This is a genomic window from Kitasatospora sp. NPDC001683, from assembly GCF_053596495.1.
The window spans coordinates 1-57,262 of record NZ_JBSFGK010000048.1; the positions used below are offsets into that span (position 1 = coordinate 1).

Genomic DNA, 57,262 nt, shown 5'->3' on the forward strand with positions numbered 1-57,262 from the left:
GGTGTTGCGGGGGTCCACGTGGACCACCGCCACCCCGGCGCGCTCGGCCTTGTACTGGACGAACGCACCCAGCTGCGCGAAAGCCCACGAGTGGAGTCGGTACCGCTGGTCGTGCTTGGCCTTGACCCTCTCGCGGATGCCCGTCAGGTCTTCCAGGGCGATCCCGCGCGAGGTGCGTTCAGCGGTCTGTACGAGAGTCTTGGAGATGCAGTGGTTGGTGTCGGTCGCGAAACGTCGCTCACGCCGCTTGATGGCCTTCAACCGGCGCTTGGCGTTCTTGGTCTTCTTCGCCTGCAACTTCGCCGTCAGGGCGCGCATCCGCTTGCGGTACCGCTCCAGCCTGCGCCCGGACATGACCTGCCCGTCGCTGGTGGTGGCGATGTTGACGATCCCGAGATCCACCCCGAGCCAATCGGTTGGCTCTGTCACGGGCGGCGCGGGGATGTCGCAGGTCGCGAACAGGTACCACGAGCCGTCACGGAACACCAGGTCGGATTCGCCCTGCCGGTGGTCGGCGATCATCTTCGCCGCACCCTCCGAGCATACGAACCCAATGCCCTTCAACCGACCGGCGGTCGTCCAGATCGACACAGTGCGGCCATCGGTGTTCCAGCTCAAGCACCGGTCATCGAACGCCTGCGCCGCGTCCTCACGGAAGCTGATCGGCTTCGACTCGGCCTTGTTGCGGCGCCTCGAGCCCTTCGGGCCGAGATTCCCGGCACGGATGTTGGCCTTCAACGTCGCATAGGCGTCGCAGACCTTCTTGATCGTCAGAATGACCGGCTGCGCCGACAGATCCGACGACTCCCGAAGATCCCGGTACACCCGGTGATGCAGACCGTTACGCCGATGCTCACCGGACTCGAACGCCACCACGGAGGCGCGGTTCGCAGCCCGGTTACACGCACGCAGAGTCGCCGCAAGCGCGTCGGCCTGACAGGCCGACGGCTCCAGCTTCACCTGCACAACGGTCTTCACGCAAGAGACACTAATTCCTGCATGACAGCTGATCAAATCACCTACCGGAAACACCGATTCGGCCTTGGCGGCGAATCGGCTGTCCCTGTCCCGCTACGCGGGCGATCCAATTCCTCCCCGGCCTGAAGGCCGGGGTTTCCTTGGAGGCGTCAGATGACAGACGGCCTGACCGTGGACGAGGCCCTGCGGGCCTTGGCCGCCCTCGAGGCGGCGTGGAAGGACGACGACGAGGCCCTGTCCGCCCTTGCGGCGGGCGGGGCCGAGGAGCAGTCGCTGCCGGCGCTGGTCGCCGCGTACGGCGAGCACGCGATGGACACCCTGATGGCGCTGGCCTTCGGCCTGCGGTCCACCATGAGCGACGAGGAGATCGCCGAACTGTCGGACGCCGTCAGCGCCAACATCGGCGCCCGGATGAGCGCCCTGCTCACCCAGACCCTCAAGGCCTGGGGCACGGTCGCCACCCCCGACGACCTCCCCACCACCAAGATCATCGCCCACACGGTCATCGACGCCATGCGGGCCGTCACCGAGGACCCGAGCAAGACCGAAGTCCTCCCCCTGCTCGCCACCTTCCGCAACTACGCCCTCAACGGCGTCTGAGCCACTCGAATCCGGCACGGCGAATCCCCGCCGTCCGCGCTCTGACCTTTCGGCGCGGGCTTCGAGGCCCCTCGAAGCCCGCGCCTTCAGAGCGCGGCATCCCACGGCACCGCGTCCCGGGGCTCAGCCGCCCGCTTGCGCTGCTCCAGTTGCGCCAGCCCCGCGTGGACCGATCCCAACAGCGCGGTGCGGGTCGGCGGCTGCACGGCCCGGGCCAGCTCCACAACACGGTTGGTCATCACCCTGGTCGACTCCGCCGCGACCTGGGCGTCGACGGCCGCCTTGGCTGCGCGGTCCGCGGCGCTCTGGGCCAGCCGCGCCGCGGCCCCCGCCTGGATCCGCAACGTCGCGGCGGTGACCAGGCATCCCAGCACGAATCCGATGACGACCTGCATGTTCTCCCCACCCTCGACGTGACACTCAATCCACCTGCACCCTAACGGGCTCGGTCATCGACGCTGTCAGCGGGCACCGAACGCCCCTGGCCTGCTTGAGGCGTCCCGTTGCCCGCCGCCGGGGTGAAACGACGAGACTCCGCCGTGGAACTCGTTTCGCTCCACGGAAGGTGCTGTCCGCTCACATAGAGTGACCCGCCGGGTCGCACCCCCTTCCGGCATCCCCGGCGGGTGTAACGCGGTCGTCTGTCTGTCCGAGAGGACCGGTCCCGGACTGATCCTGGATGTCACCCGCCCGTGCGGCCGGGGACGCGCAGAAGGAACGATGGTCATGAATACGAGCTGCTCTCCGCCGCTCCGGCGGTCGCGTACGGTGTGCCTGGCCGCTGTCGCCGTTGCCGGAGCGCTCGGACTGCTCAGCGCGTGCGGCGGATCGTCACACCCGGAACCCGCCGGCGCGCTGAGTCCCGGACCCGGCCAGACGAGCCTGGCGGGATTTCCCGGTGCCTCCGGAACGAGCGGTACGGTCGCTGTCAGCGCACCGCCGAGCACGTCCTCGACCTCACCTACCAGCGGCCAGCCGTCCGCTCCAGCGGCCGCCGACGCGGTGACGATCAAGAACTTCGCGTTCTCCCCGCCCACTCTGACGGTCAAGGCGGGTACGAAGGTGACCTGGACCAACACCGACCCCGACGCCCACACCGTCACCAGCAAGCAAGGATCGGGCGGGCCACTGCAGTCGGCAGCCCTGGCCACCAACGAAACCTACAGCTACACGTTCACCCAACCCGGCACCTACCCCTACTACTGCACCATCCACCCGTTCATGACCGCCACCGTGGAGGTGACGCCATGACCGAGGACACTCCCGACGGCGGCGGCGAGTACGGCATGACCCGCCGCCAGCTCATGCGGCACTCCGCCTGGTTCGGTGGTGCCGTCGTCCTGACGGTCACCGCGGGAGAGGTGATCAGTCACATCCCCGGATCGGCGAACGCGGCCCCGGCAAGCAGTGCGGACCTGCGGTTCGTGCAGGTCTCCGACAGCCACATCGGCTTCCAGGGCCCGGCCAACATGGACGTCACCGGGACGTTCGCCGCAGCGATCAACCAGGTCAACTCCCTCGGGTTCCGACCCGACTTCGTCATGCACAGCGGCGACCTGACGCACCTCTCCACCCCCGCCCAGTTCGATCAGGTCAAGCAGATGCTGTCGCAACTGGACACCGACCGGGTCTTCGCCGTACCGGGCGAGCACGACTCGATCGGAGACAACGGACCACGCGCCTACCGACAGGCCTTCGGACAGAACACCCTGGGCGACGGCTGGTACAGCTTCGACACCCACGGTGTGCACTTCATCGCACTGGTCAACACGCTGCACCTGGAGCAACTCGGCCACCTGGGCAACGACCAGATCGACTTCGTGCGCAAGGACATCGCCGGCCTGTCCTCGGACACCCCCATCGTCATCTTCAGTCACATCCCGTTGTTCGCGATGTATCCGACGTGGGGCTGGGGCACCGACGACGCGGTGCAGCTGCTGTCGATGTTCCGCCGCTTCTCCTCGGTCACGTGCCTCAACGGGCACGTCCACCAGCTGTTCAGCAAGACCGAGGGCAACATCACCTTCCACTCGGCCCGCCCCACCTGCTACCCGTTCCCCAAACCCGGCGAGGGCCCCGCCCCACTTCCGGTGGTACTGCCCGCCGGCCGCCTCAAGGACGCGATCGGCGTCCGCACCGTCAACTACTGGCAGGGCAGCCACGAACTGGCCATCAAGGACAAGACGCTCGCATGAACACCCGGAGCCTGCCCGCCCTCGCACTGCGCCTGGTGCTCGCCGCCACGCTCGCGGCGAGCGGATACATCCACGCCCAGCTCTACATCGACGGATACCGCCTCGTCCACGTCATCGGCCCGCTGTTCCTGCTACAGGCCAGCACCGCCTTCGCAGCGGCCGCACTCCTCCTGCTGGCGGCACCCCCGCTCCTGCGGATCGCCGCCGCCGCGATCGCCGTCTGCACGCTCGCCGGGTTCGCCGCATCCCGAACCACCGGGCTGTTCGGCTTCTCCGAGAACGGCCTGCGCCCCACCCCACAAGCCCTGCTCAGCCTCATCGCCGAGGCGCTCACCCTGCTGATCCTCGTGGCCTGGCAGCCCGCGCTGGCGGCGGCGGCCGAGCCCGTGGAGGGCCTCGTTCCCTCCACCGGCCATCGACGGCTCCATGACGTCATGTGGCTTCTCCTGCCCGTAGCGGTGGTGGCCGGCCTCTTCTGGTACGGCCGGGTACACACCCCCGACTACGAGACCAGCCTCTTCGGGAATCGCGGCACTGACGCACAGCTGCTGAAAGCCCAACTGGGATCAGCACTCCTGGGCCTGGCGCTGATTCAACTGCTCCTCGGCCTGTGGATCTACGGCCGCCTGCCCGCACTGCGAGCCGCACCGCACCCGGTTCACACCACGCACCGTCTCATCGGCCTGACCGCCTTCCTCCTCTCCCTGCCCATCGCCCGGCACTGCATCACCGCCTACGGCGTCCAGTTCACCGACAGCCGTGTGGCGCTGCACTCGCTCACCGGCTGCTTCCTCTACGGCGCCTTCGTCGCCAAGGTCATCGTGGTCCGGCACCGCCGCTGGCCCGGCTGGGCGCTCCCCGTCGCCGGCGGCACCCTCGTCACCGCGATCGCCCTGATCTGGTACGCCGCCCCCTTCTGGTACCTGAACGGCTTCCAGGCACCCGGTCTGTGAGCGGACCGTGGGGTCTGCCCTGCCCGCGTCGCCTGTCGTGGGCGGACGGGGTCAGCGCACGGACGCTCCACCGTCCACGGTGAGCAGGGCGCCGTTGACGTAGGAGGCCGCGTCGGACACCAGGTAGGCCACGGCCTCGGCGACCTCGCTGGGCAGGCCGACCCGGCCGGCGGGGGTCATGGCGACGAGCTCGCTGCGATCCTCATCGGGGAGCGCGGCCTGCACGCCTTCGGTCTCGGTCACGCCTGGGAGGACGGCGTTGACCCGTACGCCGGCCGGGCCGTACTCGGCCGCCCAGATCCGGGTGAGCTGGTTGACCGCGGACTTGCTCGAACCGTAGGCGGTGGCCCCGACCACGGCCTTGTCGGCCGCGAGGGAGCTCACGTTGACGATCGCGCCGCCACCCTTGTCGACCATGGCGGGAACCAGCTCGGCGGTCAGGAAGAAGGGCGCCTTGACGTTGACGTCGAAGACCTGGTCGAAGACCTCCTCGGTGGTGTCGACGGTGCCGGCGAACGGATAGATGCCCGCGTTGTTGACCAGGATGTCGATGCCGCCGGTCAGCTGCCTCGCCTCGCGGGCCAGTCGGCGGGCGGCGGCCACACTGCCCAGGTCTGCCTGGACGAAGTCGGCCTTCCCGCCTGCCGCACGGATCTCCCGTACGGCCTGCTCCCCACGGGCGGCATCGCGGCCGGAGACGACCACGTGCGCGCCCCGCTCAGCCAGAACCTGCGCGATCGCCCGGCCGATGCCACTGGTCGCGCCGGTGACCAGGGCGGTCGAGCCATTCAACGACGGAGTCATGAGAACTCCTCGAAGCCGGTTGGAATCACCTTTGCAGACCTACAACCACAGGCTTGGGGAGCCCATTCCGGTCCGCGGTGGGAGGCCGTTGTCCCGTCGGCCGTGATGGACGTGTTTCCCCTGGTCACGCGGACGACGGGAAGGTGCCGGGGTCCGCGCAGCACGGGGCTGTACCGGTAGGGGGAGGGTCCTCGAGGAGGGTCGCGGTGCCGAGGCGGGGGAGAAACGCACCCAGGGCGATCTGGGCCTCGATCCGGGCGAGGGGCGCGCCGTAGCAGATGTGGACGCCGCTGCGAAACCGAGGTGCTGGTTGTCCGCGCGGGTGGGGTCGAATCGGTCGGGGTCGCGGAACCGCTTCGGGTCACGGTTGCCCGAGGCGAGCGCGAGTACCACGGGGACGCCCTTGGGAATGGTGGTGCCGGCGACCTCCAGGTCGGCCAGCGGGGTGCGCTGCGGCAGCAGGTGCACCGGGGGTGAGGAGTGCGAGGCCCTGCCGCTCAGCGTCGCTGAGCGGCAGGGCCGAAGCAGGCGACGAGGAAGCACAGCACCCCGGCAGCCACCGCGACCACGGGACCCGCCTCCATGGATGGCGCGAAGGCCCCGGCATCCTCCAGCACCTTGTGGAACTGCACCAGCGAACCCACCGCGGCGCCACCCGCCCCGGCCGCCAGGAGCAGCGCCAGACCGGCCAGGCGGACAGCCGATCCGAGCAGGCGCAGCAACGACAGGCCGACCAGCGCGATGCCGATCCACTCCAGAGCCCGCATCCAGGCGACGGAGTCACCGAGGAATTCCGTGGCCCATCGGTGGCCGTTCAGGAGGTCGAAGCCGGACGCCTCCAGACTGCCGCTCTCTCCGCTGTACGAGGCCCACGGCAGAGCCAGCGAGCCGACGGCCACGGCCGCGAGCAGCAGCACGGCCACGGCGTTGGCCCGGGAAGGGCCCGAAGGCGGCTGCGGAGGCACGGTCATGGCACCGAGGATCCGCCAACTCCCTTGCGTAGTCAAGGTTCTGGGTACGGGCTTCGAGACCTCTCGAAGCCCGCACCGCCCGTCTTGTAACCTCCGCCGGTGACCGACAAGCTGCCGCCTCACCATCAGACGCTCCTGACCGAAACGGATTGGGCCTGCCTCCAGACCGCCTTCGGCACGGGCGAATCCCTGCCGGCCGCCCTGGCTCGTCTCCTCGACCCCGACCCGGCCGTCAGGGCACACGCGGTCACGCACGCGCTCGGGCAGGTCATCCACCAGAACACCATCTACGAGGCCACCACGCCGGTGGCGCTCTACATCGCCGGCGTCCTCGGCGACCCGGCCCTCGCGATGGACGACATCGGCCATGACGCCGACGAGCCGACCTTGGTGACGCTGCTCAAATGGCTCGGCGACACGGCCTACGACGCCGACGACGAGTGCCTCGCCCTCGCCGAGCTCCCCGACAGTACGGGCGGCCCCTTCGTGTGCGTGGACATGCGCGCATTCCGGGAACAGCGGCCGGCGATCTTCGCCGCCGTCCGCCCCCACCTCACCCACGACGACGCGCGCGTGCGCGACACGGCCCTCGTCACCGCCATCCCCCTCGCCGAACACCCCGATCTCACGGCGCACCGAGACGAGCTGACCGGCCACGCCCACCGCCTGTTGGCCACCAACACGGACCGCTACCAGCGCGATCGGGTCCTGGACGCACTGAAGGCCTGGGGTCACGACACCAGTGGTCTGGAGAACGCATCGGACATGGAAGCCCGCGAACGCTACGCCCGGCTCAGGGCCGCACGCGAAGCGTGGGCTGGTCTCGCCCGGGAAGGAAAGTTCTCCGAATGGCCGGCGTTCTGACTTTCGGCGCGGGCTTCGAGGTCACCTCGAAGCCCGCGCTCTCATGTGTGAACCCTCATCCATCCGGCGACGAGCGCGAATCCACCTGTGGAGGTGGTGAGGAAGACGAGGACGAACACCAGCGCACCTGCCGCCGGGGAGATGTCGTCAGGGATCGTGAGAATGACGACGCCTGCGAGGAGGAGGCTTCCAACGGCGATGACGCCGGAGGCGATTACGGTCGCATGCCCCTGCGGAGGACGACGACCAGGCGCTCGATGACGTCCGGTCGCGCCGCGCCGAGGTCGATCAGGATGACGCCGGTGGCCTTGGCCGAGCGCCAGTCGATGCCGAGGGAGGGGAGCTTGACGTCGGCGGCGTGCAGGACGGCCTGGAGGTCGTCGAGGATGTCGGCCGCGGTGCGACGGTCCTCGGCCGTGATCTTGTCGATCATGCTGCTCATGGGGCATCTCACTGTTCGGTGTTCGTGATCCAGCGCGCTTCGGTGTCCCACTCGATGCCACCGCCGGGCGGCCGGAGGAAGGCGCGTCCGTGCTGCCAGCCCATGAATGCGGCCCAGCGGCCGGAGCGGACGTCGAAGACCCGCTCGCCGATGGTGGAGGGCCGGTAGGGGTTGGAGGGCGGCGCCACCCGCCGAGCGGGCGGCGTCGCCGGGGCGATGGCGTGGGTGGCCATGCGCGCTTCGGGGACGGAATCGCCGCACTGCGGGCACCGGCAGGGCGGGAAGTTCCGCCGCAGGATGAGGCTCTCGCCAGATTGAGTGTTTGTCATATCCACCGAAAAAACTCCTCTCTGTTGCCAACTCCTCACCAAGAGTGTCCAATTGCAGCAAGCGGCGGAAGAGCTTGACTTTGACAGCCAGCATTGTGGAATGGCGTGATCACCGTGCCCCAGCAGGAAATTGACCCAGCCCTCACCCCGAACGAGGCCATCGGCGCCCAACTGCGCCGGTTCCGCAAGGCGCGGGGCCTCACACAGGTCGAACTCGGGAAGCTGATCAACTACAGCGACTCGCTCATCTCCCTGATCGAGAACGGCGAACGTCCCGCTCCACTGAAGCTGCTACGGCGGGCCGACAAGGTGCTCGACACCTGCGGGGCGCTTGAACTCCTGTACTGGAGCACGAAGGGCAGCACTCTCATCGGCGGATTCCTCGCCTACATCGAGCACGAGACCAAGGCCACCGCTCTCAAGATCTTCCAGCTGAACGTCATCCCCGGACTGCTCCAGACGCGGGGCTACGCCTCCGCGCTCATCGGCGCCGCAGCCCAGCGAGGCGAGATCCCTCAGGAGAAGGTCAGCGAGCGCCTGAATGTCCGGATGGCACGGCAAGCCTTGCTGTACCGGGAACCGGCTCCCTCGATCCACGTCGTGATGGAGGAGAGCTGCCTGCGGCCCGTCGGCGGCCCCTTCGTCATGGCCGAACAGCTTCGCCGCCTGGAGAGCGTGGCCAGCCTTCCGCATGTCAAGCTGCAGATCGCACCGTCCAGCCTCGGTGAGCACCTCCCAACGACCTGGCCGTTCATGCTCCTTACCTCCACGGACGAGAGATGGATGGCCTACCTCGAAACCATCCAACGGGGCTACGTCGAGCGCGATGACGAGAAGGAGATCCGTTCCCTCGCAAGGACTTACGATTGGCTCCAGACCCAAGCCCTCTCATGTGCGGACTCACTGACTTTCATCCGCACCCGTCTCAAGGAGTTCCACGCCATGACCCCCATCACGGCCGTCAAGCCCAACTCCTGGATGAAGTCCTCGTACAGCAACGGCGGTGGGGACTGCGTCGAGGTCGCTCCCGGCCTCCCGGGCGTTCTCCCCGTCCGCGACAGCAAGGACCCCGACGGCCCTCAGCTCGCCTTCGGCATGGACGCCTGGCAGTCATTCATCGCCGGCATCAAGTCCGGCGAGCTCGGCGACATCTGAACTCCTGGGCCCCGAACGGCCTTCAACGGCCTTCTTCACCGCAAGCAGTGACCCGACCGTGCACAGTGCACCGTTCGTCATCGACTGACATTGCTGACCGCTACGCACGCTCGGGGCGCGCCGGTCATCGCGCCATGGACCGGGAGACCTCCCAGGTAATCGCACTCAACTGCCGGTCGGTCAGCTCCTCGTCCACCGCGACACCCGCGCGCTCGGCGAGGGCCAGGGTCGTCGCGACGAAGCCCGCGGAGAGCGCGCGGATGACGCCGTGGGTGGTCCGCTGGTACCAGACCAGCAGTGCGCGGGCAAAGGCGCCGAAGGCCACCGGGTCGATCCGGGCTTCGTCATTGACCATCGGCCCGATGCCCGAGGGCAGTTCCAGCTCCGCCTCGAAGTCGGCCAACTGACGCAGGAAAAGCCGGGAGGCGCCGGTGGCCGGGTTCCACAGCGTCTCGCCGCCGAGCTCGTAGTACTGGCTCACGCGGGCCGCCCGATCGACTTGAGCTCCGCACCCGTCCGCGCGGCGGCCTCCGGGTTGTCGAGCAGCAGGTCGTGCCCGACTTCGCTGAGCGCGTGGCGGACCTGTTTGCCGTCCCGCCGGGTGGTGATCAGCCCGGCGGCGCGCAGGGCGGCGGCATGGGCGGAGGCGGAGGGCGGGCTGATGCCGAGCAGCCGGGCGAGTTCGGTGGTGGAGCAGGGAGCGGCCTCGATGGCACGCAGGGCGCGGGCCCGGGCGGGGCCGAGGACGGCGGCGAGGCCGTCGGCGGAGGCGGGCGCCGGCTTCGCCGACGCGCCGCCCCGCGTCGCGAGCGGGTGGACCAGCAGGCTCGGGCGGCCTTCGGCCAGCAGCAGGCCGATGCCGTTCTGGACGAAGTAGTTGGGGCGCAGTTCCAGTCCGCGGCCGCCGAGGGCGAAGTCGCCCGACGGGTCGCCGAGGGTGCACTCCAGTACCCCCTCGTCGCGCCAGTGCGCGTTCGGGTGCAGCGAGTCGAGCATCGCGCCGACGCCGGCGCGGGCGGCGGTTCGGGCGCGGTCGGCGATGTCGGCTTCCAGTCGGCGGCTGATCTCGGGCCAGTGGGGGGCGAGGCAGCTGTGGAACAGGGCCCAGGCGCCGTCGGTGATCCGGCGCAGGCCGCGCGCGCCGTCGTCGCGCAACCGGGCGAGTGCGACGGGAAGTTGGGTCGCGGTGCCGTACATCGCGAGGTCGTGTTCGAAGGTCTGCTGCGGGACGGCGAGGACGGCGTCGAGTTCGTCGGTGAGCCGGCGGCGGACGCCGTCGAGGTCCGCGCCCATGAAGTTGGGGAGCCCGGCGGGGCTGGCGTTGACCAGGTCGAGGAAGGGGGCGGCGCGCTGCGGGACGTGGCGCCTGATCTCGCGCCACCAGCGGTCGCGGCGCAGCCCGAGGCACGTGTGGACGCCGTGCTGCGCGGCGCCGGTGAGCAGGTGGTCGAGCGGGGAGACGGCGAAGCGGGTGTTGGCGAGGTCCGCGACCCCGAACCTGAGTGCGAGCACGAACTCTCCCCAGTGCTTCCCCACGCCCCGACCTGGCGCTTTCTTGACCTTTAGGCCCAGAGGCTAATGCATCGCCACCCGCCCACCACGCTCGGCATCCTTCCGGGGGTCGACGTCCGGGCCCCCGCCACGAGGGGAGCGGGGGCCCGGACGGGGTGTGCCCGCCCCTTCTCTTCGGACGCCGTTCGATATACGGTACACAACGCTTGTTACGTACCCGGCAGGTCGGCGCGACGCCGCGCCGTTTCCCCCTCTGGAGAGTCCGCTGTGACCGAGCCCACCGAGCCCGCCCAGCCCACCGAGTCCACCCCGCCCATCAAGTACCGCAAGAACGGCCTCACGCGCGGGGTGACCGAGGAGCTCGCCGAGAGCATGAAGCACGGCTGGGCCGACACCGAGCGCCACGACCTGGAGCCGATCCCGCAGGCCGCGCACACCGAGCGCCGCCGGGCCGCGCTGTCCGCCGCCTTCCCCGGCGAGCTGCTGGTGGTCCCGTCCGGCAACCCCAAGGTGCGGGCCAATGACACCGACTACCCGTTCCGCCCCTCCTCCGACTACGTCTACCTGACCGGTGACCAGTCCCAGGACGCCGTCCTGGTGCTGGAGCCCACCGGGCAGAGCGGCCACCACGCCGTGCTCTACCTGCGCAACCGCTCCGACATCGAGAGCGGCGAGTTCTGGCTGGACGGCCACGGCGAGCTGTGGGACGGTCGCCGCAACAGCCTGACCGAGAGCGAGCAACTGCTCGGCCTGCCCTGCCGGGACGTCCGCACGGTGCGCGCCGACCTGGCCGCCGCCACCGCCCCGGTCCGGGTGCTGCGCGGACACGACGCCGGGGTGGAGGCGACCCTGCGGGAGCGGACGACCGCCGAGCGGGACGCGGACTTCGAGGTCTTCCTGTCCGGAATGCGCCTGGTGAAGGACGAGTTCGAGATCGCCGAGCTGCGCTTCGCCTGCCAGGCGACCGCCCGCGGCTTCGAGGACGTGGTGCGCGTCCTCCACTCGGACGCCGAGACGCCGGAGCGGCTGATCGAGGGCACCTTCTTCGTCCGCGCCCGGCTGGAGGGCAACGACGTCGGCTACAGCAGCATCGCCGCCGCCGGACCGCACGCCACCACCCTGCACTGGGTGCGCAACAACGGCCAGGCCCGCCCGGGCGACCTGCTGCTGCTCGACGCGGGCGTGGAGACCAACGAGCTCTACACCGCCGACGTGACCCGCACCCTGCCGGTCTCCGGCCGCTTCACCGACATCCAGCGCAAGGTCTACGACGCGGTGTACGCCGCCCAGGAGGCCGGCATCGCGGCGGTCAAGCCCGGCGCGCGGTTCCGCGACTTCCACCACGCCGCCCAGCGCGCGCTCGCCGAACACCTCACCGCCTGGGGCCTGTTCGGCGACCTCACCGCCGACAAGGTGTACGAGCTGGGCCTGCACCGGCGCTTCACCCTGGCCGGGACGGGCCACATGCTCGGCATCGACGTCCACGACTGCGCCCACTCGCGCACCGAGGAGCACGTCGACGGTCAGCTGCGGCCGGGCATGGTGCTCACCGTCGAGCCGGGGCTCTACTTCCAGCAGAACGACCTGACGGTGCCGGAGGAGTACCGGGGCATCGGGGTGCGGATCGAGGACGACATCCTGGTCACCGAGGACGGCAACGAGAACCTCTCCGCCGACCTCCCGCGCCGCTCCGACGAGGTCGAGGCCTGGCTGGCCCGCCTGCGCGGCTGACGACCCGGGTGTGCGGCCCCCGCCCCGGGGGCCGCACACACCCCACGCCTACTTCAACTTGCCCAGGGCGGTGGCCATCCGCTGCACGGCATCCACCACCTCCTTGGCGGGGCGGGCGGTGAAGCAGAGCCGGAAGAACCCGGGGGCCGGGTTGTGCATGACGCCGCCGGGCAGCAGGGTGACCTCGGTGGGCTTGGCGGCGAGGTAGTCGAACAGCCACTTCTCGTTCGGGTCGAGCCCGTCCGGGCCGATCACCGGCAGTTCGGCGTGGTCGTGGTCGACGCGCTTGCCGAGGTACTTGGTGAGGTCCAGCCAGAAGAACATCGCGGCGTTCTCGCCCTCCCGGTGGACGTACTTGATCCCGGCCGCGTCCAGCGCCTGCCTCACGTCGCGGAAGCTGTCGCTGAGCAGCTCGGGGTACTTCTTCATCGCGAACGTCGTGTAGGGCTCGCCGTTGTGCTGGGCGCCGAGCAACTCCCCGATGACGTAGGTCTTCAGCGAGTCGAACGGGGTGAACCAGGGCAGCGGGTGGGTCTTCTCGGCCGGGTCGCTGTTACCCAGCATGGCCCGGTGCACGGCGGGGTTCTTGGAGACCACGAAGCCGGTGCGGAAGCCGGACAGCCCGAAGTCCTTGGCGAAACCCCACACCACGTGGATCCGGTCGGCGAACCCGGAGTACGCCCCCAGGGCCACCGCACTGGTGAACGGGGTCTTGGAGCCGTCGAGTTGGGAGTGACAGTAGATCTCGTCCGAGATGATGTGCATGTCGGTGTACGCCATCGCCCAGGCGTAGATCTCCTCGAGCAGCTTCTTGTCGTAGTTGACGCCCAGCGGGTTGTGCGGGTTGGTCAGCACGAGCATCCGCGGGCGGTGGCCGGCCTTCTGCCGGGCCTCGTACGCGTGGACGATCAGGTCCAGGGTGAGCCGGTAGCGGTCCTTGCCGGTGGTGGGCAGGTTCACCGGGACGCACTTCAGCTTGGGCCGCTCCTCGAAGGACCAGTTGAAGCCCTGCCAGTACGGCGCCGGGATCAGCACCTCGTCCTTGGGCTTGAGCGCCGGGGTGCCCGCGCCCTTGCGCATCAGCCCGAAGGCGATGCACTCCAGCGCGGAGGAGACCCCGGCGCAGCCGAAGACGTCGTCCTTCGAGACGGTGCGGCCGAACGCCCGGCCGAGCAGGTCGGCGACCTGCTGGCGCAGCTGAGGCGTGCCGGCCGAGGCCATGTACTGGATGTTCCGCTCGGGGATCAGCTTGATCTTCTTGAAGACCTCGGTGTCCATCGACTGCTGGTAGAGCAGGACGTTCTCCGCGACGGACAGGTTGGTCGCGGTGTCCGGGGCCAGGTGCTGGTGGTAGAAGGCGAGGGCCTGCTCGAAGTCGTGCACGCCGGCCAGCACGTCGGCGGCGGCCTCGGTGGAGTCGAGCCTGAGGTCGTTCTCGGTCATGGTCATGGTGGTCCCCTGTCGGGTGGGGTGGACGGGATTCGACGGCGTGACGGAACGTGATCGTTCGCCCGCGCATCGGCCCCAGCGCACCACGCCCCACGGACGGCCGCCAGCGTGGGCGGCCATCCGAATGGGAGTTCGGCCGACGCCGCCGGGAGTCCCCGGGCCCCGGACGGTCAGCCGAGACGCCACACCGTGGTGGTCTTGACCGAGGTGTCCTCCAGGTCCGCCACCACCGGCACCTGGTAGGCGGCGACCGCGGTGAACCGCTCGCGGGGCAGGTAGGCCCGGCCCGGGTCGCCGACGATCACGGTGGCGCCGCGGGCGGCGGCCCGTTCCAGGAAGGGCAGGAAGCGGGCGGCCATGGCCCGCTCGTAGAAGACGTCCCCGGCGAGCACCACCTCGGCGGGTGCACCGTCCCCGTCCACCAGGTCGACCAGCGCGCCCGCCACCCGTACGCCGTTGGCCTCGGCATTCAGTTCGATGGCGGAGACCGCGTAGGCGTCGATCTCGGCGGCCCGCACCTCCCTGGCGCCGCGCAGCGCGGCCGCCACCCCGACCAGTCCGGACCCGGCGGCGATGTCCAGCACCGCCCGTCCGTCGACCAGCTCGGGGTGGTCCAGCACGTAGCGCGCGACCGCCACCCCGCCGGCCCAGGCGAACGCCCAGAACGGCGGTGGCAGTCCCGGCAGGCCGCGTTCGCGCTCGGTGGTCTCCCACAGCGCGATGGCGTCCTGCGCCATGTGCAGACGGATCTCGGGCACGAAGGGGACGGGCGTCAGCTCCGTCTCCCGCCGGATGAAGGCGGGGTCGGTGCCGGCCCCGAGAGTTCGCAGCTCACTCGGCATGCCCCGCAGCATAGGGCCAGTCAGGCCCCGGTCGCGCCCGGCGGCAAGGGACTCACGCCCGCCCGGCCGCCCGCCGGGTGCGCCGGGCCAGCGAGTCGACCACGACGGCGGCCAGCAGCACCGCACCGGTGATCATGAACTGGAGGGCGTTGCTCAGGCCCTGGATGTTCATCCCGGACTGGATCGAGCCGATCACCAGCGCGCCGAGCAGCGCCGACCAGGTCTTGCCGCGCCCGCCGAACAGGCTGGTGCCGCCGATGACGGCCGCCGCGATGGCGTTCATCAGCAGGTTGCCGCCGCCGGAGGTCTGGCTGGCGGACTGGATCTGCGCGGCCAGGAACAGGCCGCCGATCGCCGCCATGGTGGAGCAGATGGTGAAGACGCTGATCCGGATCCAGGCCACGTTGATGCCGGCCCGGCGGGCGCCCTCGATGTTGCCGCCGAGTGCGAACACCTGCCGACCGTAGGAGGTGCGGCGCAGCACGAAGTCCAGCACCACGATGAAGATCAGGAAGACCAGCAGGGCCAGCGGCAGCCCCTTGTACTGGTTGAGGGTGTACGCGACGAGGAAGGCGGTGATCGCCAGTAGGACGGTGCGCAGCACGATGTCGGCGACCGGCCGGAACGGCACTCCCGCGGTCCGGCGCCGGCGGGCGTCGACCAGCGAGGCGAGCAGGAACAGCGCGACGCCGACCACCGCCGTGCCGTAGGCGGCGATCTGCTGGCCGTAAATGGTGCTGTAGAGCCTGGAGACGATGTCCTTGCCCGAGAGGTTGACGGTGCCGGTGGCGCCGAGGATCTGGAGCATCAGACCGTTCCAGCCGAGGTTGCCGGCCAGGGTGACGACGAACGCCGGGGCGCCGACCTTGGCGAAGAAGACGCCGTGGATCGCGCCGACGATGGCGCCGCCGGCGATCGCGGTGATCAGGGCGACCCACTGGTTGACGCCGTCGGAGACGTCGAGCACGGCGAAGACCGCCGCGCACAGGCCGCTGACCGAGCCGACCGAGAGGTCGATCTCGCCGAGCAGCAGCACGAAGACGACACCGATCGCGATCATGCCGGTGCCGACGATCTGCTGGGACAGGTCGGAGAGGTTCTGGGCGGACAGGAAGGTGCTGTTGAGACTGCCGAACACCGCCCAGATCACGATCAGGGCCAGCACCACGGGCAGCGAGCCCAGTTCGCCGCTGCTCCTCCGGCGGCGGAACTCGCCCAGGTAGCCCTTGACGCCCTCCTGTCGGACGATCAGCCGGGGGTCGACCGCGGGGGTGGCGTCCGGGGCCACCGGTACGGGCGCGTTGACGCCGCCGGTGGGCATGCTGTCCTCGGGCAGCCGGTGGCGGCGCCCGGGTTCTCCGCCGGGGGTGCTCCCGGGCCGGTACTCGCTCACTGGGACCCCTCCTGGCCACGGGCCCGGCGGCGGGTCACGGCGTTGTCCGTGACGCCGGTGATGGCCGCGATGATCTCTTCCCGGTTGGTGCGGCGCTTGTCGAAGACGCCGTTGTTGCGGCCCAGGCGCAGCACCGCGACGGTGTCCGCGACGGCCATCACGTCGGCCATGTTGTGGCTGATCAGGATCACGCCGTGGTCCTGCTCGCGCAGCCGCTCGACCAGGTCGAGCACCTGGGCGGTCTGCTCGACGCCGAGGGCCGCGGTCGGTTCGTCCAGCATCACGACCTTGGGCGAGCCGATCAGCGCGCGGGCGATCGCGACGACCTGGCGCTGGCCGCCGGAGAGCGAGGCGATCGGGATGCGCACGCTGGGGATGCGGATGGAGAGGGTGTCCAGCAGTGCTCGGGCGCGCTTCTCCATCGCGACCTCGTCGAGGATGCCGAAGCGCCGGAGCTCGCGGCCGAGGAAGAGGTTGCCGACCACGTCGAGGTTGTCGCACAGCGCGAGGTCCTGGTAGACCGTGGCGATGCCCAACTGCTGGGCGTCCTGCGGCCGGTGGATGATCACCGGCCTGCCCCGCCACTCGATGGCGCCCTCGTCGGGCTGGTGCACCCCGGCGATCGCCTTGACCAGGGTGGACTTGCCGGCGCCGTTGTCGCCGACCAGGGCCACCACCTCGCCGGTGTGCACCTCCAGTTCGATGTCGGTGAGCGCCTGGACGGCGCCGAACCGTTTGGAGACCCCGCGCAGGGCGAGTACGGTCTCACCTGTCACAGTGACCAACTCCCCTGCTCCGAGCCGGTGGTGGACTACTGGAGGCCGGCGCTCCGGCAAGCGGCGGCGTAGTCGGGCGTGCAGATCTGGCCGACGGTGTAGAGGCCGTCCTGGACCACGGTGGTCTTGATGTCGTCCTTGGTGACGACGACCGGGGTGATCAGGTCGGCCGGCACCTTGTGGCCGCTGCCGCTGGTCACCGCGGTCGGCACGAGCTTGGGATCCAGCGCCTTGCCCGAGGCGAGGGCGACCGCGATCTCGCCGGCCGCGTCGGCCTCCGGCTTGAACGGCTTGTAGATCGTCATGGTCTGGGTGCCGGCCACGATCCGCTGGATGCCGTCGAGTTGGGCGTCCTGGCCGGTGAGCGGGACGCTGAGGCCGCCCGCCTTGAGCGCGGTCGCGACACCGGCGGCCATCCCGTCGTTGGCCGAGTAGGCGCCGACCACGTTGCTCCCGCCGATCGCGGTGATCGCGGCGGCGGCCTCCTGGTTGGCGGTGTTCGGGTCCCACTGCGGGGTGTCGAACTCCTTGCCGATCTTCAGCTTGCCGTCGATCGCGCTGTGCGCGCCGGCCTTGAAGTCGGCCGCGTTGGGGTCGGTGGGCGAGCCGTTGATCATGAAGATCTCGCCCGCGTTCGCCTTGCCGCCCACCGCCGCGACCAGCGCCTGGCCCTGCAGCTGGCCGACCTCGTGGTTGTCGAAGGACACGTACGCGTCGGCCGGGCCCTGGGCGAGCCGGTCGTAGGCGAGCACCTTGACGCCCGCGTCGTGGGCCTTCCGGACGGAGGACCGGATCGACTTGGAGTCCACCGCGTCCAGGACCAGCACGTGGTCGCCCTTGGTGAGCGCGGTGTCGACCTGGGTCTGCTGGAGGGTCGCGTCCTGGTTGGCGTTGTAGTAGTCGATCTGTGCCTGCGGCGCCAGTTCCTTGATCTTCTTCTCGATCAGCGGGCGGTCGAACTGCTCGTAGCGGGTCGTTTTGGTCTCGGGGAGCAGCAGGCCGATCCGGACGGCTCCCGCCGCGACGCCTCCGGCGCTGCCGCTCGCGGCGGCGGAGCCCCCGCCGCCGGAGGAGGCCTGCTTGGCGCTGCCGCAGGAGGCGGCGCCCAGGCCGAGGGAGACCACTGCGGCCACCGCGAGGATGCGACGAAGCCCGATGCTCATGGGGGATGCCTCTCCGGTCGAGTCCACGCCCTCGTCCTCCGAGTCTGGGAAGCAACGGGCGCCACCACGATCCCGGCTGCGCCGAACGGGTCCCCGGCACCCCTCAGTCGTCCGCCGCCAGGGGGATCGCCGCGGTGAGCCGGGCCCCGGTCGGGGTCGGGGTGATGCTGAGGGTGCCGTGGTGGTGGCGGGCGATGTCGCGGGCGATCGGCAGGCCCAGGCCGGTGCCGCCGTGGTCGCGGGAGCGGGCGTCGTCCAGGCGGGTGAAGCGTTCGAAGACCCGCTCGTGGTCGGCGGGCGGGATGCCGGGGCCGTCGTCCTCGACGTCCAGCAGGGCGAGGCCGCGCGCCGGATCGGTGCCCAGGCGGACGTGCACGGTGGTCGCCGCGTGCCGCTCGGCGTTGTCCAGCAGGTTGGTGAGCAGGCGGCCGAGCCAGAGCGGGATGCCGTCGACGGCGACCTCGGGAGCGAGGTCGGTGGTGCGCCGGTGCGGGCCGGACGGGCGGGCGAGGACGGTGGTGGCGACCAGGTCGGTGAGGTCGATCCGCTGGCGGGGTCGGTCGTCGGCGCCGCCGGCGTCCAGCCGGGCGAGCAGCAGGAGGTCGGTGGCGAGGTTCTGCAGCCGGTCGGTGTCCTCCAGGGCGCCGTGCACCAGCTCGGCCCGGACCGCCGGGTCCGGGTGGGTGTCGGCTACCTCCAGCTGGGTGCGCAGCACCGCGAGCGGGCTGCGCAGTTCGTGCGAGGCGTCGGCGATGAACTGCCGCTGGCGGCGGCCGGAGGCCTCCAGCCGGTCGAGCATCGCGTTCATGGTGGCGGCGAGCCGGGCGATCTCGTCGGCGGTGCCGGGCTCGGGGACGCGGCGGTGCAGGTCCTGCCCGGTGATGGCGTCGACCTCGGCGCGGATCGCCTCCACCGGGCGCAGCGCCTGCCCGGTGACCTTCCAGGTGACCACCACCCCGGTGAGCAGCAGCAGCGGGCAGGCGACCGCGAGCCCGGCCTGGGTGATGTCCATGGCCTCGTCGGCGGCGCGCAGCGAGGCGCCCGCGTAGACGGTGACCGGCCCGTTCGGGGTGTCGGCGGTGACGACGGCGAGCCGCTGGCGGTGGTGGTCGTAGAGCGGGTCGACCTCGTCGGTGGTGTGCGAGCCGGTGCCCCGCGCGGTGGCCAGGGCCGGGCGGCCGGCCAGGTTGGGGCTGGCGGCGAGGACGGTGCCGCGGGCGTCGACGACCTGCAGGAAGTCGGTGCCGTGCCCGGCGTGCAGGTCGGGCGTCAGCCGTCCCTGGACGGCGAGTTGGGCGACCGACTCGGCCTGCTGCCGGGTGGCGGAGGCGGCCGAGGCGACCAGGTCGGCGTGCACGGCGGCGAGCAGGCCGGCGCCGGCCAGGGCGAGCGCGGCGGCCAGTACCGTACCGGCGGCCGCGGTGGCCCGGGCCCGTACCGTCCGGGGGACGAACCGGCGCAGCGCGTACGGGAGTCGACGGGACCCGTGCAGCCTGTCCGGGAGTTGCCGCACCTCAGCCGCCGGCCGGGTCGAGCCGGTAGCCGGCGCCGCGCATGGTCTGCAGGGCGGCCCGGCCGAAGGGGGCGTCGATCTTGCGCCGCAGGGCGTGGACGTGCACCTCGACGATGCTCGGGTCGGCGTCGTGGTCGGCGTCCCAGACGTGGTCGAGGATCTCGCGTTTGGAGACCACCGTCCCGGCCCGGGCGGCCAGGTGCTCCAGGATCGCGAACTCGCGGGCGGTCAGGTTGGTCGGGGTGCCGGCCCGGGTGCAGGTGCGGGCGTTGGCGTCCAGCACGAGGTCCCCGAGGGTGTGCAGCCGGGGGCGCTGCCGGTCGATCCGCCGGTGCAGGGCGCGCAGCCGGGCGAGCAGGACGACGAAGGAGAACGGCTTGGCGAGGTAGTCGTCGGCGCCGGTGTCCAGGGCCTCGGCCTCGTCCCACTCGCCGTCCTTGGCGGTGAGCATCAGGATGCCGGCCCGGCAGCCGCCCGCGCGCAGCCGGGCGCAGACCCGGTAGCCGTTGAGGCCGGGCAGCATGATGTCGAGGACGATCACGTCGTAGGGGTGGCGCTCGGCGAGGGCGAGGCCCTCGGGGCCGTTGTGGGCGGTGTCGACGGTGTGGCCGTCGGCCTCCAGACCGCGCCGCAGCGCGGTGGCCATCCGGTGTTCGTCCTCCACGACGAGTATGTGCATCCGTTCAGGGTGCCAGCTGCTCCTGAGAGCTCCCGACCCGGCTTAAGCGCAGGTTCAGGTACGGTCCGCCATGATCGCCGGGCGCGGCCCGGGCGGTACCGGGCCGGAAGCTGAGCGCAGTCGCCGCACGAGGCAAGGAGAACGCCCGATGACCGACCCCCTGTCCTCCACCACCCCGCAGCCCGGGGCCGAGCCGGAGATCCCCGAGGTGCCGCCGCTCGCGCCCCGGCGCCGACGCGCGGAGCGGCTGCGCGCCTGGACCGGCGGGCGGGAGCGCCGGATAGCCGCCTCGGTGGCGGCGGTGGCGCTGCTCGCCGGGGGCGGGCTCGCGGTCGCGGCGGCCGCGCACGAGGGGCACGGGGAGCACGGGCACCGCGAGGCGGCGGCCCGGAGCGAGGACGGGAACGGGCACCAGTACGGGCACGGCGAGGGGCAGGGGCGCGGCGAGGCGCAGGGGCAGGGCAAGGCGCAGGGGCAGGGGCACGAGGGGCGCGGCAACGGCGGCCACCACGGGAGGCACCAGCAGGGCCAGGCGCCCGCCCCGCTTCCGTCGCTCGCCGCCTCCGCCGCCCTGGAGAAGGCTCAGGCCGCCGTCCCCGGCGGCCGCGCCGAGTCGCTGCACCGGGTGAGCGAGCAGGGCGGCGGCGCGGCCTGGGCCGTGACGGTCGTCGGCCAGGACGGGGTGCGCCACCTGGTGACGGTGGACGGCACCGACGGCCAGCTCACCTCCAACACCGCCGTCGACGGCTCGGAGGGCTGAGGTGGCCCACTCGTACGCCCCGACCGCGCCCCGCCCCGCCGCCCCCGGTGAGGTCCGGGCCGCCAGCAAGGTCCCCGCCGTGGACGGCTGGTTCTGGCTGGTGAAGATCCTCACCACCGGCATGGGCGAGACGCTCTCGGACTTCCTCGCCAAGACCTTCGACCCGGCCCTGGCGGTGGCCGCCGCCGGGCTGCTGCTGGCCGTCACCCTCCTGGTGCAGCTGCGGACCCGCCGCTGCGTGCCCGGGCTGTACTGGGCGGTCGTGGTGATGGTGAGCGTGTTCGGCACGATGGTCGCCGACGTGGCGCACGTCGCGCTCGGCATCCCGTACGCGGTGTCGGCCGGTTCGCTGGCGGTGGCGCTGGCGGCGCTGTTCGTGCTCTGGCACCTGGTGGAGGGCTCGCTGGCGATCGACCGGGTGACCGGGCTGCGCCGGGAGCTGTTCTACTGGGCGGCCGTCCTGCTGACCTTCGCCCTGGGCACCGCGCTCGGCGACCTGACGGCGGCCACCCTCGGCCTCGGCTACCTGGTGGCCGGGCTGGGCTTCGCCGTGCTGATCGCCATCCCGGCGGTGGCCTCCCGGGCCCGCTGGGTGGGCCCGGTGGCCGGCTTCTGGTGGGCGTACGTGCTGACCCGCCCGCTGGGCGCCTCGTTCGCGGACTGGCTGGGCGTGGGCGCCGACCGCGGCGGCATCGGCCTGGGCACCGGCCCGGTCAGCCTGGCCCTGGCGGTGCTGATGGCGGTGGCCCTCGCCCTGTCGGCGCGGTCGCACCGCCGGGCGGCTGGACTCACCGCCCACTGAACGTCTACATTTCTGTAGACGTCGGAGGCGCACGGCATCACCCCCCGGACAGCCGTGCGCCTCCGACCTCCTGTTCTCACGTGCGCTCGTCCACCACCCGCTTGATCTTCCCGACCGAGCGCTCCAGCGTGTACGGGTCCACCACCTCGGCCGCGACCGTCACGCCCACGCCGTCCTTCACCGCCCGGACGATCGACTCCCGGGCCGCCGCCCGCAGTTCGGCGGGCGCCTCCGGGCGGGCCTCCACCCGCACCGTGAGGTGGTCCATCCGCCCCTGCCGGGTCAGCCGCAGCTGGAAGTGCGGGGCGACGCCCGGAGTGCGCAGCAGGATCTCCTCGATCTGGGTCGGGAAGAGGTTCACCCCACGCAGGATGATCATGTCGTCGCTGCGCCCGGTGACCTTCTCCATCCGCCGGAAGGCCGGCCGCGCGGTGCCCGGCAGCAGCCGGCTGAGGTCGCGGGTGCGGTAGCGGATGACCGGCAGCGCCTCCTTGGTGAGCGAGGTGAAGACCAGCTCGCCGCCCTCGCCCTGCGGCAGCACCTGGTCGGTGAGCGGGTCCACGACCTCCGGGTAGAAGTGGTCCTCCCAGATGTGCAGCCCGTCCTTGGTCTCCACGCACTCCTGGGCGATGCCGGGGCCGACCACCTCGGAGAGGCCGTAGATGTCGACGGCGTGCAGGTCGAGCCGGTCCTCGATCTCGCGGCGCATCTCCTCCGTCCACGGCTCGGCGCCGAAGATGCCCACCTTCAGCGAGGTGGCGCGCGGGTCCAGGCCCTGCTTCTCGAACTCGTCCAGCAGGGTGAGCAGGTAGGACGGGGTGACCATGATGATCTCGGGGCGGAAGTCCTGGATCAGCTGCACCTGCCGGGCGGTCATGCCGCCGGAGGCCGGGATGACGGTGCAGCCGGCCCGCTCGGCGCCGTAGTGCGCGCCCAGGCCGCCGGTGAACAGCCCGTAGCCGTACGCGATGTGCACCTTGTGGCCGGGGCGGCCGCCGGCCGCGCGGATCGAGCGGGCGACCACGTCGGCCCACACGGACAGGTCGTTCTCGGTGTAGCCGACCACGGTCGGGCGCCCGGTGGTGCCGCTGGAGGCGTGGATCCGGCGGACCCGCTCCATCGGGACGGCGAACATGCCGAAGGGGTAGCCCTCGCGCAGGTCGGCCTTGGTGGTGAAGGGGAAGCGGGCGAGGTCGTCCAGGGTGCGGCAGTCCTCGGGGCGCACCCCGGCGGCGTCGAACTTGCGGCGGTAGAGCTCGACGTTGTGGTAGGCGTGCCGCAGGGTGGCCCGGAGGCGGTCGAGCTGATGGGCACGCAGTTCGTCGACGCCCATCCGCTCGCCGGCGTCCAGGAGGGCGGGCGGAATCGGCTCGCCCAGGCGTCGTTCCGGTTCGAGCGGGCTGCCCGTCATCGTCGCTCCTTCGCAGGTCGGCCGATCCTGGGCACCCAACCGATCGTTCGGTCTGGGCAAGCCCAGGCCAAGTAACCCAGCACCCGAACCACCTGTCAAGGCCTTGCGCAAGCGGTTCCGGAATGCGAAGTTCCGACGCCTTCGCACCCGGATCCTTCCCACCGCTTGGCTGGCCGATATGAAAATCATTACGGAATTTTGACTCGGCAGCGACCGCTTCGGGCCTGCACGCATGGTTCAGTAGTGCGGCTTCTCCCCCGCACCCCGGAGTGATCACCTTGGCCTCGACCCCTGCGCTGGTCAGCGCGCTGCGCGAGCTCGGCGACCGGCCCGCCGTCGTCGCCGACGGACGCTCGATCAGCGGCATCGGCCTGCTGCTCGGCGTCTCCCCGCCGGGCGGCCTGCCCCGGGCCCTCGCCGCACGCGTCGCCGAACACGCCGCCCTGCCGCCCTCCGCCGCCCGCGCCGCCGAGGACCGGCTGCGCCACTGGGCCGGCGTCCTCGGCCCGCCGCCGATCCGGCACACCGTGCTCCACCCGGCCACCGACCTCGCCGTCGAACTCGCCCTCGCCACCCTGCTGGCCGGCGGCACCGTGCACTGCGCCGACCCCGACCAGCGGCCCGAACAGCAGCTCACCGCCCTCGCCGCCAACGGCACCACCCACCTCAGCCTGCCCTCCGCCCTGCTCTGGCAGCTCAGCCGCCAGCCCGGCCTGGCCGAGCACGACCTCGCCGCGCTGCGCCTGGTCCTGCACGTCGGGCCCGAACCCCGGCAGGACGACGTGTACGCCGCCGTCGACGCCCTCGGCGCCGTCCTCGCCCACGTCCGCGCCCCGCACAGCCAGGCCGAGGCCGCCGACCGCCGACTGCGCGCCGCCACCGAGGCCGCCACCGCCGCCGCCTGGAAGTACAGCATCGGCATCACCGCCGAACAGATCACCGAGTTCGGCGCCCACCTCGACCGGGCCGTCCTCACCGCCCTGCTGCACGCCCTCCAGCAGACCGGCGTGCTCACCGACCCCGCCCGCGGCTGGTCGGAACCCGAACTCCTCGCCACCGCCCTGGTCACCCCCGCCCAACGCCCCCGGGTCGCCCGCTGGCTCGACGCCCTCGCCCGGCACGGCCTGATCACCCGCCAGGACGGCGGCGCCCAGGGCCCGCTCTTCCACGGCGCCCCCGAACTCACCGCCGCCGAGGTCCGGGACGCCTGGCGGCCCGCCGTCGAGACCTGGACCGACGGCCTGGGCACCGCCACCGTCCTGGACCGGGTCCGGCGCGGCGCCCTGCGCCTGCCCAAGCTGCTCACCGGCGAGGAGGCGCCCCGCCCCGCCGCCGCCCCGGTCCGCTGGGCCGCCGCCCGCGGCTACCTCGGCGCCGCGCTCGGCGCCCTGGTGCGCGCCACCGCCGAGGCCCACGACGGGCCGAAGACACTGCGGGTGCTCGAACTCGACCGCGACGGCGCCGAGACCGCGATCGCCCGCGCCCTGGCCGCCCGGCCCCGGCAGAACGCCGACCATCACCTCGCCCCCGACGGCGGACGCTACGACGTCGTGGTCGCCACCGCCGGCGGCCACCCGGAGGAGGAGGTCCCGGCGCTCGTCGAACTGCTCGCCCCCGGCGGCCGGCTGCTGCTGCTCGCGCCGGTCACCGAACAGCTCGACCTGCTGATCACCGGCGATCCCCGGGGCCTCACCGCCCACCCGGCCGACCACTGGCGGGCCGCCCTCACCGCCGCCGGCTGCCCGACCGTGCTCACCCTGCCGGAGGACGGGCACCCGATGGGGCTGCTCGGGCAGGGGCTGTTCGTCGCGCGGGTCGACTGACCGCACGGATCGACCGAGCGGATCGGGAGCGGGCTGAACCGCAGCCGTCCCCGGGCTACGATCGGGCGCATGGCCGCTTCCGTGCGTTCGATCCGCTCCCGGGCCTCACTCGGCTCGATCGGCTCCATCGGCTCCATCGGCTCGCTGCTGTCCATCGGCTCGGTCGGATCCGTGCTCTCGATCGGCTCGGTCGGCAGCGTGCTGTCCATCGGCTCGGCCGGCTCGGTCCTCAGCGGGTTCTCGGCGTGCTCCTGGCTGAGCGTCGGCTCCCTGCTGTCGGTGCGTTCGCTCTGGTCGGTACGGGGCCGGCGCCCAGGGCAGCGCCCGTCCGTGGCCGGCCGGTGAAGCAAGGGTCACGCACCGCCACCCGATCCGTACCATTTCGATACCGAAGCCCGGGTGAGCTGCGGGAATCCTCGCCGCGCCGGGCACTCCCCGGGTAGGCTCCCGACTGCTTCCTCCGGCCCTGGTGCAGGTGGCCCCAGCGCCGCCCGCGCCTGCCTGCCGGGGGCAGACCCCCGCGGGCCACTCGGTGGGCTCCGCGGCACTCGACACCGCGCACCGGGGCAGTCGCGCGAACGGCGAAGGGCATCGCATTGGCGGATCGGCTCACCGGAGGAGACTCCTCGCTGCTGCGGCGGATCAACGCGGCGGTCACGCTTCGGGCGCTGCGGACCGGCCACTCCGTGACCCTCACTCAGCTCGTCGGCGAGACCGGACTCTCCCGGCCGACCGTCGAGGGCGTGATCGAGGGCCTGGTCGAGACCGGACTGGTCGCCGAGGTCGAGCAGCCCCGGGAGGACGGCCAGCCCGGCACCGGCCGCCGCGGCCGCCGCGGCCGCCCGGCTCGCTGGTTCCGCTTCCGCGCCGAGGCCGGGCACATCCTCGGCATCGAGATCGGCGTGCACGACATCCGGATCGTCCTCGCCGACCTCACCGGCGAGGTGGTGGGCAGTCACTTCAAGCCGGTCGACGAGACCCTGGACGCCGAGGAGCGGCTCACCGCCGTCCGCACCGCCGTCGCCGAAGTCCTGCGCAAGGCCGGCATCTCCCGGGACAACCTGTGGGCCGTCGGCATCGGCACCCCCGGCATCGTCGACCGCGAGGGCACCATCCGGCTCGGCACCGCGATGCCCGGCTGGACCGGCCTCGACCTCGGCGCCCGACTGCGCCGCTCCTTCCGCTGCCCCGTCCTGATCGAGAACGACGCCAACCTCGCCGCCATCGCCGAACACTGGCAGGGCGCGGCCGTCGGCGCCGACGACGTGGTCTTCGTGATGGCCGGCCTCAGCCCCGGCGCCGGATCGCTCATCAACGGCAAGCTGCACCGCGGCTACGGCGGCGCCGCCGGCGAGATCGGCGCCCTGCACCTGCTCGGCCAGGAAGTCACCCCGGAGAAGCTGCTCTCCACCACCGGCAAGCCGCTCAACCCCCTCGACGAGGCGGCCGTCGCCCGCGTCCTGCGGCTCGCCCGGGAGGGCGACGAGGTGGCCAAGGTCGCCATGGACCGCTTCCTGACCAGGCTCGTCCAGGGCGTCGCCGCCCTGGTGCTGGCCATCGACCCCCGACTGGTGGTCATCGGCGGCTGGGCGGCCGGCCTCGACGGCGTCCTGGAACCCCTGCGCGAACGCCTCGCCCAGTTCACCCTGCGCGCCCCCGAGGTGGCCCTGGCGGCCCTCGGCTCGGAGGTCGTCTCGATGGGCGCCCTCCGGGTCGCCCTGGACCACGTGGAGGACCAGCTCTTCGCGGTGGATCCACCGCGGGTGTGAGGCAGGCGGCCCAGCGCGGCTCAGGGTGGGCCGGGTTGGCTCAGGGCGCCGCGAAGTCCGGGTCGGTCAGGTCGAGGGTGACGGCGGTGCCCCAGTCGTTGACGAAGGTCGCCAGCGGCCAGTCGACCGTCGCCCGGACGAACGGGTTGCCGGTCGAGGTGGTCAGCAGCCACACCAGCTCACGGTCCGGACCGAGCCGGCCGATGAACCCCAGGTGCCCGAGGCCGCCGTCGCCGCAAAGCAAGTAGCCGCGCCCGTCCGGCAGTTCGGTCTCGCTGTTGATCCCGGCCGAGCCCGCGTCCCACGGCGGACCGGCCGCCAGCTCCGCCACGTCCACCGGCTCGCCCAGCTCCAGCCGGAGGTGCTCCGAGCCGTCGAAGTCCGCCTCCCGGGCCGTGCCGTCCGCCCGGAACAGGCAGTCGAACGCCAGCACCTCACCCCTCGCCCACCACTCCAGCACCGGGTTCACCGGCCCGCCTCCCTCCGTCAGCGCCCCGCCGCACGCTACCCGGTCGCCGACGTCTCGGCCAACGACAAAGTCCCGGAGGCCAGTTGGGCCTCCGGGCCGTTGTCTGAGGGTGTCGGAGAGTGGTTCAGGAGGCGGTACGGACCTCGGGGGTCGCGCCGACCGGGGTGACCTCGACCAGGCCGGTCTCGCCGAAGGTCAGCTTGCAGGTGTCCGCGCGGTAGGTGGAGACGGCGAGCGCGACCAGGCGACCGGCCGAGGCGTACTGGGTGGTCATGACCAGCACCGGGGTGCCCGGGGGGCGCTCCAGCAGCACGGCCTCGTCGGCCTCGGCGACGCCGAGCTCGACGGCGCGGGACTCGCCGTCCACCTCCAGGCGCTCCAGCTGGCGCAGCACCGAGCGGGCGCGGTCGCTCTCGGCGCGGAAGCCCGGCAGGTGCGGCAGAGCGGAGGCCGGGACGTGCAGCGACTCGGTGGCCATCGCGCGGCCCTCGACCAGGCGGACCCGGCGGACGGTGTGCACGGTGGCGCCCTCGGCGATGCCGAGGTCCTTGGCCAGCTGCGCGGCGGCCGGCGCGGTGGTGCAGTCCACCGTGCGCCAGGCCTGGCTGCGCCCGGCGCCGGGCCAGCCCTCCTCCTGCCGGTTGACCGGGACGCCTACCCGCGGGGCGGCGATCAGGGTGCCGATCCCCCGGCGGCGGACCAGCCGGCCCTCCAGCTCCAGCTGGTCCAGGGCCTGCCGCAGCGTCGCCCGGGCCACCCCGAAGCGGGCGGAGAGCTCGCGCTCGTTCGGCAGGACCTGCCCGGTGGAGAACTCCGAGTCGATGGCCCGCAGCAGTACCGTGCGCAGGTGCCAGTACTTCGGTTCCGGCACCGTCGAAAGCCGTCCTGTCGTCCCGACCGTGCCCACCGCGTCCTCCACCTGGTCCTGTCCGCCCTACGACAAGGAGGGCGGATCCCCGGCCCGCTGCCCGCTGTTGCGGCAGGTGGGAGAGCGGGCCTTTATCCGTCCTTCTTTATTAAAGGTCCTTGCAGTAAGCGACCCTAGGTGCTCCGTGCGGAGATGGTCAAGACCAATGGCGGGGCTTGATACGGCCGTCGCGAACGTTCATGCCCCGTTCACGACAACCCCCGCAGACGGCCCGCAGACGGCCCGCGGACGGCCTGCGGACCGCCCCTCGCCGCGCGTCACGCTTCGGGGCGGACACGCCCAATGGGTAGGCTGCCCGGGTGATCGTGGTGACGAGTGTGAACGTGAACGGAATCCGGGCCGCCGCCAAGAAGGGCTTCGTCGAATGGCTGGCCGGCACGGAGGCGGACGTGATCTGTCTCCAGGAGGTGCGCTCGGAGCCCGGGCAGCTGCCCGTCGAACTGCGCGACCTGGACGGCTGGCACGCGGTCTGGGCCCCGTCCGTCGCCAAGGGCCGGGCCGGCGTCGCGATCCTCTCCCGCCAGGAACCGCAGCGCACCACGATCGGATTCGGGTCGGAGGAATTCGACGATTCGGGCCGATACGTCGAAATCGACCTGCCGGGCCTGACCATCGCCAGCCTCTACCTCCCCTCCGGCGAGGTCGGCACCGAGCGCCAGGACGAGAAGGAACGCTTCATGGCGGAATTCCTCCTCCACCTCACCGCCCTGCGCGCCCGCGCCGCCGCCGACGGCCGCGAGGTGGTGGTCTGCGGCGACTGGAACATCGCCCACCGCCCCGAGGACCTCAAGAACTGGAAGGCCAACCAGAAGTCCGCCGGCTTCCTCCCCGAGGAACGCGCCTGGCTCTCCCGCGTCTACGACGAGGCCGGCTACGTCGACGTCGTCCGCGCCCTCCACCCCGACCGCACCGGCCCCTACTCCTGGTGGTCCTACCGCGGCCGCGCCTTCGACAACGACTCGGGCTGGCGAATCGACCTGCATTGTACAACGCCCGGCATCGCCGCCAAGGCGGTCGAGGCCTACGTCGAACGCGCCGCCACGCATGCCGAACGCTGGTCCGACCACGCGCCCGTGACGGTCGTTTACGACCACAACGTCTGATGAGGTGAAGCAGCTGGGCCACCCCGAGCTCGGAGCAGGCGCGGGTGGCCCACCTGCGCCATGTGGCGGAAGACCTATGAACCACCGCCGCGTCAGCGGGCAGCAGCTGTGGGCGTTGTGCTACGCGGCCGGAGACAACGGACCACCCCGCGTCGGCGGGGGGGCACGCGTTGGACGTTGGTCACAGTTGAACGTCCCTGGACCCCCGCGTCGGCGGGGAGCACATTTTGCGACCTGCGGGTCAGGAGCGTTTTTGCTCATTCTTTGCTGTGGCATGCGCCGCTGCCGCTACCGAGGCCAGCCGAAAGCCCACCTACAGCACGTACTCACAGCCATCGCCGTCAACATCGAACGGCTCAGCGGCCGACCAGTCACCGACGAAGCCCCGTCACCGAGACCGCCGACTGCCTTCCAGACCTTCCTGGACGATAACGACGTCCCGCGGCCGAAGCCCTGGCGAACCCTTGGCACTTGAGCCCAATCATCCAAGATCCCCGACAGAGTCAAGCTGAGGCGTTCGACCGGGGCGCGGCTGGTGAGCGCGGTGGTGGCAGCGTTGAGCAGTGGGGCGGGGATGGTGGGGGACATCTCGATGTACCAGCCCTGTTTGGTGCCGGGGCCGAGGGTGCCGCCGCTGATCACCCAGTCGCCGTTGGCTCCGGCTGCGAGGGCGAGTGGGTCGATGGTGCGGGTGACGGAGGCCATCTCGCCGTCGGGCGCGAGCCAGGAGATGTGGCCGGGGACGTTGTCCTCGAACCACCCGGCGGCGGTGAGCGGGGCCAGGCCGGAGTCTGGGCTGGTGGAGCGGTTGAACAGGGTCGTCGGCCGGGTGTTGAGGCTGTCGACGAGTTCGGTGAGCGTAGCGAGAGGTGCGGAAGTAGTCGCAGCCTTCCAGCGCGCTCCAGCTGTCCTACGCGTGTTTCGAGTCCGGCGGGAGTTTGGACGTAGCCCGGCCGGCCCCGGCGTGCGCACACGCCGGGGCCGGCCGCGGTCACACCGACGGCACCCGACGGGAATCAGCATCCCCTGCTGGGACCACCACCGTTCCCCCCACCGTCGCAACGGGCCCGACAGCCGCTACTTCACGAAACTCTCCACGACCTTCGGCGGCCAGACGCCGACCTTGAGCGCGCCCATCGAGTAGGCGCGCGATACCAGGGCGGCCCTGTTCGGGACGCGCAGCTTCCGCAGCAGGCAGGTGACGTGGTACTCGACGCCCTGACGGCTGAGGTAGAGCCGGGCGGCGAGCGGCACGGTGGAGACCCCGGCCGCGATGCCCTCCAGGATCCGGGCGTCGATCTCGCTGAGCAGCTTCTTCCGGCCGGCCACCACCTCGGACTCGGTCGTCTCGCCGTCACGGTTGGGCATCATGACCATGATCGAGGACTCGTCGGGCAGGCCGCCTCGGACCATCAGGGCGGTGAGCGGGACGGTGAAGGTCTCCTCGTCAGGGCCTATCGCTATGACGTCGGTGGCGAAGCGGTCGCGGCGGCCCTCGATGAGGCCGGAGAACTGGCGCAGCAGCGGCTGCTGGACGCTCGGGTGGACGAGTTCGCTGAACGTCCGGCCGCACAGCTCGGACGAGGTGCGGCCGAACTGCCAGAAGAAGGCCTCGTTGGCCTGTCGGATGGTGAGGGTGCGGTCGAGCTGGGCCATGAGACCGGCCTGGTCGGTGACCGGACGGACCTGCGGCGCCGCGTCGTGACCTGGCTCTCGATCGCACACGATGGTCCGAGCGGAATCGGCCAGGGCGGAAGAGGAGATGACCATGGCAGTCGGATCCCTTCGAGGGCGCGGGTGCGGTTCTGAATGTCCGCGGGAATGCCGGCCGTTGCATTCGGGACGTGGCCTGACTCGAACGGCGCGATTCGCGGTGAACTCTGCTTCGACTCTAGGGACCGCCGATCCGGCCGGTCAACGGCGTGCGGGCTGGTCCGGTCCAATCCTGTGGGCGTGGGGCGGGTGGTTCGGTGTGGACTCGCGGGGTTCGGCGGGTCGTTCGGTACGGTCCGCGTCATTGCAGGTCAGAGCTGGTTCGGTAGGGTTCGGTGTCGGTTCGGCGGACACGAGTTCGATTCGCTGGGGGCCGGCCGGCCGGGCTCTGCGGTGCCATCGTCCGAATCAGACGCGAACAACTGGTTCGGCCTCACACAGAACCGCGACGAGTTCCCGGCGCCCGGAAATGCCGAGCTTCCGATAGGAATTCGTCAAGTGCTTCTCCACGGCCCGCACGCTCACCCGCAGTTCGGCCGCGATCTCCTGATTCGTCAGACCGCGTCCGACGAGGTCGGCCACCCGGCGCTCGGACGCGGTCAGCACCACGTCCACCGGCGCGCCGGCCGCCCGGCCCGGATCGGCCCCGGACCGCTCCTCCGACCACCCGGCGTCGCACGCGGCGGCCAGCCGGGCGGCCTCCCGGCGCACCGCCGCGGCCTCGGCACCGCCGCTGAGGCGGCGGCCCAGGTCACGCAGGGCACGGGCGCGTTCCAGTTCGTCGGCCGAACGGCGCAGCACGTCGACCGACTCGCGCAGCAGGTCGACGGCCTGTCCGCCGCCCGCTAGGGACGCCTGCAGTCGCAGGGCACGGCCCAGTGCCACCGGGGCCCCCCAGGCCTCGGCGCGGGCGAGTTCCTCGTTGATCAGCGCGCGGGCGGCGAAGTCGTCGCCGATCCGGTGTGCCAGGCCGACCGCCCACGGGCGCCACGGGAACAGCACCGGGTTGCGCCACCCCGCGGACTCCAGTTCGCGCCCGCAGGTGAGGACGGTGTCCAGGGCGGCGATCGGATCACCGTGCTGGGCCTGCTGGCGGGCGCGGAGCAGGCCCAGCATCGCCGCCGGGGCGGCGCCGGTCGGCCAGCGGCGGTCCGCGTCGGCCAGGACCCTGCTGCCCAGCGGCAGGTCACGTGCCGCGAGCGCGACCGCGGCGAGGGCCACCGTGGCCAGACCGTCGCCGTCGGGCCCACCGGCCTCGGCACGCAGGCGGGCACGCTCGGCCTGCTCCCGGGCGAGGGCGAGCCTGCCCCGGGCGAGGTGGACGAGCGCCTGTTCGGCGTGGCCCGGCGCGGAGTCCTCGGTGGAGCCGCGCGGGTGCCGGGCGCGTTCGCCCGCTGCGAGCCAGGACTCCAGAGCGCCCGGGGCGTCCGCGCCGACCAGCGTGGTCACCAGCAGCGGCACGACGGAGTGGGGGCTGCGGAGGGTGGCCGGCTCGCGCTCGAGGATCCGCTCGGCCAATCCGGCTAGTTCGGCCGCCGGACGCCCGGCGCCGAGCGTCGCGGCGTGCAAAAGGACGGCCAGCAGCTCGCGCTCGCCGCGCGAGCACACCGCCGGCTCCATGACGCCGAGGCGGCGCATCGAGTCGGCGAGCCGGGCCGGGTCACGGCAGTCCGCGTGGCGCAGCCGGGCCTCCAGGCGCAGCGCGGCCTCGCGGGCGACGCCGTCGAGGGTGTCCGGGTCGCCGAGTTCGCTGGCGACCCAGCGCAGCACGGCGGTGGTGGTCGGGCTCGCGGCGCGCAGGAAGTTGGGGGGCAGTTGGAGCGCGGCGGCGGCGCGCTCACGGGCGGTGGCAAGCAACGGGATGGCCTGCGCGATGTGCCGCTCGCACGCCGACCGATTGAACGGCCGCTCGGCGACGGCCAGTTCGACCAGCAACCGGGCGCGCTCGGGGTCGCCGTCGGGGACGTCGAGCAGCGCGCGGCGCAGGTAGCGGGTGGCCAGGGCGGGCTCACCCCGGCGCAGCGCGGTGTCGGCGGCGCTGCGCAGGACGGCGCCCGACCACGGGTGCCGGGAGGCGGCGACGGCCATGAGCTGGTGCGCCACCTCCTCGGCCGGCCGACCGGCGTCGTACAGGACGGCGGCGGCTCCCTCGTGCCTGCGCTGGCGCTCACCGGCGCTCATCGAGGCTTCGACGGCGTCCCGAACGACGGGGTGCACGAAGGCGGCGCGGTGCGGGTCGGGCAGCAGGCCGAGGTGGTGCAGGGCGCGCAGGGCGGCGGCGCAGCCGACCGGGTCCAAGCCGGCGAGGCGGCCGACGAGCACGGTGTCGCCCGGCTCGCCGAGGGTGGCGATCGCGGCGGCGAGGTCGCGGACGGGCCGGCCCTGGGCGCGCAGGCAGGTCACGATGCGGTCGCGCAGGCGCCCAGGACGCAGGGTTCGGGCGGTTCCGGCGTGGTCGCGGGTCGGACGGGCCGTGGCGGCGAGGGCGTCGAGCAGAGCGACCAGAAAGAGGGGGTTGCCTGCGGCGGCCCGGTGGCAGGCCTCGGCGAACTCGGGGGCGATGTCGTCGGGTCCGGTTCCACCGATGTCCGAGCGGTCGGTGTGAGGTTGGTCGGCGACCGAGCCGAGTGTCTCGGACCCGATGACCTCCGGCCGGCGCGGCGCGGTGAAGCGCTCACGGATCAGCGCGAGGGTGGCGCTGGGCGACAGGGGCGCGAGCCGCAGTTCGCGGGCGGTGTCGGCGACCTCCCGGACCAACGGGTCCCAGGAGCCCTGGTCGCCGTCGCGCAGCGTGGAGACCACGACGACGCGCAGGTCGTCGAGGCGCGCGGTGAGGTGACCGAGCCAGCGCAGGGACGGGCCGTCGACCCACTGGAGGTCGTCGACCAGCAGCAACCGCGTCGTGCCGGGGTCGAGTTCGGCGAGCAGACGGCGCAGGTCCTCGACGACGGCTCCGGTCGGCCCGGCAGCGTCGGGGACGGCGTCGTCGAGAACGGGTCGGGCGGCGCCGGCCCGGGCGAGCCACCTCTCCCGGTCGTCGGCGGGCAGCACGGCGAGCAGGCTGTCGAACACCTGGCGGACGACGCCGAAGGCGAAGTCCTGCTCCATGGGGGCGGCGTCGGCCCGCAGGACCCGGACGGGGGGATGGCCGGCGGGGCCGGGTCGTCCGGAGGGATCGGCGAGTGCGCGGAGTAGGGCCGAGCGTCCGATGCCGACGGGACCGGTGAGCAGCAGGTGCGCCGAGCGGCCCTCGGCGGCGTCGCACAGGGCCCGGCGTACCGCGGCGAGTTCGGTGTCCCGGTCGTGGAGCATCGTTCACTGTCCTTCCATGGCACGGACCAGCGCCCGCAGTTCGGGGCGGCCGTGGATGCCGAGCTTGAGGTAGGCCCGTTTGAGTCGGAGTTCGACCGCGCGGACGGAGACGGCGAGCAGCGCGGCGATGTCCCGGTTGCTGTGACCGCGGCCCGCCAGTTCGGCGGTGTGCCGCTCGGTGGACGTGAGGCTCTCCCAGCGCGGGTCCGCGGGGTGGACGACGCCGTGGTCGAGGGTCCCGGCCAGGTCGCGGGCGCGCGCGGCCATCGGGCCGGCCGGGTGCCGGGCCGTCAGCACGCAGAGTTCGGCAAGGGAACGCTCGGCGGCGTGCCGGTTGCCGCCCTCGGCGAGTTCGACGGCGGCGAGTTCGGCGAGCGCCCGCACGTAGCCGGGACCGGCCGGTCCGCACCGCAGCGCGTCCGCCGCGGCCGAGCGGATCCCGGCGAGCCTGCCCGGCCGGTCCGCCACCTGCTGGGCGCTGAGTTCGGCCCAGCCGATCGTGATCGGGGCGCCCCAACGGTGGGCGAGCCGCAGCTCCTGCTGGCTCAGGCGGACGGCCTCGTCCGGCTCGCCCAGGGCGTGGTGGGCCAGCGCCGCGACCGAACGCCACGGGAGGAGTGCCGGGTTGAGCCGGTGCCGGCTGAGCAGGCGGCGGCCGCACTCCCGCAGGAGTTCGGCCGCCTCGGTCGGACGGCCCGACCCGAGCGCCACGGCGGCCCGCGCGAAGAGCAGGTGCGCCCAGTGCTCGCTCGCCTCGGCGCCCGCGGGAAGCGGTGCCACCGCCCGTTCGCGGGCTCGCTCGCGGCGGCCGCTCTCGAGGTCGACGAGGATCCCGACGGCACGCAGGTACGGAGCGACGGTCTCGAACCGGCCGAGCAGGCGCAGTGCGCGCTCCCCCTCGGCGACGTCGCGGTCGGCGGGCTCCAGACGGCCACGCCTGAGGTTGAGTTCGGCGCGCAGCGCGAGCACGTGCGGGGCGGCCAGCCGCAAGCGGTTCCCGGACAGACGGCGCAGCAGACGGTCCAGGCCCGCCTGTGCCTCGTCATGGGCGTCGGCGAGGCACAACGTCCGACAGGCCGCGAGCCACGGCTGGACGAGCGGGCCGTCACAGGCGTCGTCCCCCAGGGAGCCACCGTCCGCGGCGAGGGCCGTCCGGGCCAGCGCACCGGCCAGGTCCAGTCGACGGCCGGCGACGGCGAGCTGCCACGCCCGAACCGCCGCCTGCGCGGGTGCCGTGGGACAGGGCGGCAACGGCGGCAGCTCGGGCAGCGGCAGGGCGGACTCGCCGTCGTCGGCCGGGCCGGCGCACCAGAAGAGCGCGAGCAGCTCGTCGTGGCACGGCGCGTCCGGCCGCGGCAGCGTCTCGGCGACGGCCCGGCGCACGACGGTGGTGGCGCCGCCGGTGAGCCCGAGATCGGCGGCGCGCACCCGCAGGGCGGCGGCGGGGGCCGTGGAGGCCGGGCGCGGGACCTCGCCGGAGGCACGGGGGGCGGAAGCCGGCGCTGGGCGGGGGGCGGCTTCCGCCCCCGCGCCGTGCTCGGCGGCAGCCGGGTGCGGGGGCACGGGCGAGCCCGCACCGGTGGGGGTGGCGTACGGTGGCGGGTCCGCACGTGCCCCGCGGTCCGGACGGCGGAGGATCGCGTCGACGATGTGTTCACCGGCCTCGGGTTCGCCGATCAGGTGGGTGGCGGCGAGTTCGAGGGTGAGCCGGGCTTGTTCGGCCGGCGCCGGGCGCTCGGCGAGGGCGCGTCCGAGCAGGGCTGCGGCGTGCCGGTGGTTCTGCCGTTGGGCGGCGGCCTCCGCGGCGGTCCGCAGGGCCCGGACGGCCCAGCTGCGGCCGACGGGGGCCGCGCCGAGCAGCAGGGCGGCCACCGCGACGTCGTCGGCGGCGGCCCGGTGGGCCAGTCCCGCCGCCCGGGTGTGGAGGTCGGCGCGCTCGGCCGCGGTCGCGGCGGCCAGGACGCGGGAGCGCAGCGTCGGGACGAGCAGTGGCTCGAGGCCGGGACCGGCGACGACACCGGGCAGCTCGGCGAGGACGGCGCGCAGCCGTGCCTCGTTCAGGGTGTCGAGGCCGGCGACGAGGCAGGTGAGCGGGAAGTCGAGCAGGTCACCGCACACGGCCAGCGCCCGCACCACGGCCACGACCTCCTCGTTCTGTCCGCGCAGTGCCCGCATCAGGTGGTCGCCGGTCACGGTGCCGCCGATGGCGGCGAGTTCGGGCACGCGGGCGAGGACGGGGCGGTGGCCGTCACGGGCGAACCGCCGCAGGATGTCGTCGAGGATCTCGGGGTGGCCGGCCGACAGGCGGCCCACGGCCGTGACGAACCCGTCCTCCCCCGGTACACCGCAGGCCCGCAGCACGGCGTCCGCGACGACGGTGCCGTCCAGCGGCCCGAGGACGAGACGGTGCACCGTGGCGACGCCGGGGGTCCCGGTCAGCAGGTCGTACCAGTCGGGGTCGGGCCACCCGAGGCGGCTGCCGCCGCACAGCACCACGAGCGGGACACCGGCCCAGCGCCTGGACAACGCGCCCAGCCAGTGCAGGGAGCCGGCGTCGAGCCACTGGGCGTCCTCCAGCGCCAGGACGGTCGGCAGGGTCCTGGCGGCACGCAGCAGGTCGGCGAGGCCCGACAGGGGGCCGGCTCCGCGACCGTCGAGGGGGTGGTGATCGAGCGGTCCGTGGAGGGAGCCCAGCCACTGGGCGACCGCCCCGGGAGCCAGTCCGGACTCGGCATGGGCGGCCCTGGCCCGCAGCACCCGGAGCCCCGCCCGCTCCGCCCGGGTGGCGGCCCACCGGACGAGCGCGTTCTGGCCGTAGCCGGGCGCGCCGGTGACGGTCACGACGACCGGGCGGCCGAAGTCGGCACGGTCGAGCACGGCGGCGAGGGCAGCGCGCTCGCGCTGCCGCGCGCCCGGCGCGCTCGCACTGGGCGGGGCCACGGGCGCCGCACCGGGGGCGGGCCCGCTCCCGCGGACGAGCGCTCCGGCGGCGGGGTCCGCAGCCTCGGCCGGGCGCGGAGCACCGGGGGCGGGCGGCGGCCCGGGATCTCCCGGGCCGCCGTCACCGGTCGGCCGGGCGGGTGACGGGGTCTCCGTGGGGTCGCAGGCCTCGCCCCACGGGCTCACAGGAACGTCGTTCATCCAGCTCACCCGGTTCTCGGGCTCCCTTGCCGTGTGAGGTGCGCCGAACCGGCGCGGAGCGGTGGTCGTCCGGTGGGCCGTCAGCCGGCCGGAGGCGGCTCTTCGGCCGCCCGGACGGCGCCGCGGCGGGCGCCGTCCAGGGCGGTCGCGAGTCCGTCCCGACGGGTGACGCCGAGTTTGCGGTAGACCCTGGTCAGGTGGGACTCGACGGTGCGCACGGTGACGAAGAGCGTGCGCGCGATCTGCCGGTTGCTCGCGCCGTCGACGGCGAGCCCGGCGACCCGGAGTTCGGCGCCGGTGAGCAGGCCGGCGGCCGAGGTGGCGATTTCGGGCATCCGGCCGCCCGCGGTGATCAGCAGGCGGCGCGCGGCCCCGGCGAGGCCGAGGGCCCCGCAGCCGCCGGCGACGGCGGTGGCGGTGCGCAGGTGTTCGCGGGCGCCGGCCGGGTCACCGGCGAGGAGCAGGGCGCGGCCGAGGCTGTACTCGGCCCGGGCGTGTTCGGCCCGGGCGGGCGAGGCGGCGAGGAGGTGGACGGCTTCGGCGAGACGGTCCAGGCCGGTCCGACCGGGGGCGAGCGCTCCCTCGGCCAGGGCGGCGAGGCCGAGTGCGCGGGCGGTGCCCCACCGGGCGGCGAGCTCGGCGCCGTGTTCGGCGAGGGCGCGGCCTTCGGTGGACCGGCGGACGGCCGCGAGGACGAGACACGAGTCGGCCCACCACGGGGCGAAGACCGGGTTGGTGACGCCCGCTTCGTCCTGGACCCGACCGCAGTCGCGCAGCAGGCGAAGGGCGGCGTCGGCGTCGCCGTGGGCCCAGCGGGCGCGACCGCGGGCCAGCAGGTGGAGTTGTTCCTCCAGCCCGGTGCCGCCCGCTCCCGGACGGTGGGTGCCGGAGAGGACGGCCTCCGCCCGGTGGGATTCCCCGCGGTCGACGAGGACCGCGGCGAGGACCGCCCGGGGAGCCGTCAGGCAGGCCTCGGAACCGGCCGTGGCGAAGTCGTCGATCGCGGCCCGGACAGCCGCCTCGGCTCCGGCGATGGCCCCGGCGCGGTACAGGACGAGGGCGCGGCCGGTGCCCGCGAGGGTGCGGGTCCACGGGCCGGCGCCGCGGGCGGCGCGGTCGAGGGCGGCCATCGCGGCGTCCGTCTCGTCGGCGAGGGCGAGGGCCGTCGCGGCGGTGATCAGCGGCCAGCCGGGGCAGGACGGGCCGGCGGCGTCGACCGCTCGGCGGGCCGCCTCGACGGCGAGGTCGCGCGAGTGCCCGGCGAGGGCCGCGCGCAGGGCGGCGAGAGCCTGTTCCTGGACGTTGGCGGCGTCGTCCTGGGCCACGGTGAAGGCGGCGCCGCGGGGCACCGGGAGGGTGGCGACGGCCGAGGCCCGGCCGCGGCCGGTGACGAGCAGGGCGGTGCGGACCTGCCAGCGCAGGCGCAGGCCCCAGCCCTCGTCCGGTCCGTCGAGGGCGCGTTCGAGGGCGTCGGCGAGTTCGGCGCGGTGGGCCGGGGCGAGCGGCACCGCGAGGCACGCCATGGCGCACTCGACGGCGATCCGGGCCCGGTCGGCGGGTTCGGCGGCGAGGGCGAGGGCGGCGCGGAACACCGGGACGGCGGCGAGCGGGTCGGTCTGGGCGAGGGCCACGGCCAGCCGCAGGCGCAGGCGGTGGTCCTCGGGAGTGGTGTCCAGGGCGCGGTGCAGGTAGTCGGCGGCCAGGGCGAAGGCGCCGCCGCGTTCAGCGGCCGTGGCGGCATCGCACAGGACGACGGCCATCCACGGCTGCGGGATGCCGGGGACTTCCATCAGGTGCCGGGCGACCTGCTCGGCCGGGCGACCCGCGTCGCTGAGCAACAGGGCCGCCTTGGCGTGCAGTTCGGCCGTCCGGAGGCCGTCGCCGGAGGCGAGGAGGGCGGTGCGGGCGGCCGGATGGACGTCGCCGTCGGCGGTGAGCGCGCCGCATTCCCCGAGCATCACCACGGTCTCGTCGGCGCGGTGCTCCGGGACGCCGGCGAGGCCGGCGACCAGGTCGGTGCGGGCGGTGCCGAGCACCGCGACGGCGGCCGCGGCGGCGCGGACGGTCGCGCACGCGGCGTCGAGCGCGGTGCGCACGGCGCGGGCTCGCGTGCGGGCGCCGAGTTCGGCGAGGCGGTCGGCGCCGGCGCCGTCCGGTCCGTGGCCGAGGGCGCCCAGCTCGTCGAGGATGTGGAGTGTGGTGCGCGGGTTGCCGCCGCACACCTCGACGAGGTGGTCGACGAAGGCGGGTTCGGCCGGAGCGGGCGACCACCGGCCGACGAGCCCGGCGACGGCGGCGCGGTCGAGCGGGGCGAGCGGCAGGGGACTGACGAACGGGTCCGCGGTGAGGTCGATCCAGGCCGCGGGGGCGGCAGGGCGGGCTCCGTCGCGGCGGGTGAGGGCGACGAGAAGCGGGAGCCCGGCGGAGCGCCGGAGGAGGAAGTCCAGCCAGCGGAGGGTGTGTTCGTCGCAGGCTTCGCCGTCGTCGAGGATCAGGACGAGCGGACGGTCCGTCATGACGCGGGCCGCGGCCCGGTACAGGCCGTGGAAGACGGGGCAGGCCTCCGCCGGATCGAAGGCGCGCGATTCCTGCCGGTCGGGCAGGTGTGCCGCCAGTGCCGCGCCGACCGAGGCGTCTGCGTCACCCGGTACCGTACCGGCCCCGGCGAAGAGGGCCCGCAGGCCCGAGTACCCCGCACGGTCCGGGCGCTCGCCGTGCAGGACGAGCGCGCCGTGCCGGATGGATTCGGCCCGCAGCTCCGCGAGCAGCCGGGTTTTCCCGATTCCGGCCGGGCCGGTGAGGACGACGCATCCTGCGTTTCCGCGGCGGCCTGACCCGGCGTGACCGGAAAGCGCCGCCAGTTCACTCGTGCGACCGAGAATGCTCCCCTGGTCGGGAATTACCGCCCTAGGCATCACAGAACCTTCACCCCCAAGCGCGGACGACCCCGCTTTCCCGACACCACCCCCGGACCGCACCACAATTGCGGTTGACAGGTACAACGGTACCCCGGGTCATCCGATCAAGAATGTATGGGACCCGTCAAGAACCGCAGCCACAGGTGAACGGCTTTCGGCCGCGACGCCCCCGCACCGCGCAGGGCCGATGAGCGCTCGCCACCTCGCCGGCACGCGGCCGGGACACCCAAGGAATATCGAACCTCCCGGTGGTTCGTCTTTACCACGGGGCCGCCGTCCAAACCCTCACGCACCTGGCCGATCGGGCCCGGCCCGCGGCGGGCCCGGCCCAGGACTAAGGAATTCCCGGCGCCGGGCGTGAGACCAAGGTGGGGTGCACCCAGCCGTCCCCGAGGAGTCCAATGAACGAGCGGAGCGAGCGATCGATGAACATGGGCGCGTTTCGCGAAGCGACCGCCGAGCGCAGCGAGGTGAGCGCATGAGCACCCCGGCGCGCCCGATCCTGTTCGTCAGCCTTCCGGAGAGCGGACTGCTCAACCCGCTGCTGGTGCTGGCCGGTGAGTTGGCCCGTCGGGGCGTGCCGGACCTCTGGTTCGCCACCGACGAGCCCCGGCGCGCCGACGTGCTGGCTCTCGCCGACGAGTCGGCGGTGGAGTTCGCCTCGCTCGGCGAGGTCTTCTCCGAACTGTCCGCCGTCAGCTGGAGCGACGAGGTCTACCGCGAGGTGACCCAACCCAGCCGCTTCCGCGCCCACCGGGCCGTCATCCACCAGTCCTACCGGCCCGATCTGCAGGCCGAGAAATACCGCCGGCTCGCGGCCGTGGTGGACAAGTGCAATCCGGCCCTGATGGTCGTCGACTGCGTCAGCTCCTTCGCCGTCGACCTCGCCCTGACCCGGGGCATCCCGTTCGTACTCAGCGTACCGTTCCTGCCGAGCAACGTGCTCACCTCCCACAGCCCGTTCGGCAGCTCGTACACGCCCAAGGATTTCCCCGTGCCGCATTCCGGCCTGCCGTATCCGATGAGTTTCGGCCAGCGCCTGGCCAACCGGCTGTTCAAGCTCCGCACACTGGCCCTCTTCCTCAACCCGGCCATGGGGAAGGTGCTTTCCGAGGACGCCCGGCTGCGCAAGGAGCTCGGCCTGCCCAAGCCCAGCCCGATGACCCGGATCGACCGGGCCGAAATGGTGCTGTGCAATTCCGTGCGCGAGCTCGACTATCCCTTCGAGGTGCCGGAAAAGGTCAAGCTGGTCGGGGCGATGGTGCCGCCGCTGCCCGAGTCCGCACGGGCTGCGGACGACACCGGTGTCATGGACTGGCTCGACGCGCAGTCCTCCGTGGTGTACATGGGGTTCGGGACCATCACCCGGCTCACCCGGCCCCAGGTGGCCGCCCTCGTCGAGGTGGCCCGGCGGTTGGACGGGCGCCACCAGGTGCTGTGGCGGTTGCCGGCCGAGCAGCAGCACCTGCTGCCGTCGCCGGACCGACTGCCGGGCAACCTGCGGATCGAGAGCTGGCTGCCCTCCCAGTTGGACGTGCTGGCCCACCCCAAGGTCGGGGTGTTCTTCACCCACGGCGGCGGCAACGGCTTCCACGAGGGCGTGTACTTCGGCAAGCCGCTGGTCGTGCGCCCGCTGTGGGTGGACTGCTACGACCAGGCGGTTCGCGGCCGGGACTTCGGGATCAGCCTGACCCTGGACCGGCCGCAGGACATCGATCCGGCCGACGTCGTCGACAAGCTCACCCGCGTCCTCGGCGACACTTCGTTCCGCGAACGCGCCGAGCGCATCGGGGCCCTGCAGCGCGCCGCCGGCGGCCGCACCACTGCGGCCGACCTCCTGCTCGGCCTCCCCGCCATCGCCTGATCGCCCCGGCGACACCGACTTCGACCGACCCACCGAGCGAGGACCCCTTCATGCCCTTCACCATCCCCGTGTCCCGGCCCAGCCTCGACGGGCGCGAGTTGGAGTACGTCACGAGCACGATCGGCGACGGCTGGATCTCCTCCCAGGGCCCGTACGTCCGGCGCTTCGAGCGGGCCTTCGCCGACTACAACGGCTCGGCCCACGGCGTGGCCTGCTCCTCCGGCACCGCGGCGCTCACCCTCGCGCTGCGCGCCCTCGGCGTCGGCCCGGGCGACGAGGTGATCGTGCCCGAGTTCACGATGATCGCCACCGCGTGGGCGGTCACCTACACCGGGGCGACGCCGGTGTTCGTCGACTGCGCGGCCGACCTCAACATCGACGTCGCGCGGATCGAGGAGAGGATCACCCCGCACACGAAGGCGATCGTGCCCGTGCACGTCTACGGCCGGCGCTGCGACATGGCGGCCGTCATGGACATCGCCCACCAGTACAACCTGCGCGTCGTCGAGGACTCGGCCGAGGCCCACGGCATCCGCCCGACCGGTGACATCACGTGCTTCTCGCTGTTCGCCAACAAGATCATCACGGCCGGTGAGGGCGGCATCTGCCTCACCGACGACCCCCGCCTCGCCGCCCAGCTGGACCACCTGCGCGCCATGGCCTTCACCCCCGACCACAGCTTCGTCCACAAGAAGCTCGCCTACAACTTCCGCATGACGGCCATGCAGGCCGCCGTCGCGCTCGCCCAGACCGAGCGCCTCGACGCGATCCTCGCCACCCGGCGGGAGATCGAGCAGCGCTACGACCAGGGCCTCAAGGACGTCCCCGGGCTCACCCTCATGCCGCCGCGGGACGTGCTGTGGATGTACGACGTCCGGGCCGAGCGGCGCGCCGAGTTGCGTGACTTCCTCGCCGGCCAGGGGATCGAGACCCGACTGTTCTTCCAGCCGATGAGCCGTCAGCCGGGATACTTCGACCCCTCCTGGCCCGGCCTCAACGCGGCCCGCTTCGCGGCCGACGGCCTCTACCTGCCCACCTACACCGACCTGACCCCCACCGACCAGGACCGCGTGATCGGCGCGGTCCGCGCGTTCTACGGCGCGTCCTGAGCCGGCCCGCCGGAGGAGACCCGACACCATGACGCCCGAGACAGTGCCGCCCGACACCGTGCCATCCGGGACCGTGCCTCCCGGGGAGCCGACGGGCGCCGAGCCGCCGGTGGTCGACTTCCCGCTGCGCGTGCCCGGCGAGTCCTTCCCGCCGCCGCGCTACCAGGACTACCGGGAGCTGCCGGGCCTGGTGCTGTCCTACCTGCCGAACGGCCGCAAGGTCTGGCTGGTGACCCGGCACGAGGACGTGCGCTCGGTCCTCACCGACAAGAGGATCAGCTCCAACCCGGACCATCCCGGCTTCCCCAACGTCAGCGAGACACTGGGCGTGCCGCGCCAGGAACAGATCCCCGGCTGGTTCGTCGGCCTCGACTCGCCCGAGCACGACCGCTTCCGCCGGGCGCTCATCCCGGAGTTCACCGTCCGGCGGGTGCGGGAGCTGCGGCCCGCCGTCGAGCAGACCGTCGACCGGTGCATCGACGCGATGCTGGCGGCCGGCGACGAGGCGGATCTGGTGGCGGACTTCGCGCTGCCCGTCCCGTCGCTCGTCATCTCCTCCCTGCTCGGCGTTCCGCCGGTGGACCGGGACTTCTTCGAGTCCCGCACGCGCACCCTGGTCGCCATCCAGGCCTCCACCGACCGACAGCGCGACACCGCCTCGCGCGAACTGCTGCGCTACATCAACCGGCTGGTGGCGATCAAACAGAACTGGCCCGGCGACGACCTGATCAGCCGGCTGCTGGCGACCGGCGCGATCGAGCCGCACGAGATGTCCGGCGTGCTGATGCTGCTGCTCATCGCCGGGCACGAGACGACGGCCAACAACATCGCGCTCGGCGTGGTGACGCTGCTCCAGAACCCCGAGTGGATCGGTGACGACCGGGTGGTGGAGGAGACGCTGCGCTTCCACTCGGTGGCCGACCTGGTCTCGCTGCGGGTCGCGGTCGAGGACGTCGAGATCTCCGGGCAGCTGGTGCGGGCCGGCGAGGGGATCGTGCCGCTCGTGGCCGCCGCCAACCACGACGAGAAGGCCTTCTCCTGCCCGCACGCGTTCGACCCGGCCCGCACCGAGCGCCACCACGTCGCGTTCGGCTACGGCGTCCACCAGTGCCTGGGCCAGAACCTGGTGCGGATCGAGATGGAGATCGCCTACCGCCGGCTCTTCGAACGCATTCCCGGCCTGCGCCTCGCGGTGCCGGTCGAGGACCTGCCGCTCAAGTACGACGGCGTGCTGTGCGGACTGCACGCACTTCCGGTCCGCTGGTAGCACCCGCCCACCGATCCGCTTCAGGAGAACCGTTCATGCGCATCACCGTCGACACCGACCGCTGCGTCGGCGCGGGCCAGTGCGTGCTCAACGCCCCGGCCGTGTTCGATCAGGACGACGACGGCGTGGTCGAACTGCGGCAGCCCGCCGCGGCCGCCGAGGACCGCGACGCGGTAGACACCGCCGCCACGCTCTGCCCGTCCGGCGCCATCACCGTCCACCGGGACTGAATCCCGCCCCGCGAGGGGCCCGAGAGAGGACCGACCCCCATGACCAGTCCCGGCACGGCGAGCACCCTGTGGCTGCGCCGCTTCCACCCCGGTGAGGGCCGCACGGTACGCCTGGTGTGCTTCCCGCACGCCGGCGGATCCGCGAGCTTCTTCCTCCCCGTCTCCGCGGCCCTGTCCGCCGAGGCCGAGGTGATCGCCCTGCAGTACCCCGGCCGGCAGGACCGCCGACGGGAACCCTGCGTCGAGGACATCGCCAGCCTCGCCGACCGGATCACCGACGAACTGCTCACCCTGGACGACCGGCCCACCGTGTACTTCGGCCACAGCATGGGCGCCGTCCTCGCGTTCGAGACCGCGTGGCGGCTGGAACGGAAGGGCACCCACGCACCCGGTGCGGTCATCGCCTCCGGCCGCCGGGCGCCGTCCACCACCCGCCTGGAGACGGTGCACCGACAGGACGACGACGGCGTCATCGCCGAGCTCAAGCTGCTCAACGGCACCAACGCCCAGCTGCTCGGCGACGAGGAGGTCCTGCGCATGGCGATGCCCGCGATCCGGGCCGACTACCGCGCCATCGAGCGCTACACCTGCGGGCCCGACCGCGTCCTCGGCTGCCCGGTCGTCGTCCTCACCGGCGACGCCGATCCGCGCACCACCGTCGCCGAGGCCCGCGCCTGGCAGGCCCACACCGACGGGGCGTTCCGCCTCCGGGTCCTGCCCGGCGGCCACTTCTTCCTCGCCGACCAGCAGACGGCGGTGCTCCGGGAGATCTCCGCCGAACTCGCCGAGCTCCGCTGACGGACCGCCGGCCCGGACAAGGACCCCCTGATGCGCACACTCCTGGTCGACAACTACGACTCCTTCACCTACAACCTCTTCCACTACCTCGCCGAGGCCAACGGCCGAGAGCCGGAGGTCATCAGCAACGACGACCCGGCCTTCCGGCCCGAGCTGCTCGACGCGTTCGACAACGTCGTGCTCTCCCCCGGCCCCGGGACCCCGCACAGGCCCGCCGACTTCGGCCACTGTGCCGGCATAGCCCGGGAGGGCCGGCTGCCCCTCCTCGGCGTCTGCCTCGGCCACCAGGGGCTGGCCCTCGCCCACGGCGCCGCCGTGGGCCGGGCGCCCGCGCCCCGGCACGGGCGCACCTCGGCCGTGCGGCACACCGGGACCGGGCTCTTCCACCACCTGCCGAACCCGCTGGAGGTGGTCCGCTACCACTCGCTGGCGGTCACCTCGCTCCCGCCCGCCCTGGAACCGATCGCCTGGGCCACCGACGACGGCGTGGTGATGGCCCTGCGCCACCGCGAACTCCCCCTGTGGGGGGTGCAGTTCCATCCCGAGTCGATCGGCACCGAGGCCGGCCTGCGGCTGCTGTCGAACTTTCGCGACCTCACCGAGCAGCACAGGCGCGGGCGCCGCGGCACCGCGCCCGGCCCACGCCCCCGCCCACGCCCCCGCCCCCGCCCCCGCCCCCGCACCGCACCCCAGGCCGCGCGGCGGCCGACCACCCGGCGCCTCGCCGTCCTGACCCGCCGGGTCGAGACCTGCTGGGACGCCGAGACCGTCTTCGAGCACGTGTTCCGCGACGGCGGTCATCCCTTCTGGCTCGACAGCAGCCTGCCCGGCGGCCGCCTCGGGCAGGTCTCGGTGATGGGCAACGCCGCCGGGCCGCTCGCCCGCATCGCCACCGCCGACGTCCAGCGCGGCACCGTCACGGTGACCGCCGGCGGCACCACGCAGGTCGTCGAGGGCGAGTTCCTGACCTGGCTCGACGACGACCTGCGCACGCTCGACGTCGACCTGCCCGAGCTGCCGTTCGACTTCGCGCTCGGCTGGGTCGGCTGCCTCGGCTACGAACTCAAGGCCGAGTGCGGCGGCGAGCGCGCCCACCGCTCGCCCGACCCGGACGCCGTCATGGTCTTCGCCGACCGAGCCGTCGTCGTCGACCACCACACCGGCACCACCCACCTGCTCGCCCTCGCCGAGGACGGCCGGGACGCCTCCGCCCGCGCCTGGCTGGACGACACCGCCGCCCTGCTCACCGGCCCCGCCCCGCACACCGACCCGCCCGCCCACACCCCGCCCGGCGCCGACGCCCGGCTGCGGCTGCGGCACCCGCGCGAGGCGTACCTCGAGCTCATCGGCGTCTGCCAGGACGAGATCACGGCCGGCGAGACCTACGAGGTCTGCCTCACCAACATGATCGACGCACCCGCCGACCTCGACCCGTGGCAGGCCTACCGCGCGCTGCGGCGGATCAGCCCCGCCCCGTTCGCCGCCTTCCTCTCCTTCGGTGACCTCGCCGTGCTCAGCTCCTCCCCGGAGCGCTTCCTGCGGATCGGCCCGGACGGCCTCATGGAGTCCAAGCCCATCAAGGGCACCCGACCGCGCGGCGCCACCGGCGAGGAGGACGCCCTGCTCGCCGCCGACCTCGCCGCCAGTGAGAAGGACCGGGCCGAGAACCTGATGGTCGTCGACCTCGTCCGGCACGACCTCGGGCGCTGCGCCCGGACCGGCTCCGTCGTCGCCGAACCCCTGTTCGACGTCGAGACGTACGCCACCGTGCACCAGCTCGTCAGCACCGTGCGGGCCCGGCTGCGCCCCGAGTGCAGCGCCGTCGACGGCGTCCGGTCGGCGTTCCCCGGCGGCTCGATGACGGGCACGCCCAAGCTGCGCACGATGCAGATCATCGACCGGCTGGAGAACGGGCCGCGCGGCATCTACTCCGGGGCGATCGGCTACTTCTCGCTCAGCGGCGCGGCCGACCTGAGCATCGTGATCCGCACCGCCGTGCTCAGCGGCGGACGGTTGCGCTACGGGGTCGGCGGGGCGATCATCGCGCTGTCCGACGCCGAGGGCGAGTTCGACGAGACGGTGGTCAAGGCCCGCCCGCTGCTCGCGCTGCTCGACGCCGAGCTCCCGCTGGAGAGCCCGGCAGCCGCCACGCGTCGGCGCCGTCCGTCCGGCTCGTTCCCGGCCGCCGTCCCGAGCTGAGGGTCCGCTTTCCGGATCTTCCGGGCGCGCCAGGCCGGGCGCCTGGCGCCGCGCTTCGGCCCGGCGCCCGGAGCCGCGCGCCGGTCCGACGAGCTTCGGCGAGGAAGGCCCGGAGCACGACGCCCCGGAGGGCGCGGTCCCTCCCGAAACCCAGGCTGAGAACGGCCGGTGCGGCCGGCCAGCGACCCCGTCAGGAGCGAAGGTGTCCGTCCACAGCGATGACTACGCGATCGATCCGGCTGCCGGCGGGGCACTCGGCGGCCACACGCTGCCCGCCGTGTTCGCGGCCGCGGTCCGCCGGGCGCCCGACGCCGTCGCCCTGGTCGACGGTGACCGGGAGGTGACCTGGCGCCAGTGGGCGGACGACGCCGCCGCCCTGGCCCGGGTCCTCCAGGAGCTCGGCGTCGCGCCCGGGGACGTCGTCGCCGTCCAGCTCCCCAACTGCCGGGAGTACCAGACGGCACACGTCGCCGTCGCCACCGCGGGCGCCGTCCTGCTGCCCGTCCACGCCGGGCACGGCGCCGCGGACGTACGCGCACTGCTGGCCCGGGTGGACCCGGTCGCCGTGCTCCTCCCGGCGGAGGCGGCGGCCACGGCGGCCGAGCTCCTGATGACCGTGCCGTCCCTCCGGGCGGTACTGGTCGCCGGGGACGAGGCACCGACCGTGGGGGGCGTGCACGCGCTGGAGCGCCTCATCGCCGAGTGGGCGGGTCACGCCCCGCACCCCGTGGACGTCCGGCCCGAGGACCCGCTGGTCCTCGTCCCGTCCTCCGGCACCACCTCGGCCCGGCCCAAGATCTGCCTGCACAGCCACGACGGGCTGCTCTCCAACACGGCGTCCGTCGCCGACGAGGGCGGTCCGGCCTTCGCGGAGGCGATCCTGACGGCCTGCCCGCTCACCCACCTGTTCGGCCTGCAGTCGCTGCACACCGCCCTGTTCCGGGCCTGCCGCCAGGTGCTCCTGGACGGCTGGGACCCGGAGCGCTTCCTCGCCCTCGCCCGCGCCACCGCCCCGAGCGCCGTCTTCGCCGTCCCGGCCCAACTCCACGACGTGGTCGCCACCCTGGCCCGGAGCGGGCAGCCGGCCGGCTTCCGGCCATGCGAGGTGCGCACCGCCGGGGCGGCGATCCCCGCCGCCCTGGCGGCCGACGTCCGGGCGGTGCTCGGCGGCGAACTCGTCGTCGTCTGGGGCATGTCCGAACTGGGCACCGGCACCCGGACCTCCACCACCGATCCGGCCGGCGCCGCCGTGCGCAGCGTGGGCCGACCGACCAGCGGGGCCCGCGTGCGGGTCGTCGGCGAGGACGGGCGCGAACTGCCGCCGGGCGAGCCGGGCGACCTCCAGTACCGCAGTCCGAGCATGTTCCGCGGCTACTACCGCGAGCCCGACCTCACCGCCGCGGCCGTCACGCCGGACGGCTGGCTGCGCACGGGCGACCGGGCGAGCCTCGGGGCGGACGGCCTGCTGCGCTTCCACGGGCGCGCGGCCGAGCTGATCAACGTGGGCGGGCGGAAGTTCGATGCGACGGAGGTCCAGGAGCTGCTGGCGGCGATGCCGGGCATCGGCCCGCTCGCCGTCGTCGGACGGGCGGACGCCCGGCTCGGCGAGATCCCGTGCCTGGTGCTGACACGCGCCAAGGACCCGGCGATCGACCTGCGGGCGGTGACCGCTTTCCTGCGGGAGCGCGAGGTCGCCGAGTACAAGGTGCCGCTGGAGCTGGTGACCGTCGACGACCTCCCGCGCACCCCGGCCGGGAAGCTGCACCGGCGGTCGCTGGAGGAGCTGGTGGCCGGGACAGCGGTCGTTCAGGCTTCCCACGCCATGGACTACCGCGACGCGCTGGACCTCGTGCGCTCGTGCGCGGCCGAGGTCATGGAACGCGGCCCGGCGGACGAGCCGATCGGCGTCGGCACGGCGTTCCGCGCGTACGGGCTGGACTCGGTGCGCACCATCCGGCTGCGCAACCTGCTGGCGGAGGCGACCGGCCGTGCGCTGCCGGTGAGCCTCGGCTTCGACCACCCGACTCCCGCGGCCGTCGCGGCATTGTTGTCGGGCGCGGTGCCGGACCGGGAGGAGGACCCACACGACGCCTCCTCCGACGAACCGATCGCCATCGTCGGCATGGCCTGCCGACTGCCGGGCGGCGTCTCCTCCCCCGACGACCTCTGGGCGCTCGTCGCCGACGGCACCCACACCGACTCCGCGTTCCCCGCCGACCGCGGCTGGGACCTCGACGGCCTCTTCGACGACGATCCCGAGCACCCCGGCACCTCCTACGTCCGCCGGGGCGGGTTCCTGGACGGCGCGGGCCGGTTCGACGCCGCCTTCTTCGGCTTCTCCCCGCGCGAGGCCCTGGCCGCCGACCCTCAGCAGCGGCTGCTCCTGGAGACCGCCTGGGAGGCGCTGGAACACGCCGGGATCGACCCGACCGGGCTGCGCGGCAGCCGCACCGGCGTCTTCACCGGGGCGATGTACCACGACTACGGCGTCGGCGCCCCGGCGGAGTTGGAGGGCCTGCTCGGGATCGGCACCGCTGGCAGCGCGCTGGCCGGGCGGATCTCGTACTGCTTCGGCCTTGAGGGCCCGGCGCTCGCCGTCGACACCGCGTGCTCCTCCTCGCTCGTCGCCCTGCACCTCGCGTGCCGCTCGCTGCGCTCGGGCGAGTCCTCGCTCGCGCTGGCCGGCGGCGTCGCGGTGATGGCCACGCCGACGTCGTTCGTCGAGTTCTCCCGGTTGCGCGGCCTCGCGGCCGACGGTCGCTGCAAGTCCTTCTCGGACGACGCCGACGGCGCGGCGTGGGCGGAGGGCGCCGGCCTGCTCGTGCTGGAGCGGCTGAGCGACGCGCGGCGCAACGGGCACCCGGTGCTCGCCCTCGTCCGCGGCTCGGCCGTCAACCAGGACGGCGCCTCGAACGGCATCACCGCGCCCAACGGCCCCGCCCAGCAGCGCGTCATCCGTCGCGCCCTCGCCGACGCGGGGCTCGCGCCCGGCGACATCGACGCCGTCGAGGCGCACGGCACCGGAACCTCGCTCGGCGACCCGATCGAGGCGCAGGCGCTCCTCGCCGTCCACGGCGGCGCGCGCCCGGCGGACCGGCCGCTGTGGCTCGGGTCCGTCAAGTCGAACATCGGGCACGCCCAGGCGGCCGCCGGGGTGGCCGGGGTGATCAAGACGGTGCAGGCGATGCGGCACGGCGTGCTGCCGCGGACCCTGCACGTCACCCGGCCGACCGGTCGGGTCGACTGGTCCTCGGGCGCCGTGCGGCTGCTGACGCAGGCGCAGCCGTGGTCCCGGGAGCAGGGGCGAGTGCGGCGGGCCGGGGTGTCGTCGTTCGGGATCAGCGGGACGAACGCGCACGTGGTGCTGGAGGAGGCGCCGGTGGCGGCAGCACGCCCGGCGGCGCCGTGCGCCGCTGACCGTCCGGTGCCGCTGCTGCTGTCCGCCCGCAGTGAGCCGGCCCTGCGGGCCCAGGCCGGGCGGCTGGCCGAGCACCTCGCCGCCCACCCCTCGTACGCCCTGCCTGACGTCGCCGTCGCGCTCGTCGGCACCCGGGCCGTCCACGGCCACCGCGCCGTGCTGGCCGGCGCCGAACGCAGCGAACTCGTCGACGCGCTAAGGCACTTCGCCGCCGGGGAACCGTCGCCGGTCGCCCCGGTGACCGGGCGGCGTGACGGCGGCGGGCGGCTCGCCTTCGTCTTCGCCGGGCAGGGCAGCCAGCGCCCCGGCATGGGGCGCGAACTCGCCGCCGCCTTCCCCGAGTTCACAGCGGCCCTGGACGAGGTGTGCGGCTTCCTGGACCCGCTGCTGCAGCGGCCGCTGCGTTCCGTGCTGTGGGAGGACTCGGCAGACCTCCTCGATCGAACGGAGTTCGCCCAGCCCGCACTGTTCGCCCACGAGGTCGCCCTCCACCGGCTGTTGGAGTCCTGGGGCGTGCGCCCCGACCTGCTGGCCGGGCACTCGGTCGGCGAGATCGCCGCCGCGCACGTCGCCGGGGTGCTGTCCCTGCCGGACGCGTGCACCCTGATCGCCGCCCGGGGCCGACTCATGCAGGCCCTCCCGGCCGGTGGCGCGATGCTCGCAGTCCGGGCATCGGAGGACGAAGTCCTCCCGCTGCTGGGCGAGTTCGTCTCACTGGCGGCCGTCAACGGCCCCTCGTCCGTCGTCGTCTCGGGCACCGAGGAGGCGGTGGCGGCGGTCGGGACCCACTTCGCCGACCGGCGGACGGCCCGGCTGCGCGTCTCGCACGCCTTCCACTCGCCGCTGCTGGAGCCGATGCTGGCGGAATTCCGTGACGTGCTGGAGGGGTTGTCCTTCGCCGCACCCGCTGTTGCGCTGATCTCCGGCGTCACCGGCCGACCGCTGACCGCCGAGGAGGCCCGCGATCCCGGCCACTGGGTGCGGCAGGCCCGGGAGCCGGTCCGCTTCCGGGACGCCGTCTCGCGGTTGGGGGCCGAGCACGTCGACGCCTACCTCGAACTCGGTCCCGCCGCCGCGCTCGCCCCCATGCTCGGCGAGTGCCTGGCCGACGCGGACGCCGGCGCGCCGGCCGCCGTCACCGCGACCGGCTCTGCCGACCAGGCGGACGAGACGCGCGCCCTGCTCGCCGCCGTCGGACGTCTCCACCTGCACGGCGTACCGGTGGACTGGGACGCCGTCCTGCCGGGCGCCCGGCCCGTGCCGCTGCCGACGTACGCGTTCCAGCGGCAGACGTACTGGCTCGCGCCCGCCGCGCCGACACCGCCGACACCGCCGACCGCGGCCGTTGTCGCCGCCGCACCGCCGCTCGACGGCCGGCTCGCCACGGCGAGCCCCGAGGAACGCGACGCCCTGCTCCTCAAGCTCGTCCTCGCCGAGACCGCCGCCGTGCTCGGGCTCGGCCCCGACGACCTCGAGGCCGCCCACGCGTTCTCCGAACTCGGCGTCAACTCCGTCAACGCGATCGAGCTGCGCGAACGCATCGCCACCGCCACCGGCACGCCCGTCCCGGCAACACTCGTCTTCGACCACCCCTCGCCGGTCTCCGTCGTCCGCGCCATCGGTGCCCTCCGAGACCGGCCCGCCCCGGGCGCCGCTCCCGAACCCACCGCCGCCGACCTGGTCGACCGCCTCGCCGCGCTGCTCGCCGCCGGCACCGCACTCGACCCGGCCACCGCCACCCGGCTGCGCGACCTCGCCCGGCGCTGCGCCGCAACCGCCGGCCCGGCCCGCCCGGCTCCCGGGCCCGACCTCGACGAGGCCACCGACGAGGAACTCTTCCGCCTGATGGACGCCGTGGACTGACGCCGTGGAGCCACTCCGGGACCTACTCCGTGGACTGGCTCCGTCGACTGACCCCGTGCTCCGAAAGCCCCGCGCGCCCTGCCGATTACCCTACGGAGACCCGACCATGCCCGCCCGCACCGCACCGCCCCCGCCCACCGCGGCCGCCGACGACCTCGTGATCGAGGCGGTCGACGTCGGCATGACCTTCGGCGACGTCCGCGCGCTCGACTCGGTCAGCCTCGCCGTCCCGCGCGGCAGCGTCCTCGCCCTGCTCGGCCACAACGGCGCCGGCAAGACCACCCTCGTCGGCGTCCTCACCACCGCCCTCGCGCCCACCACCGGCCGGGCCAGCGTGGCCGGGTTCGACGTCCGCCGCCGCCCCGCCGAGGTCCGCCGCCGGATCGGCCTCACCGGCCAGTACGCCACCGTTGACGGACGGCTCAGCGGCCGCGACAACCTCCTCCTGCTCGCCGGCCTGCTGGGCGCCGGGCGCCGCGCCGCCCGCACCCGCGCCGACGAACTCCTCGACCTCTTCGACCTCGGGCACGTCGCCGACCGGCCGGCCCGCGGCTACTCCGGCGGCCTGCGCCGGCGCCTCGACCTGGCCGCGAGCCTGGTCGGCCGGCCCGAGGTGGTGTTCCTCGACGAACCCACCACCGGGCTCGACCCGGTGAGCCGGCTCGGTCTCTGGGAGATCGTCGAGGGCCTCGTCGCCGAGGGCACCACCGTGCTGCTCACCACCCAGTACCTCGACGAGGCGGACCGGCTCGCCGATGCCATCACCGTGCTCTCCGGCGGCAGCGTCGTCGCCCACGGCACTCCGGCCGAGCTCAAGTCCCGAGTGGGCAGGCGCACCGTCACCGTCGTCCTCGACGGGCCCGGCGGGAGCGAGACCGGGAACGACCTCGAGCACGCCGCCGACGCGCTGCGCCGTGCCGGGCTCGCCCCGGTCGCCGGGCGCGAGGGCGCCGCACTGGTCGTCCCGATCGAGGCCACCCGCGACATCGCCGCGGTCGTCCGGGCGCTGGACGGGGTCGGGGTCGAGGCCGCCGAGCTCACGTTCGGCGAACCCGGCCTGGACGACGTCTACCTCGCCCTGGCCCACCGCTCCGACAACCTCGACAGCCCGGAAGGAGCCCAGCGGTGACCACCACGCTCGACACCGGCCGACCGCCCCGCGCCACGACGGCCAGCGCGCCCGCCTGGCGCGGCAGTTCACGGCTCACCCAGATCCGCATCCTCACCGGCCGGTCGCTGCGCGCGCTCGTGACCGATCCGGCGGTGCTGCTCTTCGGCCTGCTCCAGCCCGTCATCACGCTCGTGGTGCTCTCCCAGGTCTTCAGCCGGATGGGACTTCCACCGCACTTCCCGCCGGACGTCACCTACCTGGACTTCGTCCTGCCCGCCGTTCTCGTCGACAACGCCGTGCAGTCCGCCGTCCAGTCCGGCGTCGGCCTCGTCGAGGACCTCCAGAACGGCATCGTCGCCCGCCTGCGCTGCCTGCCCGTCGCCCCGAGCTCCCTGCTCGTCGCCCGCAGCCTCACCACGCTGGTACGCGCCGCCGTCCAGGCCGTGATCATCCTGGCGCTCGGCATGCTCGTCCTCGGCTACCACCCGCGCGGCGGCGCCGGCGCGGTCGCCGCCTCGATCGGGCTGACGCTGTTCATGAGCTGGGCCCTCGGCTGGCTGTTCATCGCGGCGGCCGCCTGGCTGCGCCGAGCCGAGCCGATCCAGAACCTGGCGGTCATCGCCGTCCTCCCCCTGATGTTCGCCTCCAGCGCCTACGTCCCGACCGCCGACCTCCCCGACTGGCTGGCCGCCGTCGCCCACGTCAACCCCCTGACGTACGCCATCGACTCGACCCGAGCCCTCGCCCTGGGCCTCCCGGGCACGGGAACGGCCGTGCCGGCCCTGCTGCTCGGCGCGGCCGTCGCGGCCACCGGCGCGTGGCTGGCGGCCACGGGCTTCCGCAGGCCGATCGCTCCGCGCTGAGCTCCGCGGCCGGTGCGGTGCGCAGGACGTCGGGATGGCCGACTTCCTGCGCACCGCACCTGTCCTGTCCTCACAACGTGGTTGCGGCGGCCGCTTCCCGCAGGGCGAAGGCCGCGCGTCGGACGACCGGGTACGCGCGGCGTTCCTCGGCGACATCACCGAGGAGGAGTACGCGGCTGCGGTCTCCGTGCTCCAGCGCATCACCGACAACCTCGCCCAGGAGCCCTCGTAACGGCACTGGGGCCCAGCGCCGAGCGCCGGACCGGGCGGCGGCGCGCGCCGTCCTCACAGCCGACCGGCACCCGGCGGTCGGCGTCCTCAGGTGGTCGTGCGGACGGCCGACGAGTACAGGGGCCAGCCGTCCTGGTCGGGACGGCACACCACCCCCGCGAAACGCCCGGACTCCCGCAGCAGCGCCGGCACCGTCGCTCCGTGCAGGTGGCCGTGCTCGACCACCAGGGCGCCACCCGGTCGCAGCATCCCGGCCGCCACCTCCACCACCTGGCGCACGACCCGCAGGCCGTCGGCGCCGCCGAAGACGGCATGGCGGGGCTGGTAGCGGCCGAACTCGTCCGGCACGTCGGCCGCGTCCGGCATGAAGGGCGGGTTCGCGAGCACCAGGTCGACCTCGGCAGTCAGCTCGGTGAGGGTGCCCGCCCGGGCCGCCGGGCCCTCGTGGACGGTCATCGCAGTGTCCCCCAGGGCGGCGCGGCGGGCCGCGTTGCGGCGGGCGAAGTCCGCGGCGATCGGGTCGAACTCGACCGCGTGCACCCGGGCGTCCGGCCGGGCGTGCGCAAGGGCCAGGCCGATCGCGCCCGAGCCGGCGCACAGGTCGACCACCGTCGGCGCCTGCGTCTCCACGAGGGCCTCCAGGCCGGCCGCCAGCACGAGCTCGCTGTGCACCCGCGGCACGAACACGCCCGGCCCGACGAGGAGGTCGAGCCCACCGAACACGGCGCGCCCGGTCAGGTGGCCGAGCGGCACGCCGTCGACTCTCCTGCCGACGAGGTCCCGCAAGCGCCGCACCGCTCTCGCGTCGAGCTCCTGCCGCGGATCCAGCCCGCTCGGCTCCACACCGAGCACGCGCGCGGCCAGTTCCTCCACCTCCCGCCGTGCGCCGGCCTGCACGGCGCTCTCGAGTATCAGCACGGCCTCGTCGATCAGGTCCCCGAGCATCGTCGTCCCCATCCGTAGCCTCCCCGGCCCCACGGCGCGGCGCCAACCGCCCACGCCACCGCCAACTGTGCGGCCGCGGCGGCTAGTCAAGAGACCAGAACCTCTGTCCGGAAGGACGGACGGACGTTCCGGTGGTTCGTCGTCGACGGATCGGACCTGCTGTCAGACGCGCAGCGGGCCGATCACCTCGAACCCGTGGCGGCCGGCCGCGTCCAGGGCCTCGCCGTGTTCGTCGCAACGACGCCGTCGACGGTCGGCCCCGCGGACGGTGACGGTGAGCACCTGGGCATACAAGCGCGCAGCGTCGCGGGACGGGCGGATCAGTCGGACAGCCCCAGCTCGTTGTCCAGGAGGTCGAACATCTCGTCGTCCGACGCCGACGCGAAGTCGAAGGCCTCGGCCTCGGAGCCGGCGGCCCTGGAGGCGAGCCACTTGGTGCGCAGGACCTCCAGGCGGGCGGCGACCTGGGCGAACAGGTCGTCGTCCGAGACGCTTACCTCCGCCGTGCCGAACGCCCGCTCCAGCCGGTCGAGTTCGGCCAGCAGCGCGGCCGGGCCCTCCGTCGGCGCGGGCTGGAGGCCCAGGCGGTCGAAGAGGTGGTCGGCCAGTTCCGTCACCGTCGGGTGGTCGAAGACCAGGGTGGCCGGTAGCCGCAGGGCCACCAGCGCGCCCAGCCGGTTGCGCAGTTCGACCGCCGTGAGGGAGTCGAGGCCGAGGTCCTGGAAGGCCCGCTGCGGGTCCACCCCGGAGGCGTTGGTGTGGCCGAGGACCGCGGCGACCTGGCGGCGGACCGCCTCCAGCAGCGCCTCGCGCCGTTCGGCGCCCGGCAGCTCGGACAGCCGGCGCACGAACGCGGCGCCGCCGGC

The 57,262-nt window shown here is 73.3% G+C and carries 49 protein-coding genes and 2 pseudogenes (1 of these 51 cut by a window edge); 24 read left to right on the forward strand and 27 right to left on the reverse strand.

Annotated features, from left to right (window positions below; genetic code table 11):
* On the reverse strand, positions 1-978 hold a 978-nt coding region (locus tag ACWCYO_RS24380; protein ID WP_449785378.1), incomplete at its 3' end, for an RNA-guided endonuclease InsQ/TnpB family protein.
* Between the two features lie 153 nt (positions 979-1,131).
* Between ACWCYO_RS24380 and ACWCYO_RS24385 the strand changes: the two genes are divergently transcribed.
* Complete coding sequence (locus ACWCYO_RS24385; RefSeq protein WP_270149178.1) at positions 1,132-1,578, forward strand: hypothetical protein; 447 nt, start codon at positions 1,132-1,134, stop codon at positions 1,576-1,578.
* Between the two features lie 86 nt (positions 1,579-1,664).
* On the opposite strand, the gene ACWCYO_RS24390 is transcribed toward ACWCYO_RS24385, so the two are convergent.
* Positions 1,665-1,973 carry a hypothetical protein gene (locus tag ACWCYO_RS24390; protein WP_270149177.1) on the reverse strand — a complete coding sequence of 103 codons (309 nt, stop codon included), beginning with the start codon at positions 1,971-1,973 and terminating at the stop codon, positions 1,665-1,667.
* A gap of 607 nt (positions 1,974-2,580) precedes the next feature.
* Between ACWCYO_RS24390 and ACWCYO_RS24395 the strand changes: the two genes are divergently transcribed.
* Genes ACWCYO_RS24395 through ACWCYO_RS24405 form a run of 3 tightly spaced genes read left to right on the forward strand, consistent with a single transcriptional unit; the run spans position 2,581 to position 4,726 of the window.
* Positions 2,581-2,829 (forward strand): cupredoxin domain-containing protein, encoded by a 249-nt coding sequence (locus ACWCYO_RS24395; protein WP_333493523.1) that lies wholly within the window; start codon positions 2,581-2,583, stop codon positions 2,827-2,829.
* Positions 2,826-3,773 carry a metallophosphoesterase family protein gene (locus tag ACWCYO_RS24400; protein WP_449785379.1) on the forward strand — a complete coding sequence of 316 codons (948 nt, stop codon included), beginning with the start codon at positions 2,826-2,828 and terminating at the stop codon, positions 3,771-3,773. Before ACWCYO_RS24395 ends, ACWCYO_RS24400 begins: the two co-directional genes overlap by 4 nt.
* Positions 3,770-4,726: a DUF6529 family protein gene (locus ACWCYO_RS24405; protein WP_449785380.1), complete on the forward strand. Its 957-nt coding sequence runs from the start codon at positions 3,770-3,772 to the stop codon at positions 4,724-4,726. The genes ACWCYO_RS24400 and ACWCYO_RS24405 overlap by 4 nt, the downstream gene beginning before the upstream one ends.
* 51 nt (positions 4,727-4,777) lie before the next feature.
* Here ACWCYO_RS24405 and ACWCYO_RS24410 read toward each other — a convergent pair whose 3' ends face one another.
* From ACWCYO_RS24410 to ACWCYO_RS24420, 3 genes and pseudogenes are all read right to left on the reverse strand, one after another.
* Positions 4,778-5,530 carry an SDR family NAD(P)-dependent oxidoreductase gene (locus ACWCYO_RS24410; protein WP_449785381.1) on the reverse strand — a complete coding sequence of 251 codons (753 nt, stop codon included), beginning with the start codon at positions 5,528-5,530 and terminating at the stop codon, positions 4,778-4,780.
* 134 nt (positions 5,531-5,664) lie between these two features.
* Positions 5,665-6,004: pseudogene (locus tag ACWCYO_RS24415) on the reverse strand (cytochrome P450); the annotation flags it as partial.
* Between the two features lie 23 nt (positions 6,005-6,027).
* Entirely contained in the window at positions 6,028-6,447 is a 420-nt protein-coding gene (locus ACWCYO_RS24420; protein WP_449785382.1) for a hypothetical protein, read from the reverse strand.
* A 153-nt stretch (positions 6,448-6,600) separates the two neighbouring features.
* Between ACWCYO_RS24420 and ACWCYO_RS24425 the strand changes: the two genes are divergently transcribed.
* Positions 6,601-7,365 carry a hypothetical protein gene (locus tag ACWCYO_RS24425; RefSeq protein WP_449785383.1) on the forward strand — a complete coding sequence of 255 codons (765 nt, stop codon included), beginning with the start codon at positions 6,601-6,603 and terminating at the stop codon, positions 7,363-7,365.
* 214 nt (positions 7,366-7,579) lie between these two features.
* On the opposite strand, the gene ACWCYO_RS24430 is transcribed toward ACWCYO_RS24425, so the two are convergent.
* Together ACWCYO_RS24430 and ACWCYO_RS24435 are read right to left on the reverse strand one after the other, a co-directional pair.
* The gene (locus ACWCYO_RS24430) at positions 7,580-7,807 is read right to left on the reverse strand and encodes a hypothetical protein (protein ID WP_449785384.1); all 228 of its coding nucleotides are present in this window, start codon (positions 7,805-7,807) and stop codon (positions 7,580-7,582) included.
* Between the two features lie 8 nt (positions 7,808-7,815).
* Positions 7,816-8,040, reverse strand: coding sequence for a hypothetical protein (locus tag ACWCYO_RS24435; RefSeq protein ID WP_449785385.1), 225 nt, complete (start codon positions 8,038-8,040; stop codon positions 7,816-7,818).
* 201 nt (positions 8,041-8,241) lie between these two features.
* Between ACWCYO_RS24435 and ACWCYO_RS24440 the strand changes: the two genes are divergently transcribed.
* Positions 8,242-9,291, forward strand: coding sequence for a helix-turn-helix domain-containing protein (locus ACWCYO_RS24440; RefSeq protein WP_270149160.1), 1,050 nt, complete (start codon positions 8,242-8,244; stop codon positions 9,289-9,291).
* Between the two features lie 124 nt (positions 9,292-9,415).
* Here the strand turns inward: ACWCYO_RS24440 and ACWCYO_RS24445 are convergent, their stop codons facing one another.
* Together ACWCYO_RS24445 and ACWCYO_RS24450 are read right to left on the reverse strand one after the other, a co-directional pair.
* Positions 9,416-9,772, reverse strand: coding sequence for a DUF6086 family protein (locus ACWCYO_RS24445; RefSeq protein WP_449785386.1), 357 nt, complete (start codon positions 9,770-9,772; stop codon positions 9,416-9,418).
* Complete coding sequence (locus tag ACWCYO_RS24450; protein WP_449785387.1) at positions 9,769-10,803, reverse strand: winged helix-turn-helix domain-containing protein; 1,035 nt, start codon at positions 10,801-10,803, stop codon at positions 9,769-9,771. Before ACWCYO_RS24450 ends, ACWCYO_RS24445 begins: the two co-directional genes overlap by 4 nt.
* A gap of 267 nt (positions 10,804-11,070) precedes the next feature.
* Between ACWCYO_RS24450 and ACWCYO_RS24455 the strand changes: the two genes are divergently transcribed.
* Complete coding sequence (locus ACWCYO_RS24455) at positions 11,071-12,534, forward strand: aminopeptidase P family protein (protein WP_449785388.1); 1,464 nt, start codon at positions 11,071-11,073, stop codon at positions 12,532-12,534.
* A gap of 48 nt (positions 12,535-12,582) precedes the next feature.
* Here ACWCYO_RS24455 and ACWCYO_RS24460 read toward each other — a convergent pair whose 3' ends face one another.
* The 7 genes from ACWCYO_RS24460 to ACWCYO_RS24490 all read right to left on the reverse strand — a co-directional run bounded on the left by ACWCYO_RS24460 (position 12,583) and on the right by ACWCYO_RS24490 (position 20,349).
* Entirely contained in the window at positions 12,583-13,983 is a 1,401-nt protein-coding gene (locus tag ACWCYO_RS24460) for a pyridoxal phosphate-dependent aminotransferase (RefSeq protein ID WP_449785389.1), read from the reverse strand.
* A 170-nt stretch (positions 13,984-14,153) separates the two neighbouring features.
* Positions 14,154-14,825 (reverse strand): class I SAM-dependent methyltransferase, encoded by a 672-nt coding sequence (locus ACWCYO_RS24465; RefSeq protein ID WP_270149151.1) that lies wholly within the window; start codon positions 14,823-14,825, stop codon positions 14,154-14,156.
* A gap of 52 nt (positions 14,826-14,877) precedes the next feature.
* On the reverse strand, positions 14,878-16,146 hold the full coding sequence (locus ACWCYO_RS24470; RefSeq protein WP_449785405.1) for a sugar ABC transporter permease: 1,269 nt from the start codon (positions 16,144-16,146) through the stop codon (positions 14,878-14,880).
* A gap of 68 nt (positions 16,147-16,214) precedes the next feature.
* Entirely contained in the window at positions 16,215-16,994 is a 780-nt protein-coding gene (locus tag ACWCYO_RS24475; protein ID WP_405000750.1) for an ATP-binding cassette domain-containing protein, read from the reverse strand.
* Positions 16,995-17,029: 35 nt separating this feature from the next.
* The gene (locus ACWCYO_RS24480; protein WP_270149145.1) at positions 17,030-18,157 is read right to left on the reverse strand and encodes a substrate-binding domain-containing protein; all 1,128 of its coding nucleotides are present in this window, start codon (positions 18,155-18,157) and stop codon (positions 17,030-17,032) included.
* 103 nt (positions 18,158-18,260) lie between these two features.
* Positions 18,261-19,670 (reverse strand): sensor histidine kinase, encoded by a 1,410-nt coding sequence (locus ACWCYO_RS24485; protein WP_270149144.1) that lies wholly within the window; start codon positions 19,668-19,670, stop codon positions 18,261-18,263.
* A 1-nt stretch (position 19,671) separates the two neighbouring features.
* Positions 19,672-20,349: a response regulator transcription factor gene (locus ACWCYO_RS24490; RefSeq protein WP_270149143.1), complete on the reverse strand. Its 678-nt coding sequence runs from the start codon at positions 20,347-20,349 to the stop codon at positions 19,672-19,674.
* Between the two features lie 148 nt (positions 20,350-20,497).
* Between ACWCYO_RS24490 and ACWCYO_RS24495 the strand changes: the two genes are divergently transcribed.
* Positions 20,498-21,109: a hypothetical protein gene (locus ACWCYO_RS24495; protein ID WP_449785390.1), complete on the forward strand. Its 612-nt coding sequence runs from the start codon at positions 20,498-20,500 to the stop codon at positions 21,107-21,109.
* Position 21,110: 1 nt separating this feature from the next.
* Positions 21,111-21,911, forward strand: coding sequence for a COG4705 family protein (locus ACWCYO_RS24500; RefSeq protein WP_270149139.1), 801 nt, complete (start codon positions 21,111-21,113; stop codon positions 21,909-21,911).
* Between the two features lie 76 nt (positions 21,912-21,987).
* On the opposite strand, the gene paaK is transcribed toward ACWCYO_RS24500, so the two are convergent.
* Positions 21,988-23,322, reverse strand: coding sequence for a phenylacetate--CoA ligase PaaK (gene paaK, locus ACWCYO_RS24505; RefSeq protein WP_270149137.1), 1,335 nt, complete (start codon positions 23,320-23,322; stop codon positions 21,988-21,990).
* Positions 23,323-23,600: 278 nt separating this feature from the next.
* Between paaK and ACWCYO_RS24510 the strand changes: the two genes are divergently transcribed.
* The 3 genes from ACWCYO_RS24510 to ACWCYO_RS24520 all read left to right on the forward strand — a co-directional run bounded on the left by ACWCYO_RS24510 (position 23,601) and on the right by ACWCYO_RS24520 (position 26,914).
* Positions 23,601-25,145, forward strand: coding sequence for an acyl-CoA synthetase family protein (locus ACWCYO_RS24510; RefSeq protein ID WP_270149135.1), 1,545 nt, complete (start codon positions 23,601-23,603; stop codon positions 25,143-25,145).
* A gap of 69 nt (positions 25,146-25,214) precedes the next feature.
* Entirely contained in the window at positions 25,215-25,490 is a 276-nt protein-coding gene (locus tag ACWCYO_RS24515) for a hypothetical protein (protein WP_449785391.1), read from the forward strand.
* Between the two features lie 251 nt (positions 25,491-25,741).
* Complete coding sequence (locus tag ACWCYO_RS24520) at positions 25,742-26,914, forward strand: ROK family protein (RefSeq protein WP_449785392.1); 1,173 nt, start codon at positions 25,742-25,744, stop codon at positions 26,912-26,914.
* A gap of 40 nt (positions 26,915-26,954) precedes the next feature.
* Here the strand turns inward: ACWCYO_RS24520 and ACWCYO_RS24525 are convergent, their stop codons facing one another.
* Both ACWCYO_RS24525 and ACWCYO_RS24530 read right to left on the reverse strand, forming a co-directional pair.
* Positions 26,955-27,383, reverse strand: a complete 429-nt coding sequence (locus ACWCYO_RS24525) for a hypothetical protein (RefSeq protein ID WP_270149130.1) — start codon at positions 27,381-27,383, stop codon at positions 26,955-26,957.
* A gap of 124 nt (positions 27,384-27,507) precedes the next feature.
* Complete coding sequence (locus ACWCYO_RS24530) at positions 27,508-28,254, reverse strand: GntR family transcriptional regulator (protein WP_449785393.1); 747 nt, start codon at positions 28,252-28,254, stop codon at positions 27,508-27,510.
* 356 nt (positions 28,255-28,610) lie between these two features.
* Here ACWCYO_RS24530 and ACWCYO_RS24535 point away from each other — a divergent pair, with 356 nt between their 5' ends.
* Complete coding sequence (locus ACWCYO_RS24535; protein WP_270149128.1) at positions 28,611-29,414, forward strand: exodeoxyribonuclease III; 804 nt, start codon at positions 28,611-28,613, stop codon at positions 29,412-29,414.
* A gap of 274 nt (positions 29,415-29,688) precedes the next feature.
* Positions 29,689-29,889, forward strand: a complete 201-nt coding sequence (locus ACWCYO_RS24540) for a transposase (RefSeq protein WP_449785394.1) — start codon at positions 29,689-29,691, stop codon at positions 29,887-29,889.
* 56 nt (positions 29,890-29,945) lie between these two features.
* On the opposite strand, the pseudogene ACWCYO_RS24545 reads toward ACWCYO_RS24540, so the two are convergent.
* The 5 genes and pseudogenes from ACWCYO_RS24545 to ACWCYO_RS24565 form a co-directional block, all read right to left on the reverse strand.
* Positions 29,946-30,437: pseudogene (locus ACWCYO_RS24545) on the reverse strand (DUF317 domain-containing protein); the annotation flags it as partial.
* A 54-nt stretch (positions 30,438-30,491) separates the two neighbouring features.
* Entirely contained in the window at positions 30,492-31,070 is a 579-nt protein-coding gene (locus tag ACWCYO_RS24550; protein WP_270151404.1) for a LuxR C-terminal-related transcriptional regulator, read from the reverse strand.
* Positions 31,071-31,535: 465 nt separating this feature from the next.
* Positions 31,536-34,439, reverse strand: coding sequence for an ATP-binding protein (locus ACWCYO_RS24555; protein WP_270149127.1), 2,904 nt, complete (start codon positions 34,437-34,439; stop codon positions 31,536-31,538).
* 3 nt (positions 34,440-34,442) lie between these two features.
* Positions 34,443-37,379, reverse strand: a complete 2,937-nt coding sequence (locus tag ACWCYO_RS24560; RefSeq protein ID WP_449785395.1) for a helix-turn-helix transcriptional regulator — start codon at positions 37,377-37,379, stop codon at positions 34,443-34,445.
* 281 nt (positions 37,380-37,660) lie between these two features.
* Positions 37,661-40,495, reverse strand: coding sequence for an AAA family ATPase (locus ACWCYO_RS24565; protein WP_449785396.1), 2,835 nt, complete (start codon positions 40,493-40,495; stop codon positions 37,661-37,663).
* Positions 40,496-40,976: 481 nt separating this feature from the next.
* Here ACWCYO_RS24565 and ACWCYO_RS24570 point away from each other — a divergent pair, with 481 nt between their 5' ends.
* The 10 genes from ACWCYO_RS24570 (at position 40,977) to ACWCYO_RS24615 (ending at position 55,452) form a co-directional block, all read left to right on the forward strand.
* On the forward strand, positions 40,977-42,362 hold the full coding sequence (locus ACWCYO_RS24570; RefSeq protein ID WP_270149123.1) for a glycosyltransferase: 1,386 nt from the start codon (positions 40,977-40,979) through the stop codon (positions 42,360-42,362).
* Between the two features lie 50 nt (positions 42,363-42,412).
* Complete coding sequence (locus tag ACWCYO_RS24575) at positions 42,413-43,471, forward strand: DegT/DnrJ/EryC1/StrS family aminotransferase (protein WP_449785397.1); 1,059 nt, start codon at positions 42,413-42,415, stop codon at positions 43,469-43,471.
* A 28-nt stretch (positions 43,472-43,499) separates the two neighbouring features.
* On the forward strand, positions 43,500-44,738 hold the full coding sequence (locus tag ACWCYO_RS24580) for a cytochrome P450 (RefSeq protein ID WP_270149119.1): 1,239 nt from the start codon (positions 43,500-43,502) through the stop codon (positions 44,736-44,738).
* Positions 44,739-44,773: 35 nt separating this feature from the next.
* A complete protein-coding gene (locus tag ACWCYO_RS24585; RefSeq protein WP_270149117.1) occupies positions 44,774-44,968 on the forward strand; it encodes a ferredoxin in 195 nt (64 codons plus the stop codon).
* A 39-nt stretch (positions 44,969-45,007) separates the two neighbouring features.
* Positions 45,008-45,766 (forward strand): thioesterase II family protein, encoded by a 759-nt coding sequence (locus tag ACWCYO_RS24590; RefSeq protein ID WP_449785398.1) that lies wholly within the window; start codon positions 45,008-45,010, stop codon positions 45,764-45,766.
* A 30-nt stretch (positions 45,767-45,796) separates the two neighbouring features.
* Complete coding sequence (gene pabB, locus ACWCYO_RS24595; RefSeq protein ID WP_449785399.1) at positions 45,797-47,965, forward strand: aminodeoxychorismate synthase component I; 2,169 nt, start codon at positions 45,797-45,799, stop codon at positions 47,963-47,965.
* A gap of 202 nt (positions 47,966-48,167) precedes the next feature.
* Positions 48,168-53,246 carry a type I polyketide synthase gene (locus ACWCYO_RS24600; RefSeq protein WP_449785400.1) on the forward strand — a complete coding sequence of 1,693 codons (5,079 nt, stop codon included), beginning with the start codon at positions 48,168-48,170 and terminating at the stop codon, positions 53,244-53,246.
* Between the two features lie 106 nt (positions 53,247-53,352).
* Complete coding sequence (locus ACWCYO_RS24605) at positions 53,353-54,375, forward strand: ATP-binding cassette domain-containing protein (RefSeq protein WP_449785401.1); 1,023 nt, start codon at positions 53,353-53,355, stop codon at positions 54,373-54,375.
* Complete coding sequence (locus tag ACWCYO_RS24610) at positions 54,372-55,220, forward strand: ABC transporter permease (protein WP_449785402.1); 849 nt, start codon at positions 54,372-54,374, stop codon at positions 55,218-55,220. Before ACWCYO_RS24605 ends, ACWCYO_RS24610 begins: the two co-directional genes overlap by 4 nt.
* A 34-nt stretch (positions 55,221-55,254) precedes the next feature.
* Entirely contained in the window at positions 55,255-55,452 is a 198-nt protein-coding gene (locus tag ACWCYO_RS24615; protein WP_270149108.1) for a hypothetical protein, read from the forward strand.
* Between the two features lie 86 nt (positions 55,453-55,538).
* Here the strand turns inward: ACWCYO_RS24615 and ACWCYO_RS24620 are convergent, their stop codons facing one another.
* The 3 genes from ACWCYO_RS24620 to ACWCYO_RS24630 form a co-directional block, all read right to left on the reverse strand.
* A complete protein-coding gene (locus tag ACWCYO_RS24620; RefSeq protein ID WP_449785403.1) occupies positions 55,539-56,408 on the reverse strand; it encodes a N5-glutamine methyltransferase family protein in 870 nt (289 codons plus the stop codon).
* 150 nt (positions 56,409-56,558) lie between these two features.
* Positions 56,559-56,690 (reverse strand): hypothetical protein, encoded by a 132-nt coding sequence (locus ACWCYO_RS24625; RefSeq protein ID WP_270149104.1) that lies wholly within the window; start codon positions 56,688-56,690, stop codon positions 56,559-56,561.
* A gap of 26 nt (positions 56,691-56,716) precedes the next feature.
* Positions 56,717-57,262 carry part of the coding region annotated (locus tag ACWCYO_RS24630; RefSeq protein WP_449785404.1) for an SDR family NAD(P)-dependent oxidoreductase on the reverse strand (this coding region is incomplete at its 5' end). The annotated region continues 3,679 nt past the right edge of the window, so 546 of the 4,225 annotated nt are shown.

Excerpts from the sequence above, each read along its gene's own strand:
- ACWCYO_RS24385 (WP_270149178.1), top strand. The coding sequence starts at position 1,132 with ATGACAGACGGCCTGACCGTGGACGAGGCCCTGCGGGCCTTGGCCGCC.
- ACWCYO_RS24390 (WP_270149177.1), bottom strand. The coding sequence starts at position 1,973 with ATGCAGGTCGTCATCGGATTCGTGCTGGGATGCCTGGTCACCGCCGCG.
- ACWCYO_RS24400 (WP_449785379.1), top strand. The coding sequence starts at position 2,826 with ATGACCGAGGACACTCCCGACGGCGGCGGCGAGTACGGCATGACCCGC.
- ACWCYO_RS24405 (WP_449785380.1), top strand. The coding sequence starts at position 3,770 with ATGAACACCCGGAGCCTGCCCGCCCTCGCACTGCGCCTGGTGCTCGCC.
- ACWCYO_RS24410 (WP_449785381.1), bottom strand. The coding sequence starts at position 5,530 with ATGACTCCGTCGTTGAATGGCTCGACCGCCCTGGTCACCGGCGCGACC.
- ACWCYO_RS24430 (WP_449785384.1), bottom strand. The coding sequence starts at position 7,807 with ATGAGCAGCATGATCGACAAGATCACGGCCGAGGACCGTCGCACCGCG.
- ACWCYO_RS24435 (WP_449785385.1), bottom strand. The coding sequence starts at position 8,040 with ATGGCCACCCACGCCATCGCCCCGGCGACGCCGCCCGCTCGGCGGGTG.
- ACWCYO_RS24460 (WP_449785389.1), bottom strand. The coding sequence starts at position 13,983 with ATGACCATGACCGAGAACGACCTCAGGCTCGACTCCACCGAGGCCGCC.
- ACWCYO_RS24465 (WP_270149151.1), bottom strand. The coding sequence starts at position 14,825 with ATGCCGAGTGAGCTGCGAACTCTCGGGGCCGGCACCGACCCCGCCTTC.
- ACWCYO_RS24470 (WP_449785405.1), bottom strand. The coding sequence starts at position 16,146 with ATGCCCACCGGCGGCGTCAACGCGCCCGTACCGGTGGCCCCGGACGCC.
- ACWCYO_RS24480 (WP_270149145.1), bottom strand. The coding sequence starts at position 18,157 with ATGAGCATCGGGCTTCGTCGCATCCTCGCGGTGGCCGCAGTGGTCTCC.
- ACWCYO_RS24490 (WP_270149143.1), bottom strand. The coding sequence starts at position 20,349 with ATGCACATACTCGTCGTGGAGGACGAACACCGGATGGCCACCGCGCTG.
- ACWCYO_RS24495 (WP_449785390.1), top strand. The coding sequence starts at position 20,498 with ATGACCGACCCCCTGTCCTCCACCACCCCGCAGCCCGGGGCCGAGCCG.
- paaK (WP_270149137.1), bottom strand. The coding sequence starts at position 23,322 with ATGACGGGCAGCCCGCTCGAACCGGAACGACGCCTGGGCGAGCCGATT.
- ACWCYO_RS24515 (WP_449785391.1), top strand. The coding sequence starts at position 25,215 with ATGGCCGCTTCCGTGCGTTCGATCCGCTCCCGGGCCTCACTCGGCTCG.
- ACWCYO_RS24540 (WP_449785394.1), top strand. The coding sequence starts at position 29,689 with ATGCGCCGCTGCCGCTACCGAGGCCAGCCGAAAGCCCACCTACAGCAC.
- ACWCYO_RS24550 (WP_270151404.1), bottom strand. The coding sequence starts at position 31,070 with ATGGCCCAGCTCGACCGCACCCTCACCATCCGACAGGCCAACGAGGCC.
- ACWCYO_RS24555 (WP_270149127.1), bottom strand. The coding sequence starts at position 34,439 with ATGCTCCACGACCGGGACACCGAACTCGCCGCGGTACGCCGGGCCCTG.
- ACWCYO_RS24565 (WP_449785396.1), bottom strand. The coding sequence starts at position 40,495 with ATGCCTAGGGCGGTAATTCCCGACCAGGGGAGCATTCTCGGTCGCACG.
- ACWCYO_RS24570 (WP_270149123.1), top strand. The coding sequence starts at position 40,977 with ATGAGCACCCCGGCGCGCCCGATCCTGTTCGTCAGCCTTCCGGAGAGC.
- ACWCYO_RS24575 (WP_449785397.1), top strand. The coding sequence starts at position 42,413 with ATGCCCTTCACCATCCCCGTGTCCCGGCCCAGCCTCGACGGGCGCGAG.
- ACWCYO_RS24580 (WP_270149119.1), top strand. The coding sequence starts at position 43,500 with ATGACGCCCGAGACAGTGCCGCCCGACACCGTGCCATCCGGGACCGTG.
- ACWCYO_RS24585 (WP_270149117.1), top strand. The coding sequence starts at position 44,774 with ATGCGCATCACCGTCGACACCGACCGCTGCGTCGGCGCGGGCCAGTGC.
- ACWCYO_RS24590 (WP_449785398.1), top strand. The coding sequence starts at position 45,008 with ATGACCAGTCCCGGCACGGCGAGCACCCTGTGGCTGCGCCGCTTCCAC.
- pabB (WP_449785399.1), top strand. The coding sequence starts at position 45,797 with ATGCGCACACTCCTGGTCGACAACTACGACTCCTTCACCTACAACCTC.
- ACWCYO_RS24605 (WP_449785401.1), top strand. The coding sequence starts at position 53,353 with ATGCCCGCCCGCACCGCACCGCCCCCGCCCACCGCGGCCGCCGACGAC.
- ACWCYO_RS24615 (WP_270149108.1), top strand. The coding sequence starts at position 55,255 with ATGGCCGACTTCCTGCGCACCGCACCTGTCCTGTCCTCACAACGTGGT.
- ACWCYO_RS24620 (WP_449785403.1), bottom strand. The coding sequence starts at position 56,408 with ATGGGGACGACGATGCTCGGGGACCTGATCGACGAGGCCGTGCTGATA.